This window comes from Candidatus Neomarinimicrobiota bacterium, assembly GCA_021157965.1.
Classification (GTDB): Bacteria; Fidelibacterota; Fidelibacteria; order Fidelibacterales; family Fidelibacteraceae; genus Fidelibacter.
Genome location: JAGGVO010000023.1, coordinates 1 through 57,671 on the forward strand (window position 1 = coordinate 1; position 57,671 = coordinate 57,671).

Genomic DNA, 57,671 nt, shown 5'->3' on the forward strand with positions numbered 1-57,671 from the left:
ACAATGCATGAATGGGCTACCTTGGGAAACATGGAAAAACAGGGTGATTGGTTATATCCTTTACGTTCTAATTGGATTGGGAACGCTGTACCAGCAACTGATGCTTATGGAATTCTGAATGATTATACATTTGCTGTAACTCACAATGTGGCTTATGATGGTCCTGGTTATTCAGCTTACAGATTGGATGATGTCTCCTATTATTACTCCTCAAAACCTGAATTTTTAGATGGATATACGTGGCCTGCAATTGGTCCTAAAACACAAACCGGTGGTGAGTTATCTTACAGTATACCGGCAGAAGATCGCTTTAATAGCCCCCAAAAAACTTATGTAGAAAATCCTACACCGAAACCTTTTACAACAACAAGCGGCATACTTAGTTACGATGAAACATGGTCAGTTACGCACTCCCTCACAGGTAATGTTTTTGTTCCTTCAGGTATTACTCTAACAATTTCCAATAGTACGAATATTACTCTGAATGGGTATTCAATAATTTCTACCGACGGCACGATCACTATTGAACCCGGCGCAACCATCAATTCCTCCAATTCCCATACCCGGCTTATAACGGGAAGTGCCATTAAAGGGATATATTCCACAATCGCATCAGCCATGTCAGCCGCCACCAGCGGCCAGAGTATTGAAGTCTATGGGTCTCACACACTTGCCGCGAATCTCACCGTTCCCTCCGGAGTGACACTGACATTTAAAAACGGGTCGGATATTACGTTAGACAGCCATACCATTCAAAAAGGATCCGGGTCACTTGCCATTGAATCCGGCGTAACATTTACCCCTGACATCCGTCTTAAGTCCGGTTCAACGGTTCTGGGGCTGTATACGAGCCTGGATGCAGCCTATAATGACGGATCAGATGTGGAAATCCGGGGGACGCATACTTTTACGGATTATTATACGGTAAGCACCGGCCGGACACTGAGAGCGGAAAGCGGATCGGAACTGAAGTTCCCATCGTGGACCGGATAACTTTTACCAATCAACCCGCCGGCGAACACCATTTTGATTATACCGCTTCTCACCTCTCCACGGGTCTTTATATCGTCAGAGCCCGGTTTGACCGGCAGGTGCAGATCCGGAAGATTGTGTATATGAAATGATGGAGCCTCCCGCGGGGGGCGCGGAGACGCGGAGATTATTTTTTATATATCGCGGAGGATGCTGAGACGCAGAGGGTACGAGGGCATGATGGGGAGAGGGAGAGAGGATACAAATAGCCCCGGATTTCAGTCCGGGGGAAACGAGGATTTGAAACATTCATTGACCCATGCAACCCAATTTATCCCGTGAAATAGGCCTCCCAATCAAGATTGGGAATTTCAAGGGATCATCATTATTAAATTCAATTCATCATTCATCATTCTTTATTCATCATTCAATAAAGATCAGTTATGTCTTTATTCAGTCTCCGGCTAAATACCCTGAATTGATCAAATTCCAGGGAATCATCCCCTTTAAAATCGATCCAGAGCAGGTTTTTCAATTGCAGGTGACGGAATTGTTTTTTCGCGGAGCCGTGGGATAGCTGGGCCATGATGGTGGGATGAACGGTTATGCGGATAAATTTATCTTTTGAATGAATTCTGAAGCGCCGGATCCAGTTGTCGATTTTGGATATGACGCTGTCTTTGGAAGGAATCCGGCCGGTTCCGTGACACATGGGACACTCATCCGAGGTGCTGAAAAAGAGAGATGTGCGGATCCGCTGGCGGGTCATTTCCACCAAACCAAAATCGGAAACATCCGAGACGGAAACTTTCGCCCGGTCCTTTTGTAATTCCCTGCGGAAGGAATCCACCAGTTTTTTCCGGTTCCCCCGATCCTCCATATCAATAAAATCAATGACAATCAGTCCGCCGATGTCCCTCAGGCGTAACTGGCGGGCAATTTCAGTGGCCGCTTCCAGGTTAATGCGCAGATTATTGCTTTCCTGGTTCTTTTTTCCGATGAATTTTCCGCTGTTCACGTCTATGGATACCAGGGCTTCCGTGTGTTCAATGACAATGTGTCCGCCACCCCGGATCCAGATACGTCGACTTAAGGATCTTTCAAGTTGTTTGGAAATGTTGTGAATTTCAAAAATGGAGCCGCTTTTATGAAAAAATATCCGGTCTTCAAGATTGGGCGCCACCTGCCGGGCATAGGTCTGGATTTTCCGAAACATCTGCTTGTTGTCGACCAAAACCCGGCTGACTTCATTGGTAAAAAGATCCCGGATGACCGAAGAAGTTATCTCCATATCCCGGTAAATGAGAGCCGGCGGAGTGCTTCGTTTCAGATTCTTCTGTAATTCCTGCCAGTTATTTAACAGATAGTCCATATCCCGCTTTAACTCTTCGTCCGACTTATCCTCGGCAACTGTCCGGACAATCAGGCCGAATCCCTCCGGCTTAATGGAACGGGCTATTTTTTTCAGCTCCTTGCGGCGGTTGTAAGACTGGATTTTCTTGGATATGCCTATGTAATTGGCATAGGGAACCAGCACCAGGAACCTTCCCGGAAGGGAGATGTTGGTTGTTACCCGCGGACCTTTTTCTCCCCAGGAGTCTTTTGTGACCTGGACGAGAATAGGATCGCCGGTCTTCAATTCTTCCGGTGATTTCACAGGTGCGGGGATTTCACCTTCCTCCTTTTCGTCGGCATCCAGAATTGTGGAAAGTTGTCCCTCATGTCCTACCTCGGAAAAGGGGAGAAACGCATTGATTTTCTGACCGATATCCACAAAGGCCGCCCGCATCCCGGGTATCACGTTTTCCACCAGTCCGTTGTAAATGTTACCCACACAACTCTTTTCATCGGGTGTTTCAATGTACAGCTCTACCAGATTCCCGTCTTCCGTAATGGCAATCCGCGTTTCGGTGGCTGTGTCGTTAATATAAATCTCTTTGTTCATTCAAAATCTCCGTTTACACCTTTATGTCAGCCGTTTCGTCTGAACTCAGGCCGGCCTTCAACCGGCGCCCCTCATAAGGAGGGAAATCTTCTTTAAAGAGGATGTGTAAAAATTCGTCCAAACGTCCGGTCCGGGACTCCATTACCCTGAACCGTACAAAAATCGACCGACGTGTTTCGTTTATTGTAAAATTGTCTACCAGCGGTTTTAAATCAATGGTTTTATTCCCTTTTTTCGGATGATGCCGGGTGACCAGCCATTGATCCTTCCGCGCCAGCTCATCCAATGTTTTATTGATCTTTTGTATCGGAATTTTCTCCGAAAAAAGTGCTTCATAGTCAAGATAACAAGTTGCTTTCATGACGGAAGGGGTATCTTTGGAAACATCCTGTGTCTTTAATATACGCAATCCTGGCGGAAAAATGGAATTAAGCTTTTCCCTGAGTCCGTCTACCGGTGTGTTAAAGGTGATATCTGCATATTCGGAAAATGCCTCAAATCCCATGGGAATTGGATATCCCAGGGATATTCGGGGACGGGGATTGAATCCTTCGGAAAAGCGGACCGGGAGCCTGAGAAGATTGAGTGTTCTGTGAATCAGCCGGAACAGATCCTGATGACTCAAATAGCGCATCAGGCCGGTTTTGCTGAATTCCAGCCGGGTGATATACCGTTCGGACCCTTGCTCCGGGAGGGGTGGAACGGACAAGGGTTCCTCAGATACCGTGAATGCCCGGACAGTTCCGGACTCCACAGTCCGCATCCGGATTTCAGTAAAGTCACAGACATCACATCCGGTACATCCGTTCCGGCAGTCCCGTGTATACTCTTCACGGTAAGCCTTTTCCTTTTCCCTCAGCAGGTATGATCGGCTGACGCCGGGATTGATATGCTCCCAGGGCAGGGGGGCACTGGTATCGAAGGGCGTCAGATAAGTTTCCACAAAGATGTCGCTTTCATCAAAAGCCTCCATCCACCGGTTTATGTCAAAATATTCGTTCCAGGCATCGAAACGGGATCCTTTTTGCCAGGATCGGTAAATGGCTTCCCCCACATGCCTGTCTCCCCTGGCAAGAATGCCTTCAATCAATGTATAATCCGGATCCCGTGTCATCACTTTGATCCCCGGTATTCTCAATTTCTGCTTCACATGGTCAATCCGGGCCTGAAGGTTTGCCGGATCAATCTGGGCTTCCCACTGAAACGGTGTTGCCGGTTTTGGGATAAAACTGGACAGGGTAACGTTGATGTTTATGTGTCCGTAAGCGCGGCTCATGTCATGCAATTCCCGGATCAGACGAACAATTCCGTCCAGATCTTCCAGGGTTTCCGTGGGCAGACCGACCATAAAATAGAATTTGACGGTTTTCCACCCTTTTTCAAGCGCCAGCCTGAATGTATCAAAGAGTTGCTTATCCCGGATGTTTTTATTGATGACCTGTCGAAGCCGTTCTGTTCCCGCTTCCGGTGCAAAGGTCAGTCCGGATCGTTTACCGCTCAGGGCTGTGTCCAGGAGTTCGGGATTGACTGAGTCCAGCCGCAACGAAGGAAAACTGACGGAAACATGGCAGGACCGGATAACAGGCAACATTTTCCGGATGGCAGGCTCAAGACCCGTATAATCCGATGTGGAAAGGCTTAAGAGGGACATTTCCTCATAGCCGGTATTCCGGAGTGTGTTCACGGTTTGCCGGTACAAATCTTCCGGAGCCCTTTCTCTCACCGGCCGGTAGATCATTCCGGCCTGACAGAAACGGCATCCTTCGGTACAACCCCGTTGAATTTCCAGGGCAAACCGGTCGTGGGCGATCTCAATCAGGGGAATCAGTGGCTTTTCAGGATAATAATCCGGCCGCAGTTCTTTCACGATATGGGTCCGGACCGGATAGGGCTTTTGATCCCACACAGAGGGGACATAATAAGCCGGATTGGTTCCCGCAAGGGTTTCCAAAAGGATATCCCGACTCCAACCCTGCTTTTTTCCTTCCAGGATTAAATTCATCAAGGGGAGTATCAAATCTTCCGCATCCCCGATGACAAAGAGGTCGATAAACGATGTGAGCGGTTCCGGATTATAAGCACAGGATCCGCCGGCGATAATCAGGGGGGACTTTTCATTTCTGTCACGGGAAAAAAGTGGAATGCAGGCCAGATCCAGCATATTCAAAATATTGGTGTATGTCATTTCATATTGGAGGGTGAAACCCAGGACATCAAAATCTTTGAGAGGACGTTGATTCTCCAGTGAAAAGAGGGGGATCTCCTTTTCACGCATCACTTTTTCCATGTCCGTCCATGGCGCATACACCCGTTCCGCCGCATAATGCGGATTGGAATTCACGATGTGGTATAACTCCTGAAATCCCTGAAATGGCATTCCCACTTCATAGGTGTCGGGATAGGCCAGACACAGGCTCAGATTCGTTTCCAGGGGATTTTTTCGGATCATATTCAGCTCACCGCCGACGTATCGACCCGGTTTTTCCACCCGGGTTAAAATATCGTGGAGGATGTCTGTGTTGATGGTACCCATAGATTTTTAAAATAGCCAAACAGATGATCATTCACAATGAGTATTTGCTCAGATTATTTCCCTTTTTGATCACATTCTCCCTAAAAAAAATAGAAATGATTTGCAGTTGATCGTATGAATTGAGAATTTATTGCATGGAAAAACAACACAATGAAACGAGGAGGTTATAATGGCTGTTGTTGTTGATGTGAATGTATGTGAAGGGCACGGAGACTGTATTGAAGTCTGCCCCGTAGGCGCTCTGAGTCTGAATGATGATAATAAAGCCGTTTGTGACGAAGATACGTGTATTGATTGTCTGGCCTGTATTTCCGCATGTCCTGTGGAAGCCATCAGCGAAGGCGAATAACTCCCCCGGCACGTATTTTTTAAAAAGGATGCCCCGGCATCCTTTTTTATTTTCCATCAGTTTCGTTTTATTCCATCAGAGAATTGGGTATATTTCAAAGTAATTAAGAAAAGGAGTGATACGTGAATAAAGAACAGGTAATGGATATATTAAAGACCGTGAATTATCCCGGTTTTACCAGGAATCTGGTGGATTTTGGTATGGTCCGGGATATTGAAAAAAGCAGCGAGGGCTGGATTATCCGGCTGAATGTGGTGTCTAAAGATGAAAAAAAGCTGGACACACTGCGGAAACAAGTGATTGAATCCCTGGCAAAAAAGGGTGAAAAGACAGCACATGTATTAATTGATACAAAGCCGGCACAAATAAAGGGACAGAAACCGTCTGGTCAGGCTAAAGATAAAAATCCCTTTGATGATCAGAAACGTTTTGAATATGCAGATCATGTCATTGCAGTTGCCAGCGGCAAGGGAGGGGTTGGAAAATCCACGATTGCTGCAAATCTGGCCATGGCCATGGCAAAGCAGGGAAAATCGGTGGGACTCATGGATCTGGATGTATATGGTCCCAGCGTTCCGACCCTGTTTGGAGTGGTTCAACCTCCCCGGGTTGAAGATGAACATACCATTTATCCGGCTGAAAAATATGGAATACAGATCATGTCCTTCGGTTTTTTTATTGAACAGGATTCCCCCGTGATCTGGCGCGGACCGTTGGTGATGAAGCTGGTAACCCAGTTTCTGAATGATGTGGTTTGGAAGCCCATGGATTTTTTAATTCTGGATTTGCCGCCGGGAACAGGTGATGTGCAACTCTCCCTTGTGCAGCAATTGAAACTGGATGGTGCGGTGATTGTCACTACCCCTCAGGATCTGGCCCTGGCCGATGTAAAGCGGGGAGCCAATATGTTTGGAAAAGTTAATACACCTGTCCTGGGGATTGTGGAAAATATGAGCTATTTTGTCTGTCCCCATTGTGGTAAGGAAAGTTATATCTTCAGCAAAGGCGGGGGGGACCGGGAAAGCCGCCGGCTGAATGTTCCCTTATTGGGACGAATTCCCCTCACCGAAGATGTCATGAACGCCTCGGATACCGGATGTCCTATTGTGGAATCGGCACCGGATTCCGAACCGGCAAAAAACTTTTCCGGGATTGCAACGTCCCTGATAAAAATGTTACAAAAATAAAGAGAGGGGTGCCCGAATGAGTCAGCTTACACTTGAAAAAATCCATGACGTATTGAAGACGTGCTATGATCCTGAAATACCTGTGAGTATTCTGGATCTTGGATTGATTTACAATATTGAAATTGATGGGGATGTGGTGAATGTGGTAATGACGTTGACTGCCCGCGGATGCCCCATGAGCCGGAAAATATCAGCTGACGTAAAAAACAAACTGGAGGCTCTCCCGGAAGTCTCCCGGGCGAATGTTGACATTGTGTGGGATCCCCAGTGGACACCCGAGATGATTTCCCCGGAAGGCCGGCGGATCCTTGGAATGGATTGATATGACAGATCATCATATAAAGAAAAATCAAAAAAACCGGAAATCCCCCATTCAATGGGACCATAAGATCTTCAGGGTCTATTCGGACGGTCCCGATTTCGACACCCTGACCATTGACATGGATTCGGACCGGGTGGATCATGTATTTATCGACGATATGAAAGAAGAGGTCGAAGAACTCAATTTTGAAGGCTGGCGGTATATCACAGGATTTGCCCTGGATGACGATTCTTTCTATCTGATGTACAAAAGACCTTCCAGAAATAAAAAATAGTGGATAGGACCGGACATACCGGCACAGGTATTCCGGCTTGACTTTCGTCAGGCGGAGAGGTAATTTCCTCTGCTAAAAATATGAGGTCAGGCTCTTGAGTGATTTTAACATCACAACCATGAAAAAGCACCCCCGGCTTCCATGCCATGTGGCGGTGATTATGGATGGAAACGGTCGCTGGGCAAAAAAGAGAAACCTTCCCCGGATCTCCGGTCATATGGAAGGTATTCACTCTGTCCAAGATGTGGTAGAAGCCTCCGGAGAACTGGGGATTGCTTATCTTACCCTTTACACCTTTTCCAAAGAGAACTGGAACAGGCCGGAATCTGAAGTGTCTGCCCTTATGTCCCTCCTTGTGAAGACATTTCATGAAGAAATATCCGAATTAGACCGGAACAATGTTCGTTTTAATGTCATTGGATGTATCGATGACCTGCCTGAAGAAACACGGAACAAAATGCTTCAGGGAATCGAACAGACAAAAGAGAATACGGGATTAACATTGACACTTGCCCTGAGCTACGGAAGCCGGATTGAAATAACGGAAGCAGTAAAATCCATCTGCAGGGATGTGGCCAAAGGCAGCCTTTCACCGGATGACGTGAACGAAGCCCTGATTTCATCCCGGCTCTATACGGCTGATATACCCGACCCCGACTTACTGATCCGGACCAGCGGTGAATTGCGGATCAGCAACTTCCTTCTCTGGCAGATTGCGTATTCGGAATTCTATGTGACGCCAAAATTATGGCCCGATTTCCGGAAAAAGGATTATCTGGAAGCGATCAACAGCTACCTTAACCGGGAACGCCGCTTTGGCAAAGTCAGTGAACAATTGAACTCATAGGTGCATGTGAAACGAACAATCACCCTTCTTGCCCTCATTATCCTTGCCTTACCCTCATTAACACCTGCCCAGCAGGAATCCATTAAAATCCTGGATGTGACGGTTGTGGGAAATAAAACCGCCTCTGAATCGATTATTAAGGTCAATTCCGGTTTTGTTGAAGGTGCCGTTCTGACAGGTCCCCAGATTCAGGAGGGAATTAACAAACTCTGGCGGCTCAGGCTTTTTAGTGATATCAAAATCTATGTCGATAAAGAAACGCCCGATGGTGTATATCTTATCGTCAGTGTCCAGGAATATCCCCGCCTGAATGAGGTCATTTATCAGGGGAATGAAAAACTGAAGACAAAGAATATTGAAAAAGACATCATCTTTATCCGCGGTCAGGTGATTACACCCCATCTCATCAATAAAGCGGTACGGGATTTGAAAAAAATGTATGATGATGAGGGATATTTCAACGCAAAGATCGATGTATCTACCCGGCCTGCCGGTGATAATATCGATTTAATTATTCAGATTGATGAGGGGAAAAAGGTCCGGATAAGGGACATTGATTTCGTGGGGAATGACAAATTCAGCGACTGGACCCTGCAACGCCGGATGAAAGAGACGAAAGCCCGTACCTGGTACCGCTTTTATGTGTCGGGTAAGTTTGATGAAGAAAAATTTGAGGAAGATAAGCAAAAAGTCCTGGAATTCTACAGGAACCATGGTTACCGGGATGCCCGGATTCTGGGGACCGAATTAAAATTGAATGAAGACAGTACCCGTATTACCCTTGAGATCAAACTGGAAGAGGGCAATCCCTACTATTATGGTGAGATTACATTTGATGGGAATGAGCTCTATTCTACGGACTTTCTGAAAAAGAGTCTGGAAAGTGCCGGGATTTCAAGAGGGGAGCCCTTTCGGGAAAACGATTTTGAGATGGGTGTGGATCTGCGGATCCGGAGTCCCTATATGGACACCGGGTACCTCTATGCCCAGATTATCCCTGAACTGACTCCCCGGGATAAAGATACGCTGGATGTGCATATTATTATTCAGGAAAATGAAAAAGTGTATATTCGCCGGGTGAATATTGTCGGCAATGACAGGACTCGGGATTTTGTGATCCGTCGGGAAATACGGGCTTTCCCCGGGGACGTGTTCAATCGCGAGGCCCTGATTCGCTCCCAGAGTGATATCTTCAGACTGAATTATTTCAGCAATGTGGTGCCGGATATCGTTCCGGTGGATGATAAACATGTGGATCTTGAGATAACCGTCGAGGAAAAATCAAGCGATCGGGCCAACATGTCTATGGGGTACAGTGAACTGGACGGACTCATCGGAAGTGTGGGGATTGACATCATGAACCTGTTGGGCCGGGGGCAACAACTGACGACGGAATATCAGCGGGGACAGTCATACCAATATTTGAATTTGGGTTTTTCCGAGCCCTGGCTTATGGGACGGCCTAATTCCATCGGCGTCAATTTCTACTATTCGGAACGTGGTGCTTCCCGGTATTACACCTACCCTTATGATATAAACGTGGTTGGTGCGTCCTTGCGTTTCGGTCGCCGTTTCCGCTGGCCCGACAGCTACTTTTATGGTAGCTGGAGTCTGAATGTCACCCGGAAACAATATACCAACATTGATGATAAAGCTACATTTCTGGCTCACAATCCCACAGGCTTGATGAAAACAAGGGGAAACAGTTTCATTCAGACCATTTCCCGGGACAGTAAGAACAGGCCCGAGTTCCCGACAACCGGTTCCACCGTACGATTCAGCACCAAATTATCCGGTGGTTTGCTGAAAGGACATGAAGAGTTTGTGAAAAATGAACTGGAAATCAAATGGTGGACACCTGTTGTATGGAAACTGGTTCTTTATCAGAACCTCCATTTCGGAAATATCAATTCGTTTGGAGATTATGCCGTGATACCCTATGACGAACGGTTTTACATGGGCGGTGCCGGTATGGTCAGTTATACCACACCTCTGCGTGGCTATGAAGACCGCTCTGTAGGACCTATCCGGTCATCCAGTTACATGCTCGGAGGAAGAGCCCTGGCCAAATACTCCCTGGAATTGCGCGTCCCCGTTTCCGATAACCCGACCATGTATCTCTTCGGTTTTGGTGAAACCGGTCAGATCTGGAATGAATTCAATGAAGTGAAGATGGACCGTATGGTCCGCAGTCTGGGTGTGGGTGCCCGAATCTTTATGCCCATGATCGGGATGCTGGGATTTGATGTTGGATATGGTTTTGATAATCCTTATGATCCACAGGGCAAGCCCAATGGCTGGAAGTCCCATTTTGTCTTTGGTATGCCCTTTTAAAGTGAAATAGATTACATAAGAAAAAGAAAGGATTGATTACATGGTGAAACGTTCAACACTTTTGATGATCATTGCCCTTATCCTGGCTGGCGTAGCCGGTTTGCAGGCACAATCCAAAATCGGATATATTAATTCTGAAAAACTGCTTCGGGAATTTGATGAAGCCGTGGATGCCATGGCAAAACTGGAGGCGGAAAGCCAGCGTCTTGAAGAAGAGTATAATGCCATGCAGGTACGGGGACAGAAACTGCTGGATGAATATGAGAGCAAACGCTTTGTGGCCACAGAAGCCTGGAAGACCCAAAAACAGCAGGAAATTCAGAAACTACAGGAGGAACTCCAGAATTATCAGATGAAATATTTCGGTCCGGACGGCGAAATTTATGTCAAACAGGAAGAGTATCTGGGACCCGTTATGCAGAAGATTAACCAGGCAATTCAACGCGTGGGCATAGATGGCGGATATGATTATATCATCGATGCGTCCAAAGGGACACTGGTTTTTGCCGATGATAAACATGATCTGACAAACACGGTTTTATACGAGCTGCGTAAAGCACAAAAATAATTCAATGCAGTCTGAATGGACCCTTTCAGATATTGCTTCTTTCCTGAACGGCGAATGGCAGGGAGAGGACGACCTTAAAATCACCGGTATCCGGGAGATTCATCTTGCCGGTCCCGGTGATCTGACTTTTGTAGCCAATCCGGTTTATACAAAATATTTAAAAACTACCAGGGCTTCGGCTGTGATTGTCTCCAGAGATTTAGAGACGGATTTTCCGAATCTGATTCGTGTTGAAGATCCCCAGGAAGCCATGGGACGGTTGATCCCGGTTTTTTTAAGTGACCGGGGACTCCAGGATTCAGAACGGGGAATTCATGAAACCGCCGTAATCCATAATACGGCCGTTATTGGAAAAGATGTGCACATCGGTCCTTATTCAGTTATCGGCCCCCATTGTGAAATTGGAGATGGGACGACCATCATGGCCCATGTAACCCTCTATGATCATGTCATTATCGGTAAAAAATGTACCATTCATGCCGGAAGTGTTCTGGGTTCGGACGGCTTCGGATATACTCTGGACAAAGGGGTGTTCCGAAATATCCCCCAGCGTGGACGGGTGATCCTCCATGACGAAGTGGAAATCGGCGCCCATTGTACGATTGACCGGGGAAGTCTGGGAGATACGGTGATTGGTGAAGGATGTAAACTGGATAACCATGTTCACATAGCCCATAATGTTAAAATTGGAAAACACTGTGCCTTTGCCGGTATGTCCGGTGTGGCCGGAAGTGCCGTGATTGGAAATTACTGTGTATTCGGCGGCAGGGTTTCGGTAAACGGCCATATTCATGTCGCAGACGGAACTCAGGTTGCCGCCATGTCCGGTGTCAGTAAAAGTACCAAACCCGGCGAGATCATCGGCGGATATATTGCCCGGCCGATTCACGATTTCCGCCGGGAACAGGCCTGGATACGTCGGCTGCCTGAAATGGGTGAACTCCTGAACCGGATTAAAGCCGTGTTAAAGCTGGATAAAAATTCATGATTGTGTGTCAGCGAACACCGGTACGGAGCATAACTCTGGAGGGGAAAGGTCTGCATACCGGTGTACCCTGCCGGCTGACTGTGAATCCTGCTCCCGAGAATCACGGGATTTCTTTTAAACGGACCGATATTCCTGAATCTCCCGAAATTCCGGCAAACCCGGACTCGGTTGTGGATCTCTCCAGGGGAACTACCCTGGGATCCGGGGATGTCCGTGTTCACACCATCGAGCACGTGATGGCCGCTCTCCGGGCTTGTCACATCGACAATGCTATCATTGAAATGGACGGCCCCGAGCCTCCGGTTGGAGACGGAAGCGCAAAACCATATCTGGATCTTCTGAAAAGTATCCGGAGCAGGGAACAGGGTGTGCCCCGTCCCGAACTGATTATTACAACACCTGTGACCTACACGGATCCTGCCGATAATGTGATCATTAAAGTATTTCCCGCAGAAACCTTCCGGGTGACTTTTCTGGTGGATTATGCCGACCATCTGACCATGGGGACCCGTTTTTATTCCCTGGATTCCATGGAGGCTTTCGAAAAAGAAATTGCTCCGGCACGGACCTACAGTCTGCTGAGTGAAATGAAATCGGTGATGCAGCGCGGATTTGGAAAAGGGGGAACCCTCGATAATAATATTGTCTTTATTGACCGGGAAATTTCAGAGGATGAACTGAAAGAATTGAAAACGCTTTTCAAGGTGGATCATGATATTCGCCTGGGAAATACCGGTATTCTGGATGAGCGGCCGCTCCGTTTCCCCAATGAACCTGTCCGGCATAAAATTTTGGATCTTGTGGGGGATTTATATCTGCTGGGAATGCCCGTTCGTGGACATGTCATGGCCTTCCGGAGCGGACACAGAAACAATGTCGCCTTTGTAAAAAAATTGATTGAAGTCTATGGACCCTTGATTCATACACTGAGGACTCCCGAACCGGGGGCCGGATTCTTATCTGCCCTGATGCCCGATTTTGCTCCGGTTCCACAGGGATGGCGGATGATGAAAGAAGATACGCAGGTCCGATCGGTCTTCAAACCTGTTGAATATCAAGGCGATTATCTTGATAAGGGACTCATTTTCCGTTTGTTGGGACTATCTTCGGCATCACCCCTCCTCTATGAAAAAGTCCATACCATTCGGCGTATTATATTTTCCGGCGTCCGGGATTTGAAGTTTTTCAAGGATATTCCCCGGAGAGAGTATACATTTCTGAGTCGGATAATTCATGCGGAAAAACATGAATTAACAGTTTCCTCACGGATGATGTCCGGGGGAAAAGAGGTGATATGTGAAGGAATTTTTATGTTGAAAATTGAGAGAAATATATGAGTTTGATTCATCAAACAGCGATTGTCAGCCCCAAAGCGGAACTTGGTAATCATGTGCGCATTGGAGCTTACGCGATTATTGATGAGGATGTGATCATCGGGGATGAAACCCATATCGCCGAACATGCGATTATCCGTCCCGGTGCTCGTATCGGAAAACACTGCCAGATTTATCCAGGAGCCATCGTCAGTGAAATTTCACAGGATTTAAAGTACAAAGGCGAAAAGACCGAAACGATTATTGGGGACAGGACCATCATCCGTGAATACGCCACCATCCATAAGGGGACGGCGGACCGGATGAAAACCGTGGTGGGAGACGATTGCATGATTATGGCTTATGTTCATGTTGCCCATGACTGCAAAATCGGAAACAACTGTATTTTTTCAAATGCCACTCAATTGGCCGGACATGTAACCGTTGAGGATTTTGTGATCATCGGCGGGATGACGGGGATCCACCAGTTTGTACAAATCGGCGCCCATGCCTTTGTAGGCGGGTATATGCGGATCAGTAAGGATGTGCCTCCCTATATCCTGGCTGCCGGAATGCCTGCCCGCTATGCAGGGTTAAATCATGTGGGACTCACCCGCAGGGGGTTCTCACCGGATGTGCTGAAAAAATTGAAAGAATTTTACAAGATTTTATACCGTTCCGATTATAATATTTCCGATGCCCTGAAATATATCGAAACATCGGTTGAACTGATCCCCGAAACTCAACATGCCATTGATTTTATTAAAGTATCAAACCGGGGGCTCATCTGATACGGGTATTGTCCATGAGACGGCTTTATATAAAAGGTTTTTTGGTTTGTATATTTATGGTGATCCCTCTTTTTGCAGACCTTTCTTCCAACCAGGTGGACAGCGAGGATAAGGCAGGCACCTTTTTACAGAAAACATCGGCAATCATGCCTGTCCCCGGCCATCAGGCAACAACCCTTTACGTCCAAATGCTCCGGGTCAACAAGGATTATGGCATGGTACCTTCCCTGGCTTTCAGGGGCCGGTTGACAAAGGATTACTCTTTCTTTCTCGGTGGAAGTGCCGGATTGAACCATGCCAATCCCTGGTATGCCACAACATATGGTTTGTGTATAAGCCGGGAGATGTCAAAACGGGATGGGGAATGGATTATCCAGGCCACAGTGTTGCACGGGGATCATCCGGATTGGAAAAACAGGATTACGGCTCTAACGGCCGGGGGCATATTTCAGATTTCAACCTTTCAGACCGGAATCTCTGTTTCACTGAATTATGAAAATGGGACAGTCCGCAATACTATGGGCAACTTCAAAGCAGAACACTTTTATCTTTCCTCCTCTCTCACTGTGATATGGAAGAGATGGGAATTGTCGGTCCGCGGAAACACCCGGGCTTTCGGAACCGCCTTCAGCCGGAGTATTGAATTATGAAAAATATTGGAATCACCGGATCAACAGGCAGTATCGGCACCAACGCCCTGAAAGTTATTGAAAAGAATCCCGGGGAATTTAACATTGTCTTTCTGACAGCAAACAGACAAGTGGAAAAACTGGCGGCCCAGGCCAGGGTCTTCAAACCGGAGATGGTGGTGATTGGTGATGAATCCAAAGAAAAAGCACTCCAATCCCTTCTCAAAGGCGAACCGATCCGAATTTTTGCCGGCAGCAAAGCAATTACCCGTGTGTGCCGTGAATCGGCATGCGATATTATTCTCAATGCCATTGTGGGCAGCAAGGGGATGGAAGCCTCCATTGAGACCGTCCGGTCCGGGAAAGATCTTGCCCTGAGCAACAAGGAAAGTCTGGTCATGGCCGGGGATCTGATCAATGAACTTGCCCGAAAACATCATGTCCGGATATTGCCGGTGGACAGTGAACATTCGGCTATCTGGCAGTGCCTGCTGGGTGAAAAAGAAAAAAATGTCCAAAGCCTGATTCTGACAGGTTCCGGTGGACCGTTCCGGGAAAGAAATCCTGAAACGTTTGAATCCATTACGGTAAAAGAAGCTCTGAAGCATCCCAATTGGTCTATGGGGGCGAAAATTACCATTGATTCCGCTACCATGATGAATAAAGGCCTGGAAATTATTGAGGCATATCATCTTTTTCATCTTTCGCCGGACCGCATCGAGGTTCTGATCCATCCACAGTCCATTATTCACAGCCTGGTCCGTTTTGTGGATGGCTCAGTAAAAGCCCAATTGGGTGTTCCGGATATGAAAATCCCCATTCAGTTTGCTCTCTCCTGGCCGGACCGCTTTCCCGTCGAATGGAAAGCCCTGGATCTTGCAGAGATTGGGTCTCTTACCTTTCAAAAACCGGATTATACCCGTTTCCCGGCCATCCCCCTGGCCGTGGATGCCCTCAGGACCGGTGGAACGGCCCCGGCCATCCTCAATGTGGCTAATGAGCAGGCGGTGTATCGCTTTTTAAATGAAGAAATTCCCTTTACGGGAATTATTCCCATTATAGAAAAGGCCCTGGAGCATTTCCCCGTGGAAGCTGCAGAAACTCCTGAAAAGCTTATATGCCTTGAAAAAAATGTAACTGAATTTGTAAAATCCCTCTCATTCAAAAAAGGAGTCCTTCCTCAATGATATATATTTTCGCCACAATCATCGTTTTAGGCATTCTTGTTTTTGTCCATGAACTGGGCCATTTTCTGGCAGCCAAAGCCACCGGTATACGCGTGGAAACCTTTTCTCTGGGATTTCCCCCTAAAATTGTCTGTAAAAAATGGGGGGAGACGGAATATTGCCTTTCCTGGATTCCCTTGGGGGGATATGTCAAACTGTCGGGAATGATTGACGAAAGCCTCGATGAAAACTGGGCCGCCACTGAACCCCAGCCCTGGGAATACCGGGCTAAACCGGGTTGGGTGAAAGTCCTGGTCTCATCGGCCGGTGTACTTATGAATCTTTTCCTCGCGGTGATTATTTTTTCCGTTTTAACATTCCAGAATGGCATCGCTGTTCCCGCCGAAGAACCTGTCATCGGTGAAGTGTACACCGGGATGCCTGCCGAATCGGCGGGGCTTCAAAAAGGGGACCGGATTTTGAGTATTAATAAGATACCCGTCCGTACCTGGGAGGAAATGACCGAACAGATTCAGGTTCTTGCGGGACAGGAAATCCTGATCGAGCTTTCCCGCAATAATGAAATTCTTCGCTTGACTCTCACACCGGTTCCACAGCAATCCGTTGTGGATGGTGAAATCAAAACAGTAGGCATGATCGGTGTGAGCGCCGATTATACCATCCGACAGGCCGGTATGTTTGAAAGTATTAAATATGGGTTTCGGAATACAGGATATTGGCTGAACCTTACCGTTAAATCCCTGGGCATGGTGATTACCGGCAAGGAAAGCCTGAAGAATATCGGTGGTCCCATTATGATTGCCCAGCTTGCAGGAGAATCGGCGAAAACCGGCGTCGGTGCCCTTTTTGGCTTTATTGCCATTATCAGTGTCAATCTGGCTCTGATTAATATTCTGCCCATTCCGGCACTGGATGGCGGGCATATTGTGGTTGCCGTGACAGAAAGCATACTTCGGCGCGAGCTTCGTCTTAAAACAAAAATCCGTATCCAACAGGCAGGAATGGCGATTCTCTTTACTCTCATCGCCATTGTCCTGTTAAATGATATTTTCCGCTTATTTAACGGATCATGATATCCATAAAACCAACGGAATTGCCGGATCATCCCGGTGAATTTATCCGGGCCGTCAGGAATGACCCCGCTCTTATTGTTCCTTTACTTGTGAAGCGGGATCCACGGCTCAGGTATCTTTTTAAAAAACACAAAAGAAAAACAATTGAGTCTGCATCTGAAGAAGCTTATAACAAGCTCTTTTTTATACCGGATTATGGTTTTAACCGAATCACCTGGCTTCGATTAAAGGAAACGCTTATCGGTTCCACAAGGGAGCTGTCCGAAAAAACCGGATGTACATTTCAGGTGAATATATCGAGTCCCGGTGAGCCGGCACTTCCTGATGCTGCATTTGTTTTGTGGCTCCTTCAACAAGCAGGGATATCCCCTCATCATTGTCGCCGAATGCTTATAATGGAAGAAAAAATTTCCAAACGATTCGGAATCCCCCTGTCGAAACGATCCCCCTGTGATGTTCTGTTCTATATGCACAGGCGCTTGCATCAACATCGGGGCGGAGCCCGGGAGATTTTTCATATATCCCGGCTATGGTGGATCTATACGAAAAATGATGAAGCCATCAATAAAATGATTCCGATGATGCTCAACCTGACCCGGGCCTCAGCACAAACCTGAGGAGGGCCTGTTTATCTTTTTCCGCAGCATAATCAATACCAATACGGGTCGTCCGTATCACGGATGATGTCCGTTCCCGGTATCCCGGTATGATAGCCATTTCCCGGGATGTCACCAGATCCAGACCGTTGTGTTCACGGGTGATCTGAAAAGCCTGAGTCAGGCGGGCAGGTCCGTCCGTTAAGGGCATTTTGTCACCCCGGTTCTCTTTCATGTATTCAATTCCCTGTTCGGGAATCACGCCCCGGATGAGTACGGCACAGCCTTTTCCTTCCTTTTCCGTCACTACATTGAGCATATGATGGAGCCCGTAGACAAAATAGACATAAACTAATCCACCCTGCCCATACATGACACGATTCCGGGGTGTTTTTCCTGATGATGTGTGACAGGCCGTATCCCATTCTCCCAGATAGGCTTCGGTCTCACAGATTCTGCCGCTAAGCACATTTCCATCTGCTAATATACGAACCAGCAGACACCCCAGTAATGCTTCCGCCACTGTTTCCGTAGGCTGCATGTAGAAATTTCTGGGCAGACGCTTATTTACATCAGAATGAAAAATCATGTAGGAATTTACGAACTCTCCGGCCTTGGGGAAAGGAGTCTGAAAGGAGGCGGGTGCTGATGTAAAAGGGCTAACGGAATATGATAAGTGTTTTTATATTATGCAATAAATCGAAAGTATGATGAAATACCGTGTAAGCATCCTTGTTGTTTTGTGCATATCCGGAATCGGTCTTTTCGGAGGAGAAACCGATTCATACCGACCGGGACCTTTTTATCACCGCTGGAACCCTATCCCGGGAATTTCATTCAGAGAACCGGTGTTCATGACCCTTTTTGATGTCCGGTTCAGGGGTTCCTTTTACGCTTCACGGGGATTTCAGTTAGAATATGAACCGGAGGCCCTCACTTTTGACTCCACCGAATCCAGGCTTAATGATTTGTCGGGCAGGTGGAAAAGGTCTCTGGGCGCCCTGGATGTGAATATTATTCGCTATAACTGGCCGTATCTTTTCCTGAAACAGAATTCCCTGGATATCCTCACGGGAATCGGCATTCGCGAGACACGGGCTGTCATCCCTGCGAACCTGAATCCCGGCTGGCCCAACCGGATTGCCTATGGGCAGCCTTTCAAATTCAATCCCCGCGTCCGTGAAATCTATATCTCCCAGACAGTGTATTATCAGCCCTTTACCTGGCTGCTTCTGCATGGTGAATTTACATGGGGAAAGGGTGAAGGAGACCTTTATGCCGCCGGAGATAAAGCCTTTGATGTCCGGGTTCGGGGTACAGGTAAGAGCTGGAGTAGCGGGGCGGACTGGGTTTTTGCCCCTGACCGGATTACCGGCAGCCGCTTCAGTGCCGGAATCAGTTTTTATCGCTATTCCGCTCACTATGAGGTGAAGGATTCTGAACTTTTTACACCTCTCCGGGCAGTCGATCTGGGAGGGGTGGGAATCGAATTATCTTTCAGGATTTTAATGGGTGCCCAAAGATCATCGGGTGATGAGGGAATATCCCGGCTTCGTAGAGGGGATTATGTGGCCGCATCCCGTTCTTTTGACCAGTACATGAGAACACATCCACGTTCCCTGAAAGTATCCCTGGCCCGGCGGTATAAAGCTTATACCGACTCTATGACATATTTCCAGTATTACCATGAAGGACTTGATTTTCTGAATAACGGCCAGATCCCGGATGCCAGACAGCGTTTTGATATCGCCATTCGTTCGGAAAATATCGAACTTCGCCAGGCGGTCCTTTTTCGCCAGTATCTGTTAGCCGGTCTTTATGTCCGGGAAGCGTTGAAAAAACTCAGCCGGGGGGATTATTTACAGGCAGACGGCCTGATTCAGGAAGCTTTGCATATTTCTCCCCTGATCCGGGAGGATATCCGGGAGGTAATCTCCGAAATAAATCTTCAAAAAGCACTCCGTCTTATCATATCCGGGTTGTATGAGCAGGCGGAATCCTACCTGCTTCTGGCAGAGCAGGAGTATCCGCCAAACAAGGACCGCATCACCCGCCTGAGAGGTGAAATGGCCAAAGCCATGCTTCAGGATCTGAAAAAAGCGATGAAAGAATCGGATATGGTTACTGCAAAATACTTCATGGAGGAATCCGGCCGTATTGACAGGCGATCGGGAGAACTGGCGGATATGTATGCAGATCGGATCATGCAAAGGCTGAACGGTATGGAAAATCAGCTGATGCAGGATAAAAAAGAAAAGGTATTTGAAAGGCTGTGGCTGGAAACTTTTGGCGGGGCCATACCTGAGATGGCCGTTGAAGATATCCATATTAAAATATCCGAAACAAGTGAAGAAATCCGCCAAAAACTGGGGGATCCCCAAAGTATCCGAAACTGGAATCCGGGAACACCCGTCGATTACATGATTTGGACCTATCGACTACAAAAAGATAATCTCTATCTCTATTTTCACAACCATATCCTGATGAAAATCGAACGCTTTCCCCGACCGGAGTAGTTAAGTCTGGTATTTGGGAGCATTTGTAATAATTTCACCAAAGGTCACTTTAATAATACCGGCCACCGGAACGGCAAACATCATTCCCAGAAGTCCCATGAGATTTCCACCGATAATCAAAACAATGAAAACGATGAGAGGATGCAATTCCACGCTTTTTCCCACCAGATAGGGACTGATAAAGGTGTTATCGAGGAACTGGACAAAAGCAAAAACCCCGATGACCAGAACGACAATTAAGAGAGTATTGGGAGGCTGGGACATCAGGACCGATAAAATGGCGGGAATGGCGCCGGCTGTAGGTCCCACATAGGGGATCAGATTGGCAAATCCGGCCCAGATACCGATCAGAATAATATAATTGATTCCGGCATCAAAGATGGTATTTACCAGAAAAAGGCCGATAATGGATGTAATGCCCACACTGGTGGCAGCAAGAAACAAGCCCTGAAGATATGATGAGAGTTGTCTTTGAATTTTATCCATAATATTCAGGGACATTTCAAAATGCTTATTGGGCACAAGACGGATGATCCCTTTTTTAATGGCGCGTTCATCCTTAAGAAAGAAAAAAGTGATAAAGAAGACGAAGAAAAAACCGGACAGGGCGTTAATAAGTCCTTTTCCTACACCCATTAAGAGTCCGGGCAGTTTTTGTTTCAGATTTTCCATGACTTCATTGATCTTTTCCGGAATATCTGTTGTGATGGCATTGACCGGAAGCTTACTGTTCAGAAAATCGATTCCGGACTGAATCCGGTCGTTCAGTGTGTTTTCAACGCTGAAACTCTGAGATAATTGCTGTGCCGCGTTTTCCACCAGGGGAACGATCAGGCTGACCCCCAAGGCAATGAAAAGTAATATAATGAGAATAACCAGGAGTGCGGACAATGCCCGGGGTATTTTGAAACGCTCTAGTTTGTCTACAACGGGATCCAGGAGAGTGAACATTAAGATGGATATAACAATCACCGTGATAATGGTCTGAAGACGGGGGAGGATAAGGATAAACCCTGCAGCCAAGACAATAAAGAGAATCAGGCGGATGATGAAACGCTGATTTTCTGTCAAGCTCATGATTCGGTTTCCTTTTCTTGTTTATCCTGAAGTTCAGCCAGTAATTGATTGGTCACCCGGAGGCGTTCTCCCAGGACACGGGCGATATTCAGGACAATTTTACTGCCCAGCTCCGGTTTACGGTTCAGAAGATCCATCAAATCCCCCCGGAAAAAGCCCAGGACTTCCGTTAATTCAGTACATAATGCCGATGCCGAACGGGGAGCTTCGTCCAGCAGGGATATTTCACCCAGAAAATCCCCGCTGCTGAGGGTTACCAGAATTTCTTCCTTCTTTGTATCTCCCTCAACTTTTTCCTGGATGATTTGAATGGTGCCCTTTAAAATGATGTACATCCCGTTTCCCGGATGTCCCTGTTTGAATATGTAATCCCCTTTTTTGTAGATTCGTTGATAGACAAGATTCAGCACTTCTTTGAGTTCTTTATGAGAAAGATTCCGGAAAATGTTCACATTTCGCAGTGCTTCCATTATGATCTCTTCCCGGGTTTTTTCTTTCCGGCCGATACTCCGCCACAATACAGATGTCATAATTCCCCTTCCTTTTTACAAGCGTAGTTAAAGATAGCTGTAAACTTGAATTTAAGTCAAGGGAAAGTACTTGGGATTCGATGAAAATGGAAATAATTTTCAATGATGAGTCCTTTGCATAAAAGAGTTTTTTCGATCTTTTTTCTTATGTTTTTCTTCTGCGTTCTTGCAGCGCAGGATTTGGAGGAATTTGACCGGAAAATTGACCGGCAGAGCAAAAATCTTGAGCAGGTCAGCCGGGAAATAGAAGCCCTTCAGAAACGCATTAAATCCGCCAGTCACCAGGAGCTGACCTATTCTGACGAACTGGAATACCTGGATCGTCAGATCGGACTCACAGACCGGCGCATATCAGCTATGGAACAGCAACTGAGCCTGCGTCGGGGAAAAGTAGCTCTTCTGAAAAAAAATAAAGCCCGGAATGAAGTCCTGAGGGATAAACTCATCGAGCGATATAAAAAACGGGTTGTCCGTTTCTACACAACCCATACCGATGATATGCTCAGTCTGATTTTTACCTCGGATAATATGCATCAGCTTTTTTACCGTGTCAAATATTTTAATGCCATCACGAAGGCTGACAAAGAATTATATCAAGAGATCATTACCCTGATAGAGCAGATTGAACAGGAAACCCGGGAAATTGAAGCCGAGAAAACCGAAATTCAAAAGACGCTGGCTGAGGTGCGGAAAGAGGCGGCATCTTTCAGGGACATGAAAGCGGACAGGGCAAAAAAGCTGGAGAAGGTTAAATCGGACCGGAAGATGCTGGTGCAGGAATTGGAAGCAAAAGAAGCATCCCGGATGGAACTCCAGCGGATCATAGCCAGCATGCGAACTCAGCGGGAAGACCGGCTCCGGGAACTTGAACGGCAGCGGCGGCTCCGGGCGGCATCCATGTCCTACCGGGAATATCCCACCTTTTCCAGCGGCAAGGGGAATCTCCCATGGCCTGTTCAGGGAACTGTTGTCGGGCGCTTTGGCCGACAAATTCATCCCGTACTGAAAACTGAAACGGAAAATAACGGCATTGATATCAAAGCACCGGAAAAAACCCCCGTCATGGCCATTCAGGACGGACTTGTGACCACCGTTACCTGGCTCAGAGGCTATGGGAATACAATTATTATCATGCACGGTGAGGATTACTATACTGTATATTCCCACGTGGGCGGAATCCGGGTGTCGGAAAATGAATATGTGGAATCGGGACAGGTGATTGCCGAAGTGAGTGACAGCGGTTCATTTCAGGGACACCTGCTCCATTTTGAGATATGGGATTCCCGACAGAAATTGAATCCGGAAGAATGGTTATGTCGAAGGAACTGATATGCAGGTTGTGGAACAAATAGGCCAGGATAGAATCAGCAGGCAGCTTTTAACGCTTATAAGCAATCAGCGGGTCGGAAATGCATACATTCTTTCCGGTCCACTGGGATCAGGTAAGATGAGTCTGGCCCTGAATTTTGCAGCTGCCCTGAATTGTAAAAATCCCGGTACGGATCACAGTCCGTGTAATACCTGCGATTCCTGCCGGAAAATCAAACGGAATTCTCACCCCAACATCTATTTCATCTTTCCCAGTCCGGCAGGAAAAAACCCCAAAGAGGATGATCCCTTTGCTTCCCTGTCTGAAAAGGAATATGGGATGGTCCAGGATGCCATAGAGCGGTTATCAGAAGATCCCTACCGGGGGATCGAGGTGGAGTCGGCGACAACCATCCTGATCAGCATGATCCGGAAATTACGGAAAGACCTGATGCTCAGCGCCGGTGAAGAAGGATGGCAGGTTGTAATCATTTACCGGGGGGACATGCTGAGCGGTCCCTCCTCAAATGCTTTGCTGAAAATTTTGGAAGAACCTCCGGGGAAAACGGTTTTTCTGATTCTGACGGATAAATACAACACCCTGTTACCCACGATCCGGAGCCGGTGCCAAAATATTCCCGTCAATCCCCCGTCGGTGGAGGAAATTACGCAATGGCTCATGGATAAGCACGGTGTTGACCAGGAGACAGCTGCCTATTATGCTCATTTCAGCAATGGTGATATCCGGCGTGTCAAAGAATTTCTCTCTGCAGACATGGACGCCGAAAGTAAGAAGCTGAAACAATTTTGGCACTATCTCATGAGAAGGGATATGACCGCACTGACACAATGGGTCGAAGATTCTCACAAACAGTTTAAAATGGATAAAGAAGCCGTTCGGAGAACGCTTCGGCAGATTCTCTTCTGGTTAAGAGATGCCCAGCTTATCCGGGAGGGAGGCTCACCCGTTCACCTGATTCATACAGGCTTCGTGGAAGAACTGACCGGGTTTGTCGCGTATTTTCCGGCGATAGATTATCTTAAAATGATCCGTGAAACAGAGCGGGTTATTGAATTGACCGGGAAAAATGTTTATTTTCCCGCCCTGATTGGACATTTATGTCTGTCTCTAACAGAGGAACTCGCCCATGCCAGATCCGGTACATGATCATCAATACATGATTATAAAAATTGAATTTAAGGGAAACAGACGCCTTTTCATTAAAAACGACATGGAATATCCCATCCATAAAGGGGATTACCTGATTGTTGAAACGGACAAAGGGGAAGATATGGGACGGGTCACCGCCCTGATTCCTGTCCGGGAAGATTGTGCCGGTTGTTATCCTGTATCACAATTTAAAATTCTGAGAAAAGCGGACGATTTGGACTGGAAACAGTACCGGGAGAATCAGAAGAATGAGGGAAAGACATTCAAACTCTGCCTGGATAAAGTCAAGGATCTCAATTTGTCCATGAAACTGATGGATGTGGAATACCAGTTGGACCGTAAAAAAGTCACGTTTTACTACACGGCTGAAGAACGGGTGGATTTCCGCGAACTGGTCCGTCAGCTGGCCGCTGTTCTGCGTACCCGTATTGAAATGCGCCAGATCGGAGTACGGGATGAAACGAAACGCCTGGGTGGATTGGGTTCCTGCGGCTTTCCCCTGTGTTGCGCCACCTTTATTGAGGATTTTGAACCGGTGAGCACGCAAAATGCCAAAGACCAGAACCTTCCCATGAATCCCCTGAAACTATCGGGACTCTGCGGAAAGCTGAAATGCTGTCTTCGTTATGAACATCCTTACTATATCGAGGAATTGAAAAAATACCCCAAACCCGGGACACCGGTTTTTATGAACAATAAAAAGGGATATGTGGTTAAATCGGATATTATCACCCGCAAGGTGATCTGTGCCTTTGAACAGGACATCCGGGAAGAAATCCCTCTGGAAAAAGTGGAAAGTCTGGTAAAACAGGCCCTGGAAGCCGGTCTGTCCGGTGAATATCCCGATTATTTGTCAGAGGGTTCTGTCGACGAAAATGAACTCAAAGCCATTGAAGATAACTCGTAACTGGAGATTTGAAGAATGGGTAAACGCTTCTATGTAACAACCCCCCTTTACTATGTGAATGATCAGCCCCATATCGGCCATACTTACTCAACAATTATTGCAGATATTCTGGCCCGGTATCACCGGATGCGGGGGGAAGACACCCATTTTTTAACCGGTACAGATGAACATGGCCAGAAAGTCCAGCAGGCTGCGGCTAAGGCCGGTATACCGCCGGAAAAACACTGTAACGAGTATGCCCGGCGCTTTCGCAGCTTTTGGGATGAACTGGGACTTACATATAATGATTTTATCCGGACTACCGAAACACGCCATACACGGGTTGTTCAAAAAATCCTCCAGGATCTCTACGATAAGGGGGATATTTACAAGGATAAATATGAGGGACTCTACAGTGTAGCGGAAGAACGGTTCATTACCCGGAAAGAGTATGAAGAAGGGAATTTTCGGGAAGTCAAAGAGATTCACGAGATAAACTATTTTTTCAGGATGAGTGCCTATCAGAAAGACCTCATTGCCCATATTGAATCCCACCCCGGTTTTATTCAGCCTGAAAACCGGAAAAATGAAATTTTGGGATTTTTGCAACAGCCCCTGAATGACCTGTGTATTTCCCGGCCGAAAAATCGTCTTTCCTGGGGTATTGAACTCCCCTTTGACAGGGAATACGTGACCTATGTGTGGTTCGATGCGTTGATTAATTATATCAGTGCCGTGGGGTTCAGCAGAGATGATGCCCTTTTTCGAAAATGGTGGCCGGCGGTGCATATCATCGGGAAAGATATTCTGACCACTCACTGTGTATACTGGCCCACCATGCTGATGGCAGCCGGAGTGCCTTTGCCTGAAACCATTTTTGCCCATGGATGGTGGATGAGTGAGGGACAGAAAATGAGCAAAAGTCTGGGGAATTTTATCGACCTGAATACAATCCGTGACCATGTGGCACGGGTGGGGACAGATGCTTTCCGCTATTTTCTGGCCAAGGAAGGTCCTCTTTTCGGGGATTCGGATTTTTCCAAAGATCGGTTTTATCAAACATACAATACGGATCTGGCCAATGATTTCGGTAACCTGGTCAACCGGATTCTGAAATTAATCCATAAATATTTTGATGCAAAAGTCCCGACACCCGGAAAGTGGACTGAAACTGAAATTGCCCTGCAAAAAGAGGGGAAAGCCCTTCAGGAAAGAGTTTTTTATTTGCTGGATCGTTTTGAATTGAACCGCCTGATCTTTGAAATTCTGTCTTACATACGTTCCATTAACCGCTACCTGGAACAAAAAGCTCCCTGGAAACTTGCCAAAACCGATTTAGAGCAAACGGGAACGGTATTGTATTCCGCACTGGCTTCGCTCCGGATGGCAGCCGGACTCATGGACCCCATCCTTCCTGAAAAAGTGGCTCAGCTTTATGAAATTTTGAATGAAAAGGTTCAGGCAGGTCAACTGCCTGCTTGGGACGGATTGAAACCGGGAACACCGGTTCTGAAAACGGAGGGGCTTTTTCCGAGGATTGATTTGGCCTTTTTACAGGATGATAAGAGGGAAGAGAAGGCGGTCCGTCCTGAAAAAGATGAAAAAATACCGGAAGATCAAACCGGATTAATTTCCCTGGAAGATTTTCAGAAAATCCGTCTCCAAACGGCCCGGATCCTTGAAGCAGAAGTTGTCCGCGGGACGGAAAAGCTGATGAAACTTACCATAAAAACAGGTTCGGAAACCCGCACGCTTGTGGCGGGAATCGTCCCTTATTATAAACCGGAAGAACTCATCGGGAAAACCATTGTGATTGTGGCAAATCTCCAGCCCGCAACGATCCGGGGTATCCGGTCAAAAGGCATGCTGCTGGCAGCCCGAAGCAAGGATATGCTGCGACTGGTGACCCTTGACGGGGATTTGCCGGAATCAGGAGTTGTCATAAAATGAAAACATCACTCGAAAACAGCCTGAAAGTCCTGGTGGCAACAATCGTCAGCAGCCTGGCAGGTCTGGCAGTAACAGGAACCCGGATTTTTGATGCATCCTCACAGTATTTCCATTTCATTCTGGCCGGATTTCTGATCAGTTTCATGTGGATTCCCGTGAACCGTTTTGTGAAAGGAGGGGTTGTGCTGGGGGTTTTTCTTGTCTACAAAGGACTCCTGGCTCCGCCATTTACCGCCTTTTTTATGAGGGATCTGATTTATTTCCTTATCTTCTTTCTCCTGTCGTGGATTGTTCCGGCGGGTTTGCATCGATGGAAAATCAGCCGGCCTGTCAGTCGTTTTATCTTTGGAGGGATCATGGTTGCCTTGGCATATCTGATATCTGCCGTTCTGATTGTCCTTGTCTATCCTTCTTACGGCTGGGATCTCACAGCCCTGGTGAAAGTGAACGCGCTGTATGGACTCACAATCGGCCTGGCTGTGGAACTGGGGTTTGAACTTGTCAATTTGTTGCTCACCGTGATTTATGTCCGCCATACTGATTGATACACACGCCCATTTAAATTTTTCTCCCTTTGCTGAAAATCCGGAGCCCTATCTGGACCGTGCCCGAAAAGAGGGAGTCGGTGCTGTCATCGTCCCCGGGGTGGATATTCCCTCCTCAGAAAAAGCCCTGGAGCTGGCGGACCGATATGCCATGATTTATGCTGCAGCAGGCATCCATCCGGAAGATGCCGCCACCTTTTCTTCAGATTATCTTAAAATCCTTGAAACCTTTTGTTGTCATGAAAAGTGTGTAGCCATCGGTGAAACCGGGATGGATTTTTACCGGGATTATGCCCCGGAAGAGATGCAAAACCGCTCATTTCGCGGACAGGCGGAACTGGCGAAATCGCTGAACCTTCCTCTGATTATTCACAACCGGCAGGCTGATACACAGATTATGAATATTCTGAAAGAGGTGGATTATTTCAGAGGTCAGTGTCATTGCTATACAGGAAAGGTGGATTTTGCCCTGCAGTGTATTGAAAAGGGACTCCTTATTTCATTTACCGGATTGATAACCTTTGCCGGAGAAATCAGGGAAACAGCATCAAAACTGCCCCTGGATGCCCTGATGATAGAAACGGATTCACCTTTTATGGCACCTGTTCCGTACCGGGGGAAAACGAATGAACCTGCCTATGTGCGGCGTGTGGCAGAAACTTATGGAGAGATTTTCGGAATGACGGTTGAAAATGTGGCGGAGAGAACAACCCAAAACGCTTTACGTCTTTTTCCGAAACTTGCACTGAATGAAGGATAACATATCTTATCCTAAAAAATTCCTCGGACAGAATTTCCTCCAGGATCCCAACATCATACGGAAGATTGTGGATGCTATCCAGGCCCGGCCCGATGAAACCATCGTGGAAATCGGTCCCGGCCGGGGAGCCATCACATCACACCTCGCAGGAAAATGCCGTGAATTGATTCTTGTTGAGTTTGATAAGAACCTGGCCGGTGCTTTACGGAAGCAATATGAAACGGATCCCCATGTACGGCTTATTCAAGGGGATATTTTAAAAACTGACTGGAAAGCCTTTCTCCCGGCCGGCAAAGTGGTTGGTAATCTTCCTTACAATATCTCGTCTCAAATCCTCTTTACATTATATACCCATGCATCGGATGTCGGAGAGGGTATTTTTATGGTCCAGAAGGAATTTGCCAGACGCCTGGTGGCACAACCTTCTACAAAAGATTATGGTATTATGACAATCCTGACCCGGCTCTATGGAGAGGCTGAGATTTTGTTTCACATTCCCCCCACCGTTTTTTTTCCCCGTCCAAAAGTGGATTCATCCCTGGTGAAAATCCACCTGAATCCTGATAAAAATCGGGATATCAGTGATAAAACATTTTTTCATTACCTTGTCCGGACCGCTTTTAATCACCGGCGGAAAACATTGCGAAACAGCCTGAAAAAAATCACGGGAGATCGCAAAATTCCTTCTGTTGATCTTAGCTTGAGAGCCGAAGCCTTAACCTTTGAGGATTTTAAAGGACTTTATCATATTCTGAAAGGGGATTCACCCGCTTCATTTTAAGAATCTTGGTTAACAGATATATTTATATTAAATTTATTGGTTAAACCAAAACGAACAAGGAGATTGATCCATTGAAGACAGATGTAAAAGAGTTATCACCGTCCAAGCGCGAACTGGTGATTGAGGTTCCCTGGGAAGAACTGGAGACTTTATACACGGCTTTTCTGAAAAAGTTCAGATCCCGGATCCGGATGCCGGGATTCCGGAAAGGGAAAGTCCCCATGAGTATCGTGGAACGTCAGTATGGGAGTCATGCCGAACTGGAATTTGTGAAAGACCACTTCAACATGTTTTATTATAAAGGATTGCAGGAGGCAAAGCTCAATTCTGTTGGTGAACCCGACGTTGAACACATTCACTTTCACAAGGGTGAACCTTTGCATCTTCATCTCAATCTGGAAATTCTGCCCGAATTGAAACTCCCGTCATATAAAGAGGGATTCAAGGTAGAAAAACCTGTCTATACCATAAAAAAAGAGGATGTGGAAAAACAGATAGAAGAACTTCGCAAGAAGAATGCAGAATTGACGGAAAAGGGAGGACCGGCCGAAATGGGTGATTATCTGGAGGCTGAAGTTGTTGAGACAGATGCTGAAGGGAATCCTGTTACGGGGGCTGAGCCGGAAACCTCAACACTTGTCCTGGGAGAAAACCCCATCACAGAAGAACGGGCTCAAGCCCTGGTGGGGATACAAAAGGATGAAAGCCGTCAATTAGTGTTTAAAGCAGAGCATGAAAAGGATGAAGATCGCTATTTCAAAGTTAAGGCATTGAAAATACAAAAGCTCAATCTGCCGGAAGTCAATAAGGAATTTGTCCAGACTGTGGATCCCGAGCTTGAAACGGTGACTCAGTTGAAAGAAAAAATCAAGAATGAACTTCAGGATTATCTTGATAAAGAAAGTGAAAAACAGTTGGACAACAATATCCGGGAGTATTTTCTGGGTGAACTGAAAGATTTCGAAATTCCTGGAACCATTATTCAGGGGTATCTTGATGATTTATACAAGGATCAGAAAGAGCAGGTCGCCGGCATACCCGAGGAACAATTCCGTGAGCAGTACCATGAAATGGCTCATAACACCCTGAAATGGATGATGGTCCGTGAAGAAATTATCAAACAGGAAAAACTTCAAGCGACCGATGAAGAAATCCAAAAAAAGGTAGATGATCTGATTATGAAGGTGGATGAAAAACTCAGGGATGCTTATAAATCTTATTATGAATCAGATAATTTCAAAAAGACGCTTTCTCAGGAACTGATGTCGGATAAAGTGATGGATCATCTGAAATCATTTGCCAGGATTAAAGAGAATAAAATCACCCGGAAAGGGTAGGGGGATGTGATGAATTACGTACCCATGGTCATTGAACAGTCCGGACGGAGTGAACGGGCCTATGATATTTACTCCCGCCTTCTGAAAGAACGGATAGTGTTCATCGGAACCCCGATTGATGATCAGGTGAGTACTTTGGTGGTTTCCCAGCTTTTATACCTGGAAGCGGAGGATCCGGAAAAGGATATATCCCTCTATATTAATAGTCCGGGAGGATCCGTATCTGCAGGCCTGGCCATTTATGACACCATAAATTATATCCAGTGTGATGTGGCGACAATATGTATTGGACAAGCTGCTTCCATGGGAGCTTTTTTGTTGGCAGCCGGAACCAAAGGCAAGCGGTCGGCTCTTCCCCATGCCCGGCTTATGATTCACCAGCCCTTGGGGGGAGTGGAAGGACAGGCCAGTGATATTGAGATTCACGCCCGGGAAATTATGAAAACAAAGAAACTATTAAATGAAATATTGCGGGATCTGACGGGTCAGACCCTGAAGAAAATCGAAAAAGATACGGACCGGAACTTTTTCATGAGCCCTGAAGAGGGTGTTCAATACGGATTGATCGATACGGTCCTGAGGAAAAGGAATTCATGACAAACGGAAACAAGCGCCGTGAACGGGTCTGCAGCTTTTGCGGCCGGGAAGAAAAAGATGTTTTAGCCTTGGTAGAAGGACTGTATGGCTCAATTTGTGATGAATGTGCCTTTACGGCCCTGGATATTATTCAACAGCAGCTGGAAGAAAGTTATGAACCGGAATTGGAGTCATTACCCACGCCGCGGGAAATACACGAAGAGCTCAATAAAACGGTTATTGGTCAGGACCATGCCAAAAAGGTTGTTTCCGTGGCGGTTTATAATCATTATAAACGCATTCAGAATCCACGGGCTGAAAAAGACGACGTGGAACTGGAGAAAAGTAATATTCTGCTGGTAGGCCCTACGGGTACAGGAAAAACCCTCATTGCCCAATCTCTGGCCAGAATGCTTAAGGTACCTTTTGCCATTGCCGATGCTACCACACTGACGGAAGCCGGGTATGTAGGGGATGATGTTGAAAACATTTTGGTCCGCCTGCTTCAGGCTGCGGATTACAATGTGGCTGCGGCGGAAAAAGGGATTGTATATATTGACGAAATCGACAAAATCGCACGGAAGTCCGGCAATCCGTCTATCACCCGGGATGTAAGCGGGGAGGGGGTTCAACAGGCCCTGTTGAAGATTCTTGAGGGGACTATTTCGGCTGTTCCTCCGAAAGGCGGGCGAAAGCATCCCGAAGCACAGATGGTGCATATTAACACCCGTTCTATCCTATTTATATGCGGGGGAGCATTTGAAGGGCTTGATGACATCATTGCACGACGAATTGGTAAGAAAGAGATAGGTTTCGGGGATAAAGCCCGGACGGGAAAACGGATGACACGGGATGAAATCCTGAAAAAGCTTGAACCGCATGATTTAAACAGTTTTGGTTTCATTCCCGAACTCATTGGCCGTCTGCCGGTCCATGCCACCCTGCAGGAACTTACAAAAGAAACACTCCGGCGCATCCTGACAGAACCCCGGAATGCTCTGGTCAGGCAGTATGAAAAACTGATGGAACTGGAAGGTATCCGACTTGAGTTCAGGGAAGACGCCCTCGATGAAATTGTTGAATTGGCGCTAAAGCGGAAAACCGGTGCCCGGGCGCTTCGATCGATCATGGAAGATATTATGCTGGATTTGATGTATGAGATTCCCGGTAAGGAGAAAATCGGAACCGTTGTGGTGGACCGGGACGTTGTTCTGAAAAAAGAATCCTACAGGATAGTCAAAAAAACCAAAACAAAAAAAGCTTCATAGTTAAAGCAAGCGTATATATTTCACTGAAAACCTGATAAATTGTCTAATTGAATCATAAATATGCATGTTTAAGGCATTAAAAGAACTCATATCCATAAATGATATGCAAATAATGCATAAAAATACAGATTCTTCTATAAACCTGCATTTCAAAGATTTAGAGGCGTTGTGATATAAAAAAAATGGAAAAAAAGGTGATTCAAGAGTAATTTATTCCTTGACTGTATTAAGAATATTATGTATCGTCGAAATACCTTTTGGAAAAATACACATGATTGATACCATAGACGAACAGATACTTACGATTCTGCAGGAAAATGCACGGACACCCAATGCAGAAATAGCCCGGCATATTGGTATGACGGCTTCGGCTATTTTCGAACGGATAAAAAAACTTGAAAAACAGGGAATCATTAAAGGATATGAAGTCCGTTTGTGCCCGGATAGAATCGGTCTGCCCCTTCTGGCCTTTGTACTGATTTCCTTGAATGAAATCAACAGGATGCACGTAACGGGGAAGCAGATCGCTGAAATCCCGGGTGTGCAGGAGGTTCATTACATTGCAGGCAAAGGATCCATACTGGCCAAAATCCGTACGGCCGGGACCCTGGATCTGGAGCATCGTTTAGATCAGATCAATCAGATTAAAAATGTCAGTGTTACGGAAACCACCATTGTTTTAAAAACCGATTTAGAAAGTATGTCCCTGCCCATCTCACGCGAAAAAGATTAAAAATTTGGTACGGACGGATATGATAGCAGAACGTGATTCATGTGATAAAAGGTCAATTGCGTAAAGGGTTAACATTTCAGGAGAATCAGCACAGAAAATTGATATATATCAGATGTGATAACTCGGGAGGTTATGTATGGTAAAACGATGGCTATGGCTGACCGTTATTTTACTTATTCCCGGCATGATTTATGCCGCCATGGGTAAGATTTCGGGTACAGTCAAAGACGCTGAAACAGGTGCGCCTTTAGCCGGTGTAAACATCGTTATTGAAGGAACGACGATGGGTGCAGCCACCGGTGGAGACGGATCCTATGTTATTTTGGATGTTCCCCCTGGAATTTATTCACTGCAGGCATCCTATATTGGATATGCCCAGGTGACTATGACGAATGTTCGGGTGACATCGGGTTTAACCGCGGAAGCAAACTTCCAGATGAAAAAGGAAGCCATCCGTGGTGAGACCGTTACGGTGGTTGCCGAACGTCCGATCATTGAGAAATCTGCAACCAACGAAGTCCGGGTTGTGCGGTCTGAAGATATTCTGAATCTTCCCGTCCGGACCTTTACCGGCATTGTGTCTAACCAGACCGGTGTTGTGAGTGTTGGTGAGGATATTCACGTGCGTGGCGGTCGTGCCGGAGAAGTTGGCTTTTATGTGGATGGTGTATATGTCAACAATCCCTACGATATGAGTAGGGGTGGTGATCTGTCTGCCACGGCATATGAAGAAGTATCATATCAGGCTGGAGGATTTAATGCCGAATTCGGCAGCGCTTCATCGGGTATTGTAAACACGACAACAAAGACTGGTGGTGAAAAGTGGAATTTTCAGGCTGAATATGTAACTGATGGTTTTCTCAATGGATGGGGTAATATTTTTGAACAGGATGATGGCATTCTGGATACCTATTCTTATGGGTATAATCAGATGAATGCATCCATAGGCGGTCCCCTGACAAACCGTATACGGCTCTTTCTTAATGCAGAAAAACTGGATATCGGTGCCGCACGTCCCGCTGCCGGAAAACACGGTAAAGCGGTTTTTAATGAGGACGGCAATGTTGTGGGTATCAAAATGGTCCGCGGCCCCATTGAAGATAACGAAGAAAACACGTACAGCGCCGTTGGGAACCTTCTTTTCGACTTCAAGCCCTTCAGGGTTAGGGTCGGCGGCTCCTACTATAAATCTGCCTACAGGCTTTATGCACACCAGTATTCACTTTTAAATAGCAGTCATCAACCTAAAGAAGAGCAGGAAACCATCACGGGACATGCCCGGCTTTCCGGGACTTTGGGCCCCAAAACGGTGCTGAACTTACAGGCGAGTTATTTTAACGATAAGGTGATACGGTATGACCCGGTTCTTGGTGAAGATTATCGCTATTATGGCCTGCGCTATATGCCCAAAGATGGTGAACGGCTGATTCTGGATACACTGTATGTCTATAATGAAGACAGTACAGAAATCATCAACACAATCTACCATGATACGATCATCTGGACCGACACATCATGGGTCCATCCGGCTGCGAAAAAGATGGTATCCAACGGGACCAATCTCCCGGCGGATTATAACCTGATGGCTTTCTATCCTGAAGGTCACTGGTATGATGCCTATCTGCGGACCTATTCCTATTATTACATGCTGACAGGCAGCATTCTGCATCAGACCGGAAATCACGAGTTGAAAACCGGTTTTGAGTACAGGATGAACAATATCCGCCGCTTTACGATTATTGCCCCGTCCCGACTGGCATCCTCTCTCATGAAATATGATCCCCAACTGGGAGATGACGGATATTATAATTATAGCTGGGATCAGCTGACAGATGCTGATTACAGAGCAGCTTATGCCGATAACATGGGCTGGGATGTCTCCGGTTTCAACGATCTGCCGGATGATCATCGTGACGGTGCCCGCGAACCGGTGATTGCATCCGCTTATTTCCAGGATAAAATCGAGTTGAGTGATATGATCCTGAATGCAGGTATCCGTTATGATTATTACTATTCCGGTCATAAAACTTTCTACGATCCGGAAAATATTGTGATTGATCAAAGCGGTGATATCTCTGAACGTGTTTATGCTTCCCTGGATGAAGACGGAAATAAAGTCTATAAATCCTCTATCCCGACTGAATATGATCCTATCGGACTTCCTCAATTGAAGGAACCCGATGGAATGAATTATATCAGTCCCCGGCTGGGATTTGCTTTCCCCGTGACAGACAGAACGGTTTTTCATGCACAATATGGAAAATTCATCCAGCCGCCGAATCTGCAGGATGTCTTTATCAGTTATGCCCGTTTTGCATCCAACCTGTCTCAGGGGAATTTCACCGAATCGGGAAACCCCGAATTGAAACCGGTGGAAGTCACCTCGTATGAAATTGGATTCAAACAGGTTTTTGGCGGAAATGCCTCTTTCGACCTGACCATGTTTTATAAGCAACTCAATAACTATGTACAGGAACGGAATATTTATGCAACGCCAACCGTTTATGCTACCTTTGTGAATGGTGATTTCGGGACGGTGAAGGGCTTTTCCTTTGCATATAATCTCCGCAGAACCCGGAATCTGCGGATGTCTTTGAATTATACTCTTCAGTGGGCTGCCGGAACGGGATCCACATCTGACGGACAATATAAGATTGTCTGGCAGGGCGGAAACTTTCCCACCTATGTTGCACCCCTGGATTTCGACCAGAGACATACGGGTTCTGTAAATCTGGATTACCGGACGGGGAACAAGGACATTATCAAAAACTTTGGTGTCAATGCCCTGTTAACCTTTGGAAGCGGACGGCGCTATACCCCGACAGTTGTGGTATCTGAAGTATTTCCGCCTACCTCCAACACACCGGTTGCCGCCATAAATTCAGGAACCATGCCTTGGACTTTTCAGACGGATGTATCCATTGACAAGAGCTTTTATCTTGGCGGAAAAACACAGTTAACCACCTATCTGTCCATCATCAATCTCTTTAACCGGGATAATGTCCGGGATGTCTATTCCGGGACAGGTAACCCCGATGATGACGGATACATGGTTACGCCTGCAGGACAAGCACTTACCGATACAGACCTGAAAGTGAAGGCTTATAAAGCCCGGCTCAGCAATCCGTTCAATTATGAAAATGCACGCCAGGTCCGGCTTGGTGTGAGGTTAAACTTTACAGCCGGTCGATAAGAGGAGAGATAAATGAATACGTACTACAAACGACTATTATGGATTTCTCTGATCGGCCTGATCTTCGCTGCTACAGCATTCGGAGCTAAGCCGATTGGGAAATATTATATGGGCACATTCTTCAAACAGTCTATTCTGGAATACAAACGGTTCGACGGTAACCGTATCCGGACCTGGACGTACAATAACGGAGAATGGGTTAGTTCTGGTGTCACATCTGAATCGGGACTCGAATGGCCGAAAGGGTCCGGGAAATACGCCGTATTTCAATCGGGCATGTGGCTGGCCTCGGGGAAAGTGAAAGAACCCGGTTCAGCAACATTTAAAAATGAAATCCGGACAGCTGCCGCGGAATATACCGTTGAATTCCAGCCGGGTCAGATTCTCTATATGGACACCATTAACCAAGTTGAAGTCCCTATGAGCGAATACCCCAAAGCCAATTGTGCCTGGATCGCTCAAAACCCGGAAGATCCGAAATACTGGTATCTCAAGGTAAACAAGGATGATACCCTGGACCAGGATTATCTGAACTGGCCGGCGGATCAGGGTGCCCCTGTGGATGATAACGGAAAACCCCTCATTCTGGGCGATCAGATGATGTGGAGTGTGTATAATGACGCCAACCCCACTGCTCATTCACAACTCTTTGATTCCAAGCCTATGGGAGTTGAAATCCAGACAAGTATGTTTGGGTTTAACCGGAATGACCCCCTTGGGGATATCCTGTTTGTGAAAAATCTGGTCATTAATAAATCCGATAATTACTATGCCGATATGTATGTTGCCATGTGGTCAGATCCGGATGTGGGTGATGCCAATGACGACTTGGTAGGTGTCGATACGAACCTGGTATTGGGCTACTGTTTTAACGGTGGAGTCAATGACCAGAATTACGGATTGACCCCTCCGGCTGTTGGGTATGATTTCTTTCAGGGACCTCATGTTAAAAGTCCCGGTGATACAGCCTACTGGTCCGGCGTTCCAAGACCCGGCTGGAAAGAACTGGGTGTTTCATCCTTCATCAAATACATCAACGGGGACGCGATTCTCTTTGATCCTGAAACAAAGGAAGAGTGTTGGAATGTGATGACGGGACTCACCCCGGCCGGTAAGGATTTTGAAAATTCTGTTACCGGTGAAAAATCCAAGTTTATCGCCAGTGGTGATCCTGTAACAGGAGAAGGCTGGCTGGATATACAAGATGACCCGCCGGGTGATCGCCGGTTTCTCATGAGTTCAGGCCCCTTTGAAATGGCTCCGGGCGATACACAGGAAATCGTCGGTTCCATTATTATTGCTTCCGGCAGCGATAATTTGAGTGCTGTCACGGCGTTGAAATACTACGATCGCTTTGCACAAAATGCATTTAACTCAAACTTTGAACTGGCAACACCACCGCAACCGGAAGTGGAAGTGACAGAACTGGATAAGGGTGTTGTGCTCACATGGGATAACAATGCAGATCAAGTGCAAACATATCGCTATCAGACTGCGTCTGCTGATTATCACTTTGAAGGATATAATGTCTATCAGGGTGAATCTATAACCGGTCCCTGGAAACGCATTGCTACTTATGATGTGAAAAACGGTGTTACCATGATTGTGGATGATAAATTCGACCAGAATTATGGAATGGTCCTTCAGCAACCGGTTCAATTTGGAACTGATGCCGGAATTCAGAACCATATTTACATTTCCAAAGACGCACTTCGGGGAAATGTGGACCTGGTTAACAACCGGAAATACTATTTCGCCGTATCCTGTTATATATATGATAGCAATGCATTGCCGAAAGTTGTCGAGTCGGCCCTGGAAGGCTATCTTGCCATTCCACGTCCCTACCCGGCACTGAATCTGGATTATCATGCAGCCTACGGAGATACAATTTCAGTGGAAAATCTGGGTGGACAGGCAAATGCCCTGATTGTTCCCAAAGTTGTAGATCCTTCTTCTTTAACAGGTGAGACTTATGAGATTCGTTTTGATTCTCTGGAGACGACGGAAGATGTTTATTTCATCAACAAGGATGGTAAGCAGGATACAACCACTACAGATCTCTATTGGTCTTTGAATGTGATTGATCCCACCAAATCCTATGGACAGGATGGATACGTAGTTCGTTCAATCATACCGAAAGAGACCGATTTCTTCTCTTATTCTACAAATCAGTTCTATGATGGTTTTTCACTTATCGTTCGGGATATTTCGACCGAATTGGTTCCGAAGATCACGAATCCGTTCAGGGAATTGACGCAATCAATTCCTGCCGGACTCGATTCAATGCAGCAAACTAAAGTGGATGCCCGACTGGCAGGCGATGCGTCTGCTGAACTGACAGGCGGGAAATCCGCTATGTTCAATGCCTGGGCTGCTGTGGGCTTGATGCCGGATCCTCCGTTACCATCGGATGAACAGATGATGAGCAACCTGGAGATTCGCTTTAAAGGTCCAGGCGAAGGTCAGAAGATCACGATTTGGCCGGTTCAGGCCGTAACATCCGGACAGTGGGCTGATTCTATTATGATAAAAACGGCTCCCTTTGAAGTGTGGGATGTGGAGAATAATATGCAGTTAAATGCATTGATGGTGACATTTCCCAAACCATCTTCCACATCACCTACAGGAGCTATGATGCCCAAATCCTTCTTCGACGACACACTGACAACCATACCGGATAGTCTTGGACGACCCTTGATCGATGTGTATAAATACTCTCCCGGATCTCTGCGCTTCCTCGTAATTGCTTACGATGAATATGATGCCGGTAGAATGTATCAACCGTATAAGGTCACCGGCGATACTACGGATCATGCAAGTCTGGGATGGTCCTTTAAATGGAGTGATACACGGAACTATATTCCCGGTTCTGTTGCCAAAGTGGAAATTATGAATCCGCTTATACCGGACATCGATTACTGGCAATTTACCACTCCGGTCCTGGAAGATAATGACGAGCTGATCGCTGATCGCCTGGAAATGATCAATGTCTTCCCCAATCCCTATTTTGGGCAGCAGGTGGAAGAGTTGAATGCACAAAACCGTTTTGTGACCTTTACTCACTTGCCGGAAAAGGCTACGGTGTATATCTTTACGATTTCCGGAGATCTTGTCCGGAAACTTGAACACAATACACCCGGATCATCCATCCTGCGATGGAATCTGCTGAACCATGCGGAAATTCCCGTGGCCAGCGGTATGTATATCGCATACGTGGAACTTCCGGACGGGAGTAGCAAAACACTAAAACTGGCAGTGTTCCAGCCTGAAGAGCGATTGGACCTCTTTTAGGAAAGAAGGAGATAAAAATGAATAAAAATAAAGCCTTATTCACTCTCACGCTGGTCTTTGCACTTCTGTTTGTGTGGACAGTTGCTGAGGCTGGAAGTTCTAAACGCCGGGGAACTGCCGGCGCTATGGAACTCTTGATTCCCATGGGTTCCAGAAATCTGGCCATGGGTGGATCAGATATTGCCGGTGTGAGTGGTGTAGAAGCCGGATATTGGAATCCGGCAGGACTCTCGCAAATCAATAACCGGGTTGAAGCCCTTTTCTCCTACCAACGATGGATAGGAGATATCAATACCGTTTATATCGGTGTTGTGGCTCAGCTTGGACAAATCGGAGCTCTCGGATTCAACCTGAGCAGTCTGGATTTTGGTGAAATCAATGTCACCACAACCGATGCTCCCGATGGAGCAGGAGAAACCTATACACCCCAGTTTTTAACTCTGGGGGTTACTTATTCCAAGGAAATGACAGACCGTATCAATTTTGGTGCATCAATTAAACTCATTTCTGAAAATATTATGCGCCAGAGCGCATCCGGTCTTGCCTTTGATGCCGGAGTGCAATACTCCATGATGGATGAAAAACTGAGACTGGGTATTGCTGTCCGTAATGTCGGGACCAACATGCGCTTTGATGGTCCGGATTTGGAAATTAAGGTCCAGCCACCGGGAACGGAACCGGGGGCTGCGTTAAGACCATTCCGGGTACCTCTGCAGGAATTTGAAATGCCTGCCCAGGTTGAACTGGGGCTGGCCCATGATGTTGTGGCCAATGAATCCATCGTCTGGACGGTTTCAGGTTCTTTCCTCCACAACAATTTCTCGTTTGACGAATATAAACTGGGAACAGAGTTCGTTCTGAATGAGATGTTTGCTGTGAGAGGTGGATACGTTATGGCACAGGATCCGGATGAAGATACATTCTATAACCTGTCTGAAGATTTTATCTTCGGACCCAGTTTTGGATTCGGGTTGAGTTACCCCTTGAATGCAACCACATATCTGAAACTGGACTATGCCTACAGGATGACAAAGTTCTTTGATTCCCATCAGCTCTTTACCCTGAGCCTGGGATTCTAAAGTAAATAAGAGATTCACAGTCCGCGGAAAGATATCCGCGGGCTGTGATCAAAAACACGTAAAGGTGCATAAATTAAAAGTTTTTTGAATAAAAACTTGCAATATTCAGAAAAGCGTCGTTACATTTTGAGTGGATAATGATTAACAATACAACAAAAACAATGTTAACTGAGGAGGTTCAAACATGAATCGTTTGGTACGAGGTTTGGTCGTTACCTTCCTTTTGGTTGCATTTGTTGGTTCTGCTTTCGCTGCTTTGGAAAGCGAAAAATGGAACCGGGAAATACAGCCGGCAAAGGCACAGGTGACAGAAGGTACCCCTTTGGTTGCGAAAGGCACCATTGATTATATGCGGTACCCCATTCCCGCCACCGGACTCGTCAACTTTGGTGGTTGGCCGGAAGATACTTTCTATGAGTATTTTGTTCCGGCAGCTGACGGAGAAATGCAGGAAATTTTCTTCCGTCTTTCCGATGTGACGGGTGTGGCAAACGGGAATGAATCCTTTAATGTTTCCATCTGGGGAACATCCTATCTCACATGGGATATGGGTGACTATGCCCAGAGGGACAATGTTGCAGTTGGTTACTATGAAGATACGGAAGGTGATTATGAATGGCAGGGAACCAATTGGGTGGATCTGCTTCCGGATTTTACCCCCGGTGATCCCCTGACAGAGAAAATCTGGCCTTCTTATGTATCTGCCATGTCAGTGCCGATTGGATCCGAACTGGAATCCGATGATACGGTAAGTCTGGCTCTGAGTGGTGAAGGTCTCTATCCTACAATGGAGGCCGGTGTGCCTTTTGCTGTGATTGCAGAATTTGTCGGTACGGATGCCCGTGACCCTGAAGGTCGTCTGGGTTTTATGTCCGGCGATATTCAACCCTATGAATATTATCCGGCCATGAAATTCTATGATGAATTTTCCAACTCAGCGATCAGCAAGTTCGGTTGGTATGTTCGTAAGTATATCTGGGACTGGGTTGTAAAAGTTAACCTGACAGGTGACCGTCCGCCGATTATTGAGCATACGCCCCTGATCACGACAGTCAGTACTGAAGGACGTGAAGTGGTGGCAACCATTACGGACGATAACCCCTCCGGTGGAAATGCCGGTGTACAAACTGCTGAAGTTGTCTATACTATAGATGGTGGCGCTGAACAGAGTGTTACCATGACAAAGGGAACAGGCGACGAATATGCTGCGACGATTCCTGGACAATCTCCGGGATCAACCATTGCTTACAAAGTAGTAGCTACAGACGTGGAAGGTAATGTGGGCGAAACACCTGTCTACGAATATATGATCTTCCTTCCCGTAAACTCTGTGCTTATTCTGAACAATTCCGGTTATAGTATGGGATGGTTTGGTGCCTATGTATGGCCGGGTGTTGGGCTGCCTTATGATGTATGGTCTTATGGTGAAGCTGAAATTGATCTGCTGAACAGCTATGACTATATTGTTGACCTGGGTGGTCATGGCACTACAACCTATGATGCCCTGAAAACATGGGCCGATGCCGGAAATAAGAACTATCTTGGTTTCGGTGATGAGCTGCTTGGCTATCCCTATGGTTGGCCTTCAACTCCCATGACCCTTGAAGATGGTACGTTCTTTAAGGATATTGTGGGTATTGCCACCTATATTGCTGACATCAATGCCACGGATCAAGCTGCTCCTTCTATCCTTGAACCCATTCAGGGGGATGTGGTTACAGGTCCTCTCTATGACGAACTGAATGCTGAAACTCCTGTACCGGTACTCTACTACTGGCCGGATTATATTACCGGTGGTACGAACTGGTTTGACGGTTTCGAAGAAGCTTCCGGTGCGACTGTCAGTATGATAGGATATGCTGAAGATAATGAAACAGCTTACACCGTAGGTGTGCTGAATGAAACGACTGCCGGAACCAGATCCGCATTCTATGGTGTGGATCCCATTGCTTTGGATGCTATCTCAGACTCTGTTGACTGGTGGTATCCGGATTATCTGGCAGGGGCTGTCTTCAGCAATTATTTTGTTCAGGATGTCACTGTCCGCTTCCAGGTGGATATGGGCATCGAAATCGTAAAAGAATCCTTTGATCCAGCTTCGGATGTTGTTGATGTCCGCGGATCCTTCAACGGATGGGCTCACACGGAAGATGATGTTCTGGCAAAGGATCCTTCCGATGATGATCTTTATCTTCTGGACAAAACCTTTACCGGTGTTGGTATGGGACAAACAGAAGAGTACAAATTCGTTCATAACGGCGGTGGAACCGACAACTGGGAATCTTCTCCCAATCGTGTTCTGACTTTTGATGGTTCTACATCCATTGAACTGCCACGCGTATTCTTCAGCGATGTCAGCTGGGATGATATTACCAGCCAGGATGTAACCCTGATTTTCAAGGTTGATGCTTATCCTCTGAAAGCTGCCTTGAATGACGGCCATCCTGTCGTGGATGTTCAAAGTGATGCCGATACAATTTACTCCTATGACGAAGTGACTTTCATCGGTGTAAACGGTTTCTTCAACGGGTGGCCCTGGGCTAATATTCCCGATGAAAATAAACTGTACGATGATGGCCAGGGCGAAGATGCAACAGCCGGTGATGATATCTTCAGCGGTTCCGTTGTGTATCCTGCCTACAGCGCGAAGAACTTCATCTATAAGTACGGTGCTAACGGCTTCGATAATGAAGCTGGATTTGACCAAAATCATAGTGCTGTTGTAGATGATGCCAATGCTACCTTCGAGCTGGAAATGGATTGTTACGGTATGCAGAATGCTGATGCCCGTCTGCCATGGGGTCAGGGAGTAGACTCCCTTGATACCTATGATTGTTCCTGGTGGGTCAAAGTTGATGAAGATGTGGCCGGTGTTCCCGAAGTGTTTGAACTTCGCCAGAACTACCCGAACCCCTTCAACCCGTCAACAACCATTGAGTTCAGTATTCCTGAACGTGCCGATGTCACAATGACCATCTATAACGTGCTTGGACAGGCTGTCCGTACTTTCAATGCAGGTACGCAGAATGTCGGTACATATCGTATCGTTTGGGATGGTACCAATGACTTTGGTATGACGGTCTCTACCGGTGTTTATTTCTACACCGTCAGAGCCGGTGAACATGCTGCAACGAAAAAGATGGTTTACATGAAATAAGGTAAACGATCCTGACTATAAAAAACCCCGGATTTCCGGGGTTTTTTTTTGCCGTAAAAAGGGGTATACTAATACTTATACTGACAACATTTCTTAAACTTGTAACATCAGATCATCACAATTAAGAGGTGATACAATGAAAAAAATGATGAAATGGTTGATTCTTATTTGTGTTTTCCTTGGCTCAACATCCCTGTTTGCCCTGGAAATACGTACCGGATCGAAAATCATACATACCTATGATGTGGATGGCGATTATGCCATTTTCGCCGGAGATGTGGAAATCAACAGCGATATTGACGGAAATCTTTATCTCCTTGGGGGAAATGTCCGCTTTAACGGGAGTACGGATAATGACCTTTACATTGCCGGTGGTGAGTGTATGGTGAATGGTATCGTTGAAGATAATGTTTATATTGCCGGTGGAAATATCCGTTTGACGGGCCGTTATTTTAATGATGTGAATATTGCAGGTGGTAAAATCGTCCTCGATTCTACATCTTATATCCGGGGTGATGTGGCTATTGCAGGTGATGATATCACACTTCAAGGACATATACAGGGAGATGTGGAAATACATGGCAATACACTCTACCTGAATGGGAATGTGGACGGCAACCTGGAGACCTATGTAGAAGATTACCAGGCGTCTGAAATGGCCCTGGTGACAGGTGTTGTCAGCCATCAGGAACCCAGGGAAAAATGTTATTACTGGAAACCCTGGGGGCCATGCGACATTCATGTGCCCCATATCCGGATACATCCCCTCTTTGTAGGCTTGAATTTTTTCCTGTTCAGCCTGATTTGTGCCGCGCTTTGGTATTATCTGTTCCCGGCATCTTTTAAAGGAAGCGGTTTTCTGATTAAGCATGAACCGGTGAAAATGGGTCTGTGGGGACTCCTGTGCCTGGTTCTCATTCCGCTATTGGGCATTTTATCCATGATTTTTATTGTTTCAATTCCTTTCTCCATTTTGTTTCTGCTCTTTTTCGGTGTTACGGTTTTCTTGGGACAGTTTCCGCTGGCTGTGTGGCTTGGGGAACTTATTACTAAAAATATTCCCGGCTTTCAAAAGGGTATGCTCCCGGCAGCAACCGGCCTTCTGGTGCTCCACCTGCTTATAAAAATACCACTGCTTTCGTTTCTCTTTTTTGTAATCTGGGTTTTTGTGGGCTTCGGCAGTATCTGGTACTGGATTCTTAAAAGGCAAAAAGCACTTAAGATCATTGCATCCGAAACATCTACTTGATGTACAACCCTTTTTGCTGCAATACTCTGTTGCCAATTCTTAAGGTAAAGATATAAACACCGGCCGGTAAAGGAACACCGGCTTGTGTTATATCCCACTTAATACTGTGAGTTCCGGCTGCAAATACGCCGTGATGAATGATTTCTATCCGCTGCCCTATGATGTTGTATATGCTGATGGTCACTTCTTCTGACTGTCCCAGCGTGAATTTTAAATGAACAATATCCTTGAACGGATTCGGTTGAACCGGATGAAATTCATGCCCCTGTCCGCCCCTGCCGTCTCTATCAGCTGCTTCCAAAAGACCCACAATAAAATACCGGCTTTCAAAATTTGAGTTACTTCCCCATACAATATGTCCGTTTTTATCTTCTGCTGACACTTTCCAAAAATATTTTGTGTTATCTTCCAAATCATAATCATCGAACTTATATTGCGTTTCTTTGATGTCCCTGATAATATATGTATCCTCGTAAAAAGTACTGTCCGGAGATATATAGAGGGTATATGTTATCTCATCATTCAGGTCCGGATCAATACAGGCTGTCCATTTAAATTTCGGATTGACCTTCACGGTGTCCTGACCTGCTTTGGGATGGAGCAAATAAAAGGGCAGTGGAATATCAGCATACATGTCCACCCCAAAGGGAATTGCCTTAGTCCAATGTCCCATCAGACTGTCCTCTGTTCTCAACCGAACCTGATAAATCCCCCGTGTGTTTTCCGGAAAAGAAAGATCGGAATTATTGAACTGTGATTGAAACGGGAGCAAAGGGAATAGGATTGTATCCTCTGAAGCAGGAAAGATAAAACGGATATCCATGAAGAGTTTTATCTGTTCTTCCGGAGGATCGGGTGAGCAAACAGAGCCAAAATGAAAAACCGGATTTGACTTCGTGATGATGCTGTCTGCCTGAATTGAAAAAGCATCGGGATTCAATACGGGTAATTCCGGTTTTTCATTTATCCAGAAGTAAACCGGATCAGTCCATTCGCTGAACGCTGATTTTGCGTCAAAACTCCGGATTTTTAATTCATATCTACCGTTTTCACGGAATGGGTATGCAGGTTTGATTTGTGATTCACCAGGTTCTGTCAGGATATACTCAATGGTGTTTTTATCAACATCACGGATATTTAATTGATACCGGGTGGTGCCAGTATCCCCATCCGGATCAGGATCGTCCGAGGCTTTCCAGTGAAACAACGGATTCGTTGTATGTATGTTACACCTGTGACAGGGAAAATAGATCTCTGCCACCGGCTCGGGCGGATTGTTTTTTTTGTTTAATATAAATGTTCCTGTTTCGGATATATCGGACCGCAGCTGCTTTGTATCAACGGCCTGAACCCTGAAGTAATATCTTTGGTTATCCCGTAAACGATGCCAGAAGGACAAGTAATTCAGCTGGACGAGCATTGTGTCGGGATTAGGTGTGTAAAAAAGTGTTTGCATGGGATCCCATCGATTAAATCCTGCTAATAAATGTGCATGGACCGGAAGGCGGGATTTAGTGAGGATTTCCCTGAGGATATTTTTCCGGAATAAAGAGTCTTCAGAAATCGTCAGAATGTATTTCAACGTATCCAGCGGATCATGATCCTCACTGATATGCCAGGCAAGTCTTCCCGAAGGCAAAAGGATTTGATTATCCGGAGGATAGACAATACGAGGGGGAATATAAGGGGGCTCTTCAATACGATTGAGCGTGATTATACCCCGTATGCTTTGTTTTGAAAAATGTCCCGCAGCATCTTCTGCTTTGATAAAATAATGGTATGTACCGTTTTCTTTTAATGTTTCAACAGGCACCGTATGACGGGCAGATTTTTCTTTAAAGTGATACCGCTCAGGATCCTCCTTCGATCGGTACCAGATATGATAAGTCATAGAATCCTTATCCGAATAATCATCATCTTCTGCATCCGGCCATTGGAGTATAAAAGATTCGTGAGTCACGATGTGATGTGTTTCCTCCGGGAGGAAAGGAGATGTCCAATATGGTGCCGTGTTTTCAAAATTGATATAAAAGGATCCGAACGTGGACCATGAACTAAAACCTCCCCATAAATCCTGTGCCCGTACCCGCCAGAAAATCCGGTTGTCATCTGAAAAATAGTTTTTCAAAGAATCATTGATAAGATAGAAAGGAGTTAATGTTGTGAATTCAAAGGGCTGTGTAAAAATCGGGGTGGTGTCCATCTGGACTGAATAGAACACCCGGTCCCCATCAGCATCATACACGTTATCCCATCGGAGCCTGTCCCCGGGCGACAATTCAGTGATGTCAAAAGGTTTTAACCCTTTTGGCGAGACGGGTGCCTTGTTTTTGCCCGTATTGTACACAAATGTTTGGGATGGGATGCCTTCTTGCAGGATACCTTCTAAATCCTCGGCGAATATCCGGACACGATATGTTTTATGGTTAATCAGTGTGGGTGTGATATCTGCAGAATGTTCCTGAAGGCTGGCATTTTCCGGAATATGGAGGATTTCCTGCTGAAGAGATGAGTCTTCGGTATCTTCAGTAAAAATGATGTACCGTAAAAGTGTATCCAAGGGATCGGGATCCGCAGAGCTTGTCCACCGTAACGGAGTCCCCGGAGTTAAAGTATCCGGAATATCATGAATAAAAAATTCTCCGGGTGGACTGTTCAGATGATCCAGTGTAAATGATACCGGAATGGACCATAGGATTGATGTATCCGGCTCAGTCAGGCTGCCCACAAATAGATAATATGCCTTATTGTCTGCCAATCCACTTCGTAATATATAATCCCGCTCTCTGCCTGTGAGAATCCGCTGTAAATGGATAATATCCCCGAAAGGGTCCTGGCTGATCCTGATATACTGTTGATAAATCCGAAAGCTGTCAGGATAGGCCCACACAAGTTTATATGGGAGATATGAGATGATATCATTGTTGCCGGGGAGTAGGATCTCCGGCGGGTTTTGTGCATAAGCAGGTAATGTATCAACCATTAAAAGAAAAAAGGCGAACACGGTTGAAAGCTTCTTTATGTACTTCCACATAGAACAAAATTTAGGCGCTTCCTTTTTGAATTAAAAGTTGAATCAAAAGAAAGAGAATTTATATGGTTTTCCTGGCAGGTAATCTATAGAGAAATAAAATGTTTCGTCAGGTCTTTGATCTGTGCCTAAATTTGCATCATGAAAAAAACATTAAAAGAATCGGGGACACTGGCTGTTTTTCATCAGATGAAAAAGCTGCGTTCCATGGGGAAGGATATTATCAATTTATGTGTGGGTGAACCGGATATCCCACCATCTCAAGATATTGAAAGAGCTGCCTGTCAGTCAATTCAATCCCGGCAAATCAGGTACACTCCTTCTGAAGGGATTCCGGAACTGAGGGAAGCCGTATCTGCTGTGATGCAACATGAAGGATGGGAAACTGACGGTAATAGAAATATTATCATTACTGCCGGAGCAAAACCGGCTCTTTTTACAGCACTACTGACTCTTGCAAAAAAAACCGACGAAGTCCTTATCCCCGTCCCCTATTATCCATCCTATTTCCCTATGATTCGCTATGCCGGGGCAAAGCCGGTCTATGTCCCAGGAAACCCGGAGAAAGGATATAAAACAGGACCGGAGGAGCTTCAACCTTATCTCACAACCAACAGCCGCTTTTTTATTTTAAACTCCCCGGTGAATCCTACCGGGAGTGTCTATTCACCGGAAGAACTCCGGGGATTACTGAGCTTTTTAAAGAAAAACTGTATATTGTGCATCCTGGATGATGTGTACCGTCATTTTATCTATGACAATACCGTAAAAGAGGAAATCTCCCGGATTCTGAAGCCGTTTCGCCAATCCATAATCCTCGTTCGCAGTTTCAGCAAGGAATTTGCCATGACCGGTTGGCGTATCGGATATACTGTGGCAGAGGATGAATATATATTACCCATGAAGATCGTGCAGGGACACATGATCGGCAATGCCCAGACCGCTTCCCAGTTTGCGGCTTTGAAAGCCCTTCAAGACCCTGAAAAATACGCTTTGCCTCTTGATGTCTTTGTTTCCAGGCGGAATGAAGTATTGCAGGCTTTAAGTCATGTGGAAAATCTCTCCTTTATTCATCCTGCCGGAGCATTTTATGTTTTTGCTGATATCCGAAGTATCTATCCCGGGATAAGCGATGAAGTGTTAAGTTCTCACCTGATGGAAAAATTCGGCGTTGCTGTTACACCGGGCAGTGCTTTCGGACTGAAAGGTTTTATCAGGATCTCATATGCAGATGGCAGCCGCCTTCACGATGGGCTGCAAAGACTTGTCACTGGTCTTTCTTCACGATAAGAAGCCTGCGATTTTCATGGCTTTTATGTGAACTTTCGGGCGTGGATATGTTTTTAAATCTTTTGGATTGACCCATCTGAATTCATCCCAGTAATCATTCCACCAATCACTGTGCAAGGTCGCATCATACAATTCAAAGATGACTTTAAAATGGGAATAGGTGTGCTCCGCTTTGACCAGATAAGAGCGATCCAGTAAAAGATCATTAGCCATGGTGAAGTCTGCCAGAGGCTGCTCATCATACAGGGTGTTGGGTAATTCCCACAATCCCGGAAGAAGCCCCGTCTCACGCCGTCGGACCAGTAAAATTTCTTTTTGAGAATTTTGAATAATAAATATCGCTCCTTCACGTACAGGAATCTTTTTACGGTCCGGCTTGACGGGAAAGTCTGCCAAACAATTATGTAGTCGGGCTTCACAAAAGGATTGCAGAGGACAGTTTGAACAGGAGGGGTTTGGAGTACAGACCAGGGCTCCCAATTCCATCCAGGCCTGGTTAACCCGGCGGGGTGACTCCCATGCCAGGGATTGATTGACGAGATCTGTCACTGTTGCTTTAAACCGGGCTGAGGATGTTACGTTTCCGATCCGGTAGAGTCTGGCCATCACCCGGCTGACATTACCATCCACCACACCGTATGGTTGATTATAGGCAATGCTGGCAATGGCGGCTGAAGTGTAAGGACCTATGCCGGGGATTTTAAGCAGATTATTCCGGTTTTTAGGAAACTCCCCGCCTAAAACGTTTTCAATGTAGATGGCACCTTTGTAGAGATTCCTGGCACGGGTGTAGTATCCCAGTCCTTCCCACATTTTTAGAATATCCTGCAACGATGCCTGTGCGACATCGGATACATGTGGAAATTTATTCATCCAGCGCTGATAATAAGGGATAACCGTTGAAACTTGGGTTTGTTGAAGCATGATTTCGCTGATCCATATTTTGTAAGGATCCGTTTCACCCCGCCAGGGCATAACCCGCTTTGCACGATGGAACCAGTCAACTAAAGAATGCACCTTTTCCGGTGTCATACTGTATGTCATTTGCGACTCCACCGGGCAGTGGAAAAACGGAACTCTACAATCGGTAGCATCAGAGGTACTACATCTGCTTTATCATTCTTCTCTTCTTCGGAAAGGTATAGAGCCCGTGCAGTTACTGTTCCCAGAACGGCACCAAACAGGACGTCCACAGGCCAGTGGCGTTTGTCATTAACCCGGGACAAGGCAGTCAACGCAGCGAAAGCATACATGGGGGCCCCGACTGTGGTGCCGTGCCAGTTGTACATCAGTGTAGCTGTGGTAAAAGCTATGGACGAGTGACCGGAAGGAAAAGATAGGGGGGTCCCGTCAGGCCGAATCCGTCCAATACTCCATTTCAGAGCATAAGTAAATCCCAGATTTATGGCATGTGCAGCAACCATGTGACGGAGAGGTTTGTAATAATGGTCATGTTTCATCCCTTCAGCCAGCGCTCCTGCTGCTGAAACCGGAAGAAACCAGAAATCCGTAATATACCGGTCACAAAAATGAGAAACACTTTCAGGCAGAAAGGGTTCGGTATATAAGTGGTCCCTTAAAGATTTTTCGAGAGGGTTCATCGCCAATGAAAGAATCGCCCCGCCTGCCAGAACCGGAAAGACAAATGAAGGTTCAGCAGCTCCCGGAATGACTTCAAAAAGATATTCTTTGTTGCTTACTTCTCCTTTAAGGGAAATGACATGAAAGCACAATAAACATATCAGGAGATTTGAAATAAACTTTTTCATGAAGAATCTTAAACAAAATCTTAAGGAATATCAAGTTCAGGCAATCAGCTAATTCTTGATATTTAACTTTGTCCTGGGTAATATAGATGAATGGTAAAACGATATGTACATGCAGATTGAACTTATTTTCATACTGGTTGGAATCCTTTTTTCTGCTTATTTCAGTTCGGCCGAGCTTTCCTTTATGGCTGCCAATCCGGTTAAAATCCGGATTTGGGCCGACAGCGGGAAGAAAAACGCCAAACGGACGATGCATTATCTGAAAAACCGTGAAGATATTTTAACCATGATTTTAGTGGGGAATAATCTTGCCAACATCCTTGCTACATCCTATGCAACTCTCTATTTTCTTACACTTGAACTTTTCTCTGAAATTCAGATTGTATTGATCGTTTCCCTCATGATTCTGATTTTCGGGGAACTGATTCCAAAAGCCATTGTCCGGGAAATTCCGAATCAGGCGGTGATCTTTTTTGCTTTGACGATCCGGTGGATCCGGATTCTGCTGTTCCCCGTGACATGGCCCGTGCAGAAAATCATTCAAGGTATTCTTTTCCTGGCTAAAAGCCATCCGGAAGAAATCAGAGCTGTGATTACCCGGGATGAATTCGGCAGAAGTATCTCCCTGAGTCACAAATCCGGTATAATTGATGAACGGGAAAAGGAATATATCAATAATGTTATTGATTTTTCTCACAGGACTGCCGGGGAAATACAAACACCCCGGCCGGATGTAGTCGGACTCCCGGTAACCGCTGATATCGAAGAAGCAAGGCCCCTTTTTATCCAGTCTGGTTTTTCAAAATTGCTCATCTGGTCCGATACCATCGATGAAATCATCGGTTTCATTGTTATTCATGACCTGCTTCAAAACCCCAAAACAATCAAGGAAATTGTCCGTCCCATCAAGGTCTATCCCGAATCCAAACCGGTCTTTGAATTGCTCAGGGAATTTCAGGAAAACAATATAAGCATCGCCGCCGTTGTGAATGAATATGGCAGCACCTCCGGAATTGTGACCATGGAAGATCTGGTGGAGGAAATTTTTGGTGAATTTGAGGATGAATACGATGAAAACCACAATACTATAAAAATGCTTTCCAATGGTGATCTCATTATGGGTGGACGGGCAAGTGTTGAAGAATTGAATAAATCATATAATCTGGGAATTCCCGACGGGGATTATGAAACCATTGCCGGTTATATTCTTGAAAATACCGACCATTTCCCCGTTAAAAATGAAAAAATGATTATCGGCAGACTGGAATTCACAATCCTCAGGGCATCGGCAAAAAGTATCGATTACCTGAAAATACATACCTTAACATGAAAATTATTCGCCTTTTAGACTGGTACCTGCTTAAACGGTTTTTTGTATTCTTTTTTGCCGCATTGCTTATTTTTTTAAGTGTATTCCTGGTGGTTGACCTGGTGGAAAATGTGGACAGTTTTATTGATAACAACATGAATCTTAGGGCTGTTTTGCTCTATTATATAAATATCTTTCCTTTTTTTATTCATATAGCCATCCCCATGTCCGCCCTGCTGGCTGTTGTTTTTAACCTGGGTAAATTGAACAAACTTAATGAACTGACGGCTATGAAAGCATCAGGAATCAGTTTGTATCGGATTGCTCTCCCATTTCTTGTTTTGGGATTTTTCTTAAGTTATGCCAGTTTCCTCTTTGAAGATTCAGTAGTGGTACCGTCTAATCAACGGCTTTATGAAATCAAGCGGGATTATATGTCTAAACGCAGATCTACAGACCGGAGGCTTCGAAACCATATTTTCCTGCAGCTGGAAAACGGAAAGGTGCTTAATATCCGAACCTATGATACGTCAACAGACCGGGGACAGCACGCCAGCCTGCAGATATTTAAACAAGGTGAACTGAAAGAACGTTTGGATGCCCGGAATATTATTTGGCATAAGGGAAACTGGCTACTGACCGGTGTTGAGAAACGTGTCATGAAAGACGGGTACATTCGTGATTATACTTATCTGGATACGGTTATTGCCGAGATTGCCCTTACCCCGCTGGAAGTATCCCAAAAAAATCTGGATCCGGAAAATATGACCTGGGATCAACTAAGGGATTTTATCGGAAAAATTCATGCTCTTGGACTCAATGATACCAAATGGCTTGTCAATTTGAATTTCAAAGGTGCCATGAATTTCACACCCTTTATTTTAATTTTATTCGGGATTCCCCTGGTTTCATATCAAAACCGAAGCCGTGGTTTGGGGCCTGGAATCGGAATAAGCCTGATGGTGATTTTTATTTATGTAACTGTGTTGAAACTTGGGCAAACCATCGGCTATACCGGCCTGATTTCACCGTTTTGGTCTGTATGGCTGCCCAATGTCATCTTCATGGTTTTGGGATCCTTGCTGTTGATTAAAGCCAGAAAATAAGAATCTTATTTAAAAATCTTTTTACTGTCTGATTGGTGGTAATAACGGTTAACAGGGACAATCTTTTTATCTTCTGTTATATTGAATACGTGCCACACCGTCCCTTTTTGAGCAGGATCCGACCGGAAAGAGCACTCCAGATTTCCGTTGGCATATACATCCACCCGTGCCTGACTTCCAGGGAGACCGGTAGAAGCAGAGGCACGACGCTGGGTAAAATTGTGAACCGCATACTGATACAGGCCATCTGCCGGAACATAGATTGTGATGGTTTCTGGCCCATATCCATTCGTGTCATCCCTGTCCAGAAAATTGCGCCCCCCAACCAGTACCTTGTGCTGCCACCAGATGTGAAAGGTATTGCCGTCGGGGGTTGGACCTGTCAGATGTGCGTCCAGATCGGCGGGGAAGGCTCCCCAGGTGAGAACAATCCTGTATTCTTTCAACTCCTCTGATAAGGGAACACGGAGTAAAGTGGGGATTTCATTCAGATCCAGAAAAAAGCTGTGTTCAACAGGAATGTAACCCTCCTTAAAGATTTTTACAGTGTAATCGCCATAATCACTGAGCTGCAGTGCCAGTTCACCCCGTGAATCCGTACTCCCGGTTGAAACCGTATTCCCCCTGAATCGAACCTCTGCCTGTACATCGGCAAGCGGATTGCCTGTTTCGGCATCCACCACACTCAGATAAAAACATTTGAGTTTGGGATACATCCTTGGAGAGGGGTAAAAAGCACCGTCATTAACGGTCCCTGCAAGGAAAATCATTCCGGGTTCTTCCGGAACTTCAACCCGGTGGGATACTTTGTTTCGATGGTCGTTAACAATGATCGCCACCTCAGCTTCCTGCAGGACAGTTAACATGGATTCATCAAAAAAATCTTCATCTGCAAAGTGATTTGCAACCCAAACCTGTGCCTGGATACCGGATGTGTTTTGAAAACTGAACTGTTGACCATCCCCGGAAAACCGCTCGGCAATGGTTATGTTATTGTCTTTTGAAGGATTCTTCAGGTGTCCGCGGATATATTCCGTCTTTCCGTCTTTCATGTACTGTATTACTGTTGTAACATCTCCTGAAAAAGCATCATACGCAACAATAATATCCATGTCAGCCGAAAAGCACAGGACCGCTGACAGGAAGAATGCAAGTACTCCTGAAAATCTCATAAACAACAATCCTTACATTTTATCTATTTGTTTAACATGGGAGAAATGACATCTTTTCTTGGAATGCGGACCAGAACGTAGACAAGTTTTTTGTTTGTGTCCATCCAGCGTTCCAGAACCTGGATGTTTCTGAGAAGATATTTGACTTTCAAAGCCTGGACTTTTTCCATCGTGTCATAGGTGTCGGATTTTGCTTCAATCATCACAGTGTGGAAATCCACAGCTAAGGTTGTCATGATGTTAAAAATGGCGTTTTCTTCCGATTTCTTCCAGGCATCAATTTTATTGTAACGGCTTGTATATTCACCGATTCCATAATAATACCTTGAATCCGTATACATGGGATATTTTTCAATCCATGAAGGCCGGGGAAGAGATTGGTAATCAATATATTCTGTGGGGAGTTTTAAATCCTCCTCCAAAGAAAAAGCTTCAATATAATCGTTTGTAATCAGGTTAATGGCAAAAAGGCTTCCCTTAACTGGGTAGAGTTTGCCTTTGATTTTTTTCAGGGCATCAGGTGAAAAATTATAGTAATAATCACTGTCCACCTGATCCAGGTCCTGATACCGGTAAAGAGTCCCGAATGCAATACAGGAATGGTAGGCACACCATGTGGTTTCTGCATCTGCAAGTGTGGAACTTCCCTCGCGGGCAAAACCCGTAACGACCTTAGGATATTCCCCGGGATATATAAACCATTCAGGATATTTCACCTGACCGCATAGAAAAACAGGCAGAACATTCAAAAACAAGATAATAAGAAAAATATTTTTGTTTCGCATGAATGATAAAGGAAATAAAAAAAGGGGTGTGTTCAGCACACCCCTTGACGTTTTAACACGTTACTCCTGGGACTCGTAGGCTTCCATTTCACCTTTTAGCTCATCGTAAGCCTGTGATGCACGAAAACGTTCGTACACTTTGGGTTTGGACTGCAATTCGTCCAGGAAAGACTGGTTGAAAGTTGCAGGATCCATGGCCATTAAGACGTAAATCGTAATAAGTCCGTCTTTGCTGACCATTCTTTCCTCTTCAGGAAAAACACCCCGAAGTGTGGTACTGGCCATGGTTTTGGAAACACTGGTGAAGGCTTCATTGATCTCTGTTTCCAAAGCTGAACCGATTTCTTCCAGGAAGCTTTTCTGCAGAACCTGGATTTTGGATTCCAGCGCCAAAGCGAGCTGTTGACGTCCGTTGTTTTGTGCTTTCTGCCGGGCAATGTCTTCACGGGAACTCTGTCCCTGCCCAACATCAGCAATACCTCCCGCTTCGCGAATGGCTTTGGCCATCTTCATCAGCTCGTTGTACGGAGAGGTGGTTGATGTGCTTTTACTGCCGCCACATCCACTTAACATGGACAATGCAACGACCGCAACCAGCATGAGAATAAGTCCTTTCTTCATAAAATCGACCTCCTGATTTACTCTCGTTTGTCTTCATTATTTAACATTTCTAACGAATATAAAGGCAAAAAGGCTTTTATTCAAGAAAATGATTTATATAAGTGATTTGCTTCACGTAAACAGGGTCCTGTGTTCTACGTAACATGTAAGATTCTTCGATTTTTGTATCCTTTTTAGGGTAAAATATTCATTATTTTAACGCGGAGGTTGAATGAAATATATTTCTGTCAAAATCTTGCTGATTCTTGCTCTAAGCGTGAACGTCCTTACGGGCGGTGTTGATGTGTTAAATCCTTATCTTTTTTGCCTGACGCCGGAAACACCGCTCATTACGGAAACACAGTTACGTGACGGACAAACAGGCATTCCTGCGATTGATACTTTGCTTGCCCGGAATCCCGGACTGACGATTCGTCCTTGGCTGCCTGCCTCAGAACCCCATGAACATGTAGGGGATATCTATCTGAACCGGATTTACCAGGTAACAGGGTTTCCCCGCAGTAAAGCGGCTGCAGAACAAAGCCTGGAGGCCCTTGCCCGGGATCCGCAAATTCTTTATTCGGAAAAAGAACCTCTGGTTAAAATCAAAAGCAGTTACGTTCCCAATGACCCTCTCTATTCCCAACAATGGTGGATCCGGCAGATTGAAGCCCAGGAAGCCTGGGGACTCTGGGATATTGCCGGAGGAACTATCCCTGGAAGCCGTGAGGTGAAGATAGCCATTGTGGATACGGGTGTGGAGTGGACCCATCCCGACCTGATTCATAACATCTGGCAAAATTTGGGGGAAGATGCAAACGGTAACGGGAAAACCATCCTGTACCTTGAGGGTCGCTGGCAGTTGGATCCCGGCGATTTGAACGGGGTGGATGATGACGGAAACGGATATAAGGATGATCTGATCGGCTGGGATCCTTCCGGTTCAACATATTCAAACGGGGACAATGATCCCATGGCCGTGTTGGATGGACCGGCACCCGTAAGCGCCCGGATGCACGGGACCCACTGTGCCGGCATTGCCGGCGCTTCTGCTGATAACAGTATCGGTATCGCCGGAACGGCTTTTCAGGTATCTATTGTTCCGGTGAAGACGATGACTGATAATAATGAAGGTGGATATCTAACTTATGGATATCAAGGAATACAGTATGCATATAAATCTGGTGCTGATATAATCAGTCTGAGTTGGGGGGATAGTACATATAGCTATTCAGCCAGATCAGTTGTTCGGGAAGCTAAAAAAGCTGGTTCCATTCTTATAGCTGCTGCAGGA

General features: G+C 45.9%; 47 protein-coding genes (1 of these 47 running past the window's edge). 36 read left to right on the plus strand and 11 right to left on the minus strand.

The genetic code is table 11. The features are described from left to right. The coding region (locus J7K63_02860; protein MCD6233967.1) for a hypothetical protein at positions 1-993 on the plus strand (993 nt) is incomplete at its 5' end. 406 nt (positions 994-1,399) lie between these two features. Here the strand turns inward: J7K63_02860 and J7K63_02865 are convergent. Further along, complete coding sequence (locus J7K63_02865) at positions 1,400-2,917, minus strand: Rne/Rng family ribonuclease (protein ID MCD6233968.1); 1,518 nt, start codon at positions 2,915-2,917, stop codon at positions 1,400-1,402. A 13-nt stretch (positions 2,918-2,930) separates the two neighbouring features. After that, positions 2,931-5,450 (minus strand): TIGR03960 family B12-binding radical SAM protein, encoded by a 2,520-nt coding sequence (locus tag J7K63_02870; protein ID MCD6233969.1) that lies wholly within the window; start codon positions 5,448-5,450, stop codon positions 2,931-2,933. A 169-nt stretch (positions 5,451-5,619) separates the two neighbouring features. Between J7K63_02870 and J7K63_02875 the strand changes: the two genes are divergently transcribed. From J7K63_02875 to J7K63_02940, 14 genes are all read left to right on the plus strand, one after another. Further along, positions 5,620-5,799: a 4Fe-4S binding protein gene (locus J7K63_02875; protein ID MCD6233970.1), complete on the plus strand. Its 180-nt coding sequence runs from the start codon at positions 5,620-5,622 to the stop codon at positions 5,797-5,799. A gap of 122 nt (positions 5,800-5,921) precedes the next feature. Further along, a complete protein-coding gene (locus J7K63_02880) occupies positions 5,922-6,986 on the plus strand; it encodes an Mrp/NBP35 family ATP-binding protein (protein MCD6233971.1) in 1,065 nt (354 codons plus the stop codon). A 16-nt stretch (positions 6,987-7,002) separates the two neighbouring features. Continuing rightward, positions 7,003-7,308: a metal-sulfur cluster assembly factor gene (locus J7K63_02885; GenBank protein MCD6233972.1), complete on the plus strand. Its 306-nt coding sequence runs from the start codon at positions 7,003-7,005 to the stop codon at positions 7,306-7,308. A gap of 1 nt (position 7,309) precedes the next feature. Continuing rightward, the gene (locus J7K63_02890) at positions 7,310-7,582 is read left to right on the plus strand and encodes a hypothetical protein (GenBank protein MCD6233973.1); all 273 of its coding nucleotides are present in this window, start codon (positions 7,310-7,312) and stop codon (positions 7,580-7,582) included. Positions 7,583-7,700: 118 nt separating this feature from the next. After that, positions 7,701-8,429, plus strand: a complete 729-nt coding sequence (locus J7K63_02895; GenBank protein MCD6233974.1) for an isoprenyl transferase — start codon at positions 7,701-7,703, stop codon at positions 8,427-8,429. Between the two features lie 6 nt (positions 8,430-8,435). Then, positions 8,436-10,763, plus strand: a complete 2,328-nt coding sequence (gene bamA, locus J7K63_02900; GenBank protein MCD6233975.1) for an outer membrane protein assembly factor BamA — start codon at positions 8,436-8,438, stop codon at positions 10,761-10,763. A gap of 40 nt (positions 10,764-10,803) precedes the next feature. After that, positions 10,804-11,331, plus strand: coding sequence for an OmpH family outer membrane protein (locus J7K63_02905; GenBank protein ID MCD6233976.1), 528 nt, complete (start codon positions 10,804-10,806; stop codon positions 11,329-11,331). Between the two features lie 4 nt (positions 11,332-11,335). Beyond that, positions 11,336-12,319 (plus strand): UDP-3-O-(3-hydroxymyristoyl)glucosamine N-acyltransferase, encoded by a 984-nt coding sequence (gene lpxD, locus J7K63_02910; GenBank protein ID MCD6233977.1) that lies wholly within the window; start codon positions 11,336-11,338, stop codon positions 12,317-12,319. Further along, a complete protein-coding gene (locus tag J7K63_02915; GenBank protein MCD6233978.1) occupies positions 12,316-13,656 on the plus strand; it encodes a UDP-3-O-acyl-N-acetylglucosamine deacetylase in 1,341 nt (446 codons plus the stop codon). The genes lpxD and J7K63_02915 overlap by 4 nt, the downstream gene beginning before the upstream one ends. Next, positions 13,653-14,423: an acyl-ACP--UDP-N-acetylglucosamine O-acyltransferase gene (lpxA, locus tag J7K63_02920; protein MCD6233979.1), complete on the plus strand. Its 771-nt coding sequence runs from the start codon at positions 13,653-13,655 to the stop codon at positions 14,421-14,423. Before J7K63_02915 ends, lpxA begins: the two co-directional genes overlap by 4 nt. Positions 14,424-14,437: 14 nt before the next feature. Further along, positions 14,438-15,073 carry a hypothetical protein gene (locus J7K63_02925; GenBank protein ID MCD6233980.1) on the plus strand — a complete coding sequence of 212 codons (636 nt, stop codon included), beginning with the start codon at positions 14,438-14,440 and terminating at the stop codon, positions 15,071-15,073. Then, the gene (locus tag J7K63_02930) at positions 15,070-16,239 is read left to right on the plus strand and encodes a 1-deoxy-D-xylulose-5-phosphate reductoisomerase (GenBank protein ID MCD6233981.1); all 1,170 of its coding nucleotides are present in this window, start codon (positions 15,070-15,072) and stop codon (positions 16,237-16,239) included. The genes J7K63_02925 and J7K63_02930 overlap by 4 nt, the downstream gene beginning before the upstream one ends. Next, positions 16,236-17,312, plus strand: coding sequence for an RIP metalloprotease RseP (rseP, locus tag J7K63_02935; GenBank protein MCD6233982.1), 1,077 nt, complete (start codon positions 16,236-16,238; stop codon positions 17,310-17,312). Before J7K63_02930 ends, rseP begins: the two co-directional genes overlap by 4 nt. Further along, on the plus strand, positions 17,309-17,929 hold the full coding sequence (locus J7K63_02940) for a hypothetical protein (GenBank protein MCD6233983.1): 621 nt from the start codon (positions 17,309-17,311) through the stop codon (positions 17,927-17,929). Before rseP ends, J7K63_02940 begins: the two co-directional genes overlap by 4 nt. On the opposite strand, the gene J7K63_02945 is transcribed toward J7K63_02940, so the two are convergent. Further along, positions 17,898-18,497, minus strand: coding sequence for a DNA-3-methyladenine glycosylase (locus J7K63_02945; protein ID MCD6233984.1), 600 nt, complete (start codon positions 18,495-18,497; stop codon positions 17,898-17,900). The two genes, J7K63_02940 and J7K63_02945, sit on opposite strands and share 32 nt — an antisense overlap. Before the next feature lie 121 nt (positions 18,498-18,618). On the opposite strand from J7K63_02945, the gene J7K63_02950 reads away from it, so the two are divergent. Beyond that, on the plus strand, positions 18,619-20,424 hold the full coding sequence (locus J7K63_02950; protein MCD6233985.1) for a hypothetical protein: 1,806 nt from the start codon (positions 18,619-18,621) through the stop codon (positions 20,422-20,424). Here J7K63_02950 and J7K63_02955 read toward each other — a convergent pair whose 3' ends face one another. Both J7K63_02955 and J7K63_02960 read right to left on the minus strand, forming a co-directional pair. Beyond that, on the minus strand, positions 20,425-21,501 hold the full coding sequence (locus tag J7K63_02955; protein ID MCD6233986.1) for an AI-2E family transporter: 1,077 nt from the start codon (positions 21,499-21,501) through the stop codon (positions 20,425-20,427). It lies immediately after the preceding gene. Continuing rightward, positions 21,498-22,031 carry a cyclic nucleotide-binding domain-containing protein gene (locus J7K63_02960; GenBank protein MCD6233987.1) on the minus strand — a complete coding sequence of 178 codons (534 nt, stop codon included), beginning with the start codon at positions 22,029-22,031 and terminating at the stop codon, positions 21,498-21,500. Before J7K63_02960 ends, J7K63_02955 begins: the two co-directional genes overlap by 4 nt. Positions 22,032-22,145: 114 nt before the next feature. On the opposite strand from J7K63_02960, the gene J7K63_02965 reads away from it, so the two are divergent. The 16 genes from J7K63_02965 to J7K63_03040 all read left to right on the plus strand — a co-directional run bounded on the left by J7K63_02965 (position 22,146) and on the right by J7K63_03040 (position 45,315). Continuing rightward, positions 22,146-23,360, plus strand: coding sequence for a peptidoglycan DD-metalloendopeptidase family protein (locus J7K63_02965; protein MCD6233988.1), 1,215 nt, complete (start codon positions 22,146-22,148; stop codon positions 23,358-23,360). Position 23,361: 1 nt separating this feature from the next. Continuing rightward, positions 23,362-24,507, plus strand: a complete 1,146-nt coding sequence (locus J7K63_02970; protein MCD6233989.1) for a DNA polymerase III subunit delta' — start codon at positions 23,362-23,364, stop codon at positions 24,505-24,507. Next, positions 24,488-25,417, plus strand: a complete 930-nt coding sequence (locus J7K63_02975; GenBank protein ID MCD6233990.1) for a hypothetical protein — start codon at positions 24,488-24,490, stop codon at positions 25,415-25,417. The genes J7K63_02970 and J7K63_02975 overlap by 20 nt, the downstream gene beginning before the upstream one ends. Before the next feature lie 15 nt (positions 25,418-25,432). Next, positions 25,433-27,346, plus strand: coding sequence for a methionine--tRNA ligase (gene metG / locus J7K63_02980; protein MCD6233991.1), 1,914 nt, complete (start codon positions 25,433-25,435; stop codon positions 27,344-27,346). Next, positions 27,343-27,891, plus strand: a complete 549-nt coding sequence (locus J7K63_02985) for a hypothetical protein (protein MCD6233992.1) — start codon at positions 27,343-27,345, stop codon at positions 27,889-27,891. Before metG ends, J7K63_02985 begins: the two co-directional genes overlap by 4 nt. Continuing rightward, positions 27,872-28,651: a TatD family hydrolase gene (locus J7K63_02990; GenBank protein ID MCD6233993.1), complete on the plus strand. Its 780-nt coding sequence runs from the start codon at positions 27,872-27,874 to the stop codon at positions 28,649-28,651. The genes J7K63_02985 and J7K63_02990 overlap by 20 nt, the downstream gene beginning before the upstream one ends. Then, positions 28,641-29,432 carry a ribosomal RNA small subunit methyltransferase A gene (rsmA, locus tag J7K63_02995; protein MCD6233994.1) on the plus strand — a complete coding sequence of 264 codons (792 nt, stop codon included), beginning with the start codon at positions 28,641-28,643 and terminating at the stop codon, positions 29,430-29,432. Before J7K63_02990 ends, rsmA begins: the two co-directional genes overlap by 11 nt. Before the next feature lie 71 nt (positions 29,433-29,503). Continuing rightward, entirely contained in the window at positions 29,504-30,769 is a 1,266-nt protein-coding gene (gene tig, locus J7K63_03000; GenBank protein MCD6233995.1) for a trigger factor, read from the plus strand. A 9-nt stretch (positions 30,770-30,778) separates the two neighbouring features. After that, complete coding sequence (clpP, locus tag J7K63_03005) at positions 30,779-31,366, plus strand: ATP-dependent Clp endopeptidase proteolytic subunit ClpP (protein ID MCD6233996.1); 588 nt, start codon at positions 30,779-30,781, stop codon at positions 31,364-31,366. Then, on the plus strand, positions 31,363-32,613 hold the full coding sequence (gene clpX, locus J7K63_03010; GenBank protein ID MCD6233997.1) for an ATP-dependent Clp protease ATP-binding subunit ClpX: 1,251 nt from the start codon (positions 31,363-31,365) through the stop codon (positions 32,611-32,613). Before clpP ends, clpX begins: the two co-directional genes overlap by 4 nt. Before the next feature lie 271 nt (positions 32,614-32,884). Continuing rightward, positions 32,885-33,346: an Lrp/AsnC family transcriptional regulator gene (locus J7K63_03015; GenBank protein MCD6233998.1), complete on the plus strand. Its 462-nt coding sequence runs from the start codon at positions 32,885-32,887 to the stop codon at positions 33,344-33,346. A 136-nt stretch (positions 33,347-33,482) separates the two neighbouring features. Continuing rightward, entirely contained in the window at positions 33,483-36,539 is a 3,057-nt protein-coding gene (locus J7K63_03020) for a TonB-dependent receptor (GenBank protein ID MCD6233999.1), read from the plus strand. Positions 36,540-36,551: 12 nt separating this feature from the next. Continuing rightward, complete coding sequence (locus tag J7K63_03025) at positions 36,552-39,830, plus strand: T9SS type A sorting domain-containing protein (GenBank protein MCD6234000.1); 3,279 nt, start codon at positions 36,552-36,554, stop codon at positions 39,828-39,830. Positions 39,831-39,847: 17 nt separating this feature from the next. Next, positions 39,848-40,909, plus strand: a complete 1,062-nt coding sequence (locus J7K63_03030; GenBank protein ID MCD6234001.1) for a PorV/PorQ family protein — start codon at positions 39,848-39,850, stop codon at positions 40,907-40,909. A gap of 184 nt (positions 40,910-41,093) precedes the next feature. Next, positions 41,094-44,066 carry a T9SS type A sorting domain-containing protein gene (locus tag J7K63_03035; protein ID MCD6234002.1) on the plus strand — a complete coding sequence of 991 codons (2,973 nt, stop codon included), beginning with the start codon at positions 41,094-41,096 and terminating at the stop codon, positions 44,064-44,066. A gap of 136 nt (positions 44,067-44,202) precedes the next feature. Further along, positions 44,203-45,315: a polymer-forming cytoskeletal protein gene (locus J7K63_03040; GenBank protein ID MCD6234003.1), complete on the plus strand. Its 1,113-nt coding sequence runs from the start codon at positions 44,203-44,205 to the stop codon at positions 45,313-45,315. Here J7K63_03040 and J7K63_03045 read toward each other — a convergent pair. After that, entirely contained in the window at positions 45,308-48,319 is a 3,012-nt protein-coding gene (locus J7K63_03045) for a T9SS type A sorting domain-containing protein (GenBank protein ID MCD6234004.1), read from the minus strand. The genes J7K63_03040 and J7K63_03045 overlap by 8 nt on opposite strands. Before the next feature lie 168 nt (positions 48,320-48,487). On the opposite strand from J7K63_03045, the gene J7K63_03050 reads away from it, so the two are divergent. Next, complete coding sequence (locus J7K63_03050) at positions 48,488-49,636, plus strand: aminotransferase class I/II-fold pyridoxal phosphate-dependent enzyme (GenBank protein MCD6234005.1); 1,149 nt, start codon at positions 48,488-48,490, stop codon at positions 49,634-49,636. On the opposite strand, the gene mutY is transcribed toward J7K63_03050, so the two are convergent. Further along, positions 49,628-50,680 carry an A/G-specific adenine glycosylase gene (gene mutY / locus J7K63_03055; GenBank protein ID MCD6234006.1) on the minus strand — a complete coding sequence of 351 codons (1,053 nt, stop codon included), beginning with the start codon at positions 50,678-50,680 and terminating at the stop codon, positions 49,628-49,630. The genes J7K63_03050 and mutY overlap by 9 nt on opposite strands. Beyond that, complete coding sequence (locus J7K63_03060; protein ID MCD6234007.1) at positions 50,677-51,405, minus strand: phosphatase PAP2 family protein; 729 nt, start codon at positions 51,403-51,405, stop codon at positions 50,677-50,679. The genes mutY and J7K63_03060 overlap by 4 nt, the downstream gene beginning before the upstream one ends. A gap of 109 nt (positions 51,406-51,514) precedes the next feature. On the opposite strand from J7K63_03060, the gene J7K63_03065 reads away from it, so the two are divergent. Beyond that, positions 51,515-52,735, plus strand: coding sequence for an HlyC/CorC family transporter (locus tag J7K63_03065; GenBank protein MCD6234008.1), 1,221 nt, complete (start codon positions 51,515-51,517; stop codon positions 52,733-52,735). Next, positions 52,732-53,820 carry an LptF/LptG family permease gene (locus J7K63_03070; protein MCD6234009.1) on the plus strand — a complete coding sequence of 363 codons (1,089 nt, stop codon included), beginning with the start codon at positions 52,732-52,734 and terminating at the stop codon, positions 53,818-53,820. The genes J7K63_03065 and J7K63_03070 overlap by 4 nt, the downstream gene beginning before the upstream one ends. A gap of 5 nt (positions 53,821-53,825) precedes the next feature. Here J7K63_03070 and J7K63_03075 read toward each other — a convergent pair whose 3' ends face one another. From J7K63_03075 to J7K63_03085, 3 genes are all read right to left on the minus strand, one after another. Continuing rightward, positions 53,826-54,932, minus strand: coding sequence for a hypothetical protein (locus tag J7K63_03075; GenBank protein MCD6234010.1), 1,107 nt, complete (start codon positions 54,930-54,932; stop codon positions 53,826-53,828). Between the two features lie 83 nt (positions 54,933-55,015). Beyond that, a complete protein-coding gene (locus J7K63_03080; protein ID MCD6234011.1) occupies positions 55,016-55,708 on the minus strand; it encodes a hypothetical protein in 693 nt (230 codons plus the stop codon). 129 nt (positions 55,709-55,837) lie between these two features. Then, the gene (locus J7K63_03085) at positions 55,838-56,398 is read right to left on the minus strand and encodes a hypothetical protein (GenBank protein ID MCD6234012.1); all 561 of its coding nucleotides are present in this window, start codon (positions 56,396-56,398) and stop codon (positions 55,838-55,840) included. Positions 56,399-56,609: 211 nt separating this feature from the next. Here J7K63_03085 and J7K63_03090 point away from each other — a divergent pair, with 211 nt between their 5' ends. Next, positions 56,610-57,671, plus strand: the beginning of a protein-coding gene (locus tag J7K63_03090) for a S8 family serine peptidase (GenBank protein ID MCD6234013.1). Its footprint extends 2,247 nt past the window's final position; 1,062 of the gene's 3,309 nt are visible here — the first part of the coding sequence; the start codon lies at positions 56,610-56,612; the stop codon falls past the right edge of the window.

Coding starts and splice junctions, on each gene's coding strand:
- J7K63_02915 (MCD6233978.1), top strand. CDS start 12,316: ATGATTGTGTGTCAGCGAACACCGGTACGGAGCATAACTCTGGAGGGG.
- J7K63_03050 (MCD6234005.1), top strand. CDS start 48,488: ATGAAAAAAACATTAAAAGAATCGGGGACACTGGCTGTTTTTCATCAG.
- J7K63_02875 (MCD6233970.1), top strand. CDS start 5,620: ATGGCTGTTGTTGTTGATGTGAATGTATGTGAAGGGCACGGAGACTGT.
- J7K63_02960 (MCD6233987.1), bottom strand. CDS start 22,031: ATGACATCTGTATTGTGGCGGAGTATCGGCCGGAAAGAAAAAACCCGG.
- metG (MCD6233991.1), top strand. CDS start 25,433: ATGGGTAAACGCTTCTATGTAACAACCCCCCTTTACTATGTGAATGAT.
- J7K63_02885 (MCD6233972.1), top strand. CDS start 7,003: ATGAGTCAGCTTACACTTGAAAAAATCCATGACGTATTGAAGACGTGC.
- J7K63_03085 (MCD6234012.1), bottom strand. CDS start 56,398: ATGAAGAAAGGACTTATTCTCATGCTGGTTGCGGTCGTTGCATTGTCC.
- J7K63_03070 (MCD6234009.1), top strand. CDS start 52,732: ATGAAAATTATTCGCCTTTTAGACTGGTACCTGCTTAAACGGTTTTTT.
- mutY (MCD6234006.1), bottom strand. CDS start 50,680: ATGACATACAGTATGACACCGGAAAAGGTGCATTCTTTAGTTGACTGG.
- J7K63_02990 (MCD6233993.1), top strand. CDS start 27,872: ATGTCCGCCATACTGATTGATACACACGCCCATTTAAATTTTTCTCCC.
- J7K63_03015 (MCD6233998.1), top strand. CDS start 32,885: ATGATTGATACCATAGACGAACAGATACTTACGATTCTGCAGGAAAAT.
- J7K63_02950 (MCD6233985.1), top strand. CDS start 18,619: ATGAAATACCGTGTAAGCATCCTTGTTGTTTTGTGCATATCCGGAATC.
- J7K63_02865 (MCD6233968.1), bottom strand. CDS start 2,917: ATGAACAAAGAGATTTATATTAACGACACAGCCACCGAAACGCGGATT.
- J7K63_03060 (MCD6234007.1), bottom strand. CDS start 51,405: ATGAAAAAGTTTATTTCAAATCTCCTGATATGTTTATTGTGCTTTCAT.
- J7K63_03040 (MCD6234003.1), top strand. CDS start 44,203: ATGAAAAAAATGATGAAATGGTTGATTCTTATTTGTGTTTTCCTTGGC.
- J7K63_02895 (MCD6233974.1), top strand. CDS start 7,701: ATGAAAAAGCACCCCCGGCTTCCATGCCATGTGGCGGTGATTATGGAT.
- J7K63_02985 (MCD6233992.1), top strand. CDS start 27,343: ATGAAAACATCACTCGAAAACAGCCTGAAAGTCCTGGTGGCAACAATC.
- clpX (MCD6233997.1), top strand. CDS start 31,363: ATGACAAACGGAAACAAGCGCCGTGAACGGGTCTGCAGCTTTTGCGGC.
- clpP (MCD6233996.1), top strand. CDS start 30,779: ATGAATTACGTACCCATGGTCATTGAACAGTCCGGACGGAGTGAACGG.
- J7K63_03020 (MCD6233999.1), top strand. CDS start 33,483: ATGGTAAAACGATGGCTATGGCTGACCGTTATTTTACTTATTCCCGGC.
- rsmA (MCD6233994.1), top strand. CDS start 28,641: ATGAAGGATAACATATCTTATCCTAAAAAATTCCTCGGACAGAATTTC.
- J7K63_03025 (MCD6234000.1), top strand. CDS start 36,552: ATGAATACGTACTACAAACGACTATTATGGATTTCTCTGATCGGCCTG.
- J7K63_03035 (MCD6234002.1), top strand. CDS start 41,094: ATGAATCGTTTGGTACGAGGTTTGGTCGTTACCTTCCTTTTGGTTGCA.
- J7K63_02925 (MCD6233980.1), top strand. CDS start 14,438: ATGAGACGGCTTTATATAAAAGGTTTTTTGGTTTGTATATTTATGGTG.
- J7K63_03075 (MCD6234010.1), bottom strand. CDS start 54,932: ATGGATATTATTGTTGCGTATGATGCTTTTTCAGGAGATGTTACAACA.
- J7K63_03065 (MCD6234008.1), top strand. CDS start 51,515: ATGCAGATTGAACTTATTTTCATACTGGTTGGAATCCTTTTTTCTGCT.
- lpxA (MCD6233979.1), top strand. CDS start 13,653: ATGAGTTTGATTCATCAAACAGCGATTGTCAGCCCCAAAGCGGAACTT.
- J7K63_02955 (MCD6233986.1), bottom strand. CDS start 21,501: ATGAGCTTGACAGAAAATCAGCGTTTCATCATCCGCCTGATTCTCTTT.
- J7K63_02905 (MCD6233976.1), top strand. CDS start 10,804: ATGGTGAAACGTTCAACACTTTTGATGATCATTGCCCTTATCCTGGCT.
- J7K63_02945 (MCD6233984.1), bottom strand. CDS start 18,497: ATGATTTTTCATTCTGATGTAAATAAGCGTCTGCCCAGAAATTTCTAC.
- J7K63_02970 (MCD6233989.1), top strand. CDS start 23,362: ATGCAGGTTGTGGAACAAATAGGCCAGGATAGAATCAGCAGGCAGCTT.
- lpxD (MCD6233977.1), top strand. CDS start 11,336: ATGCAGTCTGAATGGACCCTTTCAGATATTGCTTCTTTCCTGAACGGC.
- J7K63_02930 (MCD6233981.1), top strand. CDS start 15,070: ATGAAAAATATTGGAATCACCGGATCAACAGGCAGTATCGGCACCAAC.
- J7K63_03030 (MCD6234001.1), top strand. CDS start 39,848: ATGAATAAAAATAAAGCCTTATTCACTCTCACGCTGGTCTTTGCACTT.
- rseP (MCD6233982.1), top strand. CDS start 16,236: ATGATATATATTTTCGCCACAATCATCGTTTTAGGCATTCTTGTTTTT.
- J7K63_02975 (MCD6233990.1), top strand. CDS start 24,488: ATGCCAGATCCGGTACATGATCATCAATACATGATTATAAAAATTGAA.
- J7K63_02940 (MCD6233983.1), top strand. CDS start 17,309: ATGATATCCATAAAACCAACGGAATTGCCGGATCATCCCGGTGAATTT.
- J7K63_02890 (MCD6233973.1), top strand. CDS start 7,310: ATGACAGATCATCATATAAAGAAAAATCAAAAAAACCGGAAATCCCCC.
- J7K63_02870 (MCD6233969.1), bottom strand. CDS start 5,450: ATGGGTACCATCAACACAGACATCCTCCACGATATTTTAACCCGGGTG.